Below are 55927 nucleotides of genomic sequence, written 5' to 3'. Positions count from 1 at the left end.
GAAAAAATCCGTGAGATTCTGGGTGAAGACCTGGTCGACCTGCACAACCTGAAAGACGTCTCGCCCAAGCTGATGGAGGACTATTCCATTCTGATCCTCGGCATCCCGACCTGGGATTTCGGCGAACTGCAGGAAGACTGGGAAGCGATCTGGCCGCAGCTGCCAGAGCTGGATCTGAAAGGCAAGATCGTAGCCATGTACGGCATGGGCGATCAGCTCGGTTACGGTGAGTGGTTCCTTGACGCGCTGGGTATGCTGCACGATCAAATCGCGCCGCTGGGCGTGCAGTTCATCGGCTTCTGGCCAACCAAGGGCTTCGAGTTCACCAGCCCCAAACCGCTGAGCGCCGACGGCAAACACTTCGTCGGCCTGGCGCTCGATGAGGTCAACCAATACGATCTGAGCGAAGAGCGCCTGCAGCAATGGTGCGAGCAGATCCTGTTGGAAATGGAACCGCTGCTGTAGCCGCTATCGGGCGCTGAACGCGCCCGATTTCCCTCGCTTATTTCCACAGACGGAAGCGTGGCTCCTCTTCCCCGACCGGCGTTTCCTTGGTCAAACGCGCCGGATCGGCCACCTGGTACCAGTCCAGCTTGCGCGTCAACAGCATAATGCCCGCCAGAATGGCAAACAGCAGCCCGGCCCCCAGCACCAACGCATTATCCTCCGACTGCAACAGCAAATAGAGCACGCCGTACAACAGCAATAGGCTCGCAGCGAACAGCGCACCGCGCAGCTTGCCGCGCAGTACGGCGCTCAGATAGAAGCCGATCAGCCCGCTGCAGGCGATGCTGGCCGCCAGGTAAGCGAAAGCGAATCCCAAGTGTTCGGAGAAGGCCAGCAGAATCAGGTAGAACAACACCAGCGCCGCGCCGACCAGCAGGTACTGAATCGGGTGCACCCGCAGCCCGGTCAGGGTTTCGAACAGGAAAAACGCCATAAACGTCAGCCCGATAAACAGCAGCGCGTATTTGACCGCGCGCTCGGTCAGCTGATAGTGATCGACCGGTTCGACCAGGCTGGCGCTGAAGGCCGGCAGCTTGTCCTCGTCGATAATGGCATCGTCGTAATAGAACGCACTGTTGATGTTGTTGGCAAACCAGGTGCTGCGCCAGCGAGCGCTAAACCCTTGCTCCGTCACCTTGCGTTCGTCCGGCAGGAAGTTGCCGAGGAAATTCGGATGCGGCCAGTTGCTTTGCAGTTGCAGCTCGCTGCTGCGCCCCAACGGCACCAGCGACAGGCTGCTGGTGCCCGCCAACGTCAGAGTGAAGTCGGCGTTCAGCCCCTCTTTTTGTTGCAGCATCGCCAGCGTCAGCGGGGCGTGGATCCCCTGGCGCAACGATCCCACGCCGGTGCCCGGCTCAAACGCCACCGGCTGCGGCAATCCCAGCGAGGAAATGCTCTTGATGCCGCGAGAGTCGCTCAGCGCCACCAGCAGGAACGGCTGGCCGACGGTCACGTTGGCACGTTGCAAATCCGTCAGCTCCGGCTGGCCGAAACGCACCTTGAAGCTCAGCGGCCCCTGGTAAACCTGCGTTTGATAAATACCCAGTTTGCGCACCTCTACTTTCGGCGCCCCCTGCACCTGAAGCGACTCAGGCAGCAAATAGCGGTAATGCTGTACCCGCTGCACTACCGTTTGTCCTTTCTCGTCTTTCTTCTCTTCGCGTTCGACATAGGGAATGACAATCAACGGGCCGAGCACGCGCTGCGCCCCGCTGGTGCTTTCGCTCACCTGCCCGACCACGCTTTGCCGATAGCCGCTGCGTTCGTCGATCACGCTCATCAGTTGGGCGATGGGGATCAACATCACCACCATCAATCCCAGCAGCGTGGTTATTTTCCAGAAAAGTACCGATTTCATCATGCTCGCTCCTCGTAGGTAATGAGGCCACGATAAAACCCGCAGGTGAAATCAGAATGTGGTTATGTGAAGGGAAGGTGAAGTCACAGCGATAACATAAACGTCGCTTCCACCCCGTGCGGCCGGCGGTTGCGCAGGTGAATGCCGCCATGATGCAGACGCGCGACCTCCTGCACGAAGTTCAGTCCCAGCCCGCTGCTTTTCGGCCGTTCGGCGCGCGGCAGCGAATAAAAACGCTCGAACACCTTATCGAGCGCATAGTCCGGAATGCCGCTGCCGTCATCGCAAACGCTGATGCAGTAATGCTGTTCCCGCCGTTCGCCTCGCACGCTGACGCAACCGCCCGGCGGGGTAAAGTCGATCGCATTGTCCAGCAGGTTGGTCAGCGCCTGGCTGATCAGCAACGCATCGCCGTTCAGCGTCACCTCCGCCAACGCCTCCAGTTGCAATCTGACGCCGCGCTGCGTCGCCTGCGCCTCTTTGCCCGCCATCGTCTGGCTGACCAGCGCCGCGATCGCAATCGGCGCGGTTTCCATGTCTGGCCGACTCTCCAGCCGCGCCTGCACCAGCAGTTTGTCCACCAGCTGTTGGATGCGTGCGCTTTGCTGCTCGATATTGGTGAGAAAACGCCGGGCGGTCTCCGGCGGCGGCAGCTCCTGCAACAGCTCCGCCGCGCCCCTGATCGCCGCCAACGGGCTTTTCAGCTCATGCGTCAGGGTATGTGCATATTGTTCGATATAAGCTTTGCCTTCCAGCTTCAGTCGCATGCTCTCCAATGCCTGCGCCAGCTGCGTCAATTCCCGGCCGCCCACTTTGGGCAGCGGCGCGCTTTCCCCTTGCGCCACCCCATCGGCATAACGCACCAGCCGGCCTATCGAACGGTTGATCCACCAGACGAATACCGCTCCGATCAGCAGCGCAATCCCCAGCAGCAACGCGCCGGCCCACAGAATGCGCCGTTCGCTGCGTTTGATCACCGGCGCCATGGTGCTGTTGGGTTTGCCCACGGTGAGCACGCCGATAATACGCCCTTGTTCTATCACCGGCGCGGCCACATACATCACCGAACTGTTTTCATCTTCTGGATCGCTGCGGGTGCTGCGAGCGCCGTACTCACCGCGTAGCGTCCGATAAACGTCATTCCAGCGCGAATAGTCCTGCCCCTGCGCGCGGCCGGCAGAATCGAAGATAACCCGCCCCTGGGCATCGGTCAGATAGACGTGGTATTCGCTGCGATCCTTGCGGATGCCGGAGATATTGGCGCCGATCGGCCGCTGGTTCAGCTGCGTGAACGCCTGCGCCAGTTGGCCATGCGCCGCATCGCCGCGCTGCATGTCCTGACGGGCGATTTGCGCCAGCAGGTTGGCGGTGTCCACCAGCGTGCCTTCGGTAGCGCGCCGCACGCCGGGCTTCACTTCCTGGACGAAAATGCTCAGCACGAAGTACCCGGCCACCGCCACGATCAGAAAATATCCCAACAGCAGGCGCAGGCCAATTTTCATGGCTGGCGGCTCACGCTGTAGCCCAATCCGCGGTGGGTGTGAATGGGCGGTTCACCGGGCTCAACCGCACGCAGCTTGGCGCGCAGCGTTTTGATGTGGGTATCGACGGTGCGATCCAGACTTTCTTCCGCCTGCGCCCAAACGCTTTCCATCAGTTGCTGCCGCGAGAACACCCGTCCCGGCGCCAACAACAGCGTCTTCAGCAGCAGGTATTCGTAACGGGTCAGCGGCAGCGGCCGCTGATGGTAGGAGATGGTGGCCGCGTCTTCGTCGAGCGTGAAAGCGCCGAAATGGTAGCGCGCGCTCTGTTGCAGGCGCTGCTGCTTATGCAGGCGGCGCAAAATGGTGCGCACCCGTGCACTGACCTCGCGAGGGGAGAACGGCTTGGCGACATAGTCGTCGGCACCGATCTCCAGTCCGATCAGGCGGTCCACTTCATCACTGCGGGCGGTAAGAAACAGAATCGGCAGGTCGGCCGCCTGAGCCAGCAGGCGGCGACACAATTCAAAGCCGTTGATATCCGGCAAACCGACATCGAGGATAGCGAGCGCAGGCGCACCTTGCGCCAGCGCCTGCAACGCCGGTTCCGCGCGTTCGAACCAGCGCACCTCGAAGCCTTCGCTCTCCAGCGTGTAAACCAGCGTATCGGCAATGCTGGGTTCATCCTCCACCAACCAGAGTACGGGTTTCATCAGGCCTCCTCGCCGTCGCCCGCCGGCGGATACAGCAACAGCTGCCGCAGGTGGCGCCACTCCTCTTTGCTCATGCAATCGGAAGCCAGCCACAGCCGGCGGCGCTTTTTGCCCTCCAGCGGCTGCAGCGTCAACAGCATGCCATAACCCGGCATCCACGGTTTTTTCGACAGCCGCCACTCGCGTCCGTGCCAGCTGAAACGCCGGTCCGCCAGCAGCCGCAACTCACCCTGCACGGCGGCGATGCGCTTCTGGCTGCGAATGCACTGAAACACCACCAACGTCAGCAGCACCAGCCAGAGCGGGCCCAAGCCTTCCGGCCAGGGCGAAATCAGGATCAGCAGGATCAGAACGCCGTGGGTCAACAGGGAAAACAGCTGGGTGCGCCAGGAAATGCGGATATCACATCGCCACTGGGCCACGGTCTTTATTTCGCGTTTGGATCAGGGTCACCATTCTCTGCAGCTCGCTGTCCTGCGGCGCGCCATGATTCATCAGCCAGTTGAACAAATCGGGATCGTCGCACTCCAGCAGGCGGATAAACAGCGCCTTGTCCGCGTCATTCAGGCTGTCGTATTCGTATTCGAAGAACGGCATGATGGAGATGTCCAGCTCGCGCATGCCACGGCGGCAAGCCCAGTGAATACGTGCTTTGTTGTTAATATCCATGTTGTTATGACTCACCTCTTTTCAGCGCGGCAGCGCCAGCGCAGGGTTCAAATGACACACTGTATGGCAACGCCGTCGCAATATAATTCCATCAGCCGGGGATCTGTCTGCAAGGGTGCCCAGGCCGCAAGCCTATAGAGTAACAATTTGACATACACGCCGGGAAGGCGCTTTGCTGCGGAAAACGTAATAAAGCGCAAAATGCCAAAAAAAGCGCACCCCGGCCCCACAGCGCGAATAACAGTTTGCAAAGCCCGCCGCCTCTTTTACCATGGGTTCAATACCCTTCAGGTAAGCTAAACGTTGAGCAGGAACTTACTATGGCGCATAACATTCCATTCCCACCCCGTCAGCCCTCCGCTTCCACCCATCTGCCCCTGACGCTGATCTCGCTGGAAGAGTGGGCGCTGGTAACGTTGAACGGGCCGGACACGGTGAAGTATCTCCAGGGCCAGGTGACGGCGGACATCGACGCGCTGGCGGCCGATCAGCACGTGCTGTGCGCCCACTGCGACGCCAAGGGCAAAATGTGGAGCAACCTGCGTCTGTTCCACCGTGGCGAAGGCTTCGCCTATCTGGAACGCCGCAGCGTGCTGGACAGCCAGCTGGCTGAAATCAAAAAATACGCGGTGTTCTCCAAAGTCACCATCGCCGCCGATAACGATGCGGTGTTGCTGGGCGTCGCCGGTTTCCAGGCGCGCGCCGCGCTGACGGGCCTGTTCGCCACATTACCGGACGCCGAACATCCGGTGGTGCAGGACGGCGACACCACGATTCTGCACTTCAATGCGCCGGCGGAACGTTTTCTGCTGGTGACCCGCCCCGCCGTGGCCGAACAGCTGATCGGCAAACTGCATGACCAGGCGGAACTGAATGACAGCGGCCAGTGGCTGGCGCTCGAGATCGAAGCCGGCTATCCGGTTATCGACGCCGCCAACAGCGCGCAGCTGATCCCGCAGGCCACCAACCTGCAGGCGCTGGAAGGCATCAGCTTCAGCAAGGGCTGCTATACCGGTCAGGAGATGGTGGCGCGCGCCAAGTTCCGCGGCGCCAACAAGCGTGCGCTCTACTGGCTGGAAGGTAAGGCGGCCCGCGCCCCGCAGGCGGCGGAAGACCTGGAGCTGCAGCTGGGTGAAAACTGGCGCCGCACCGGCACCGTATTGGCGTCGAGCCAACTGGCCGACGGCACGCTGTGGGTGCAGGTGGTGATGAACAACGATTTGGATGCCGACAGCAAGCTGCGGGTGCGCGACGATGCCGCCAGCCAGCTGGCGATCAAACCCTTGCCGTACTCGCTGGCCGAAGAGAAATAATCCATCGGCCGCAGGCGCCCTGCCTGCGGCCGTCTTCGTTACTCGTCCAACTCCCCGTCGCGCTGCACCAGATAAATCAGCACCAGGATGATGGTGACGAAGAAGCGAAACGCACTCGGTACGCCGTTCCATTGCTGCGACATCCACATGCCGAACCACTCGCCCCCAATCGACATAAAGCCGACCTGCCAGGTGAGGAAGCCCAGCGTCAGCCCCACTACCGCCAGCTTTTTCCGGCCGTTGAAAGCGTTAGCGGGCAGTTTCAGGCCGCCCAACAGACGCAGGCCGCCGATCCAGCACAGCAGCGCGGTCAGGCTCTCCAGTGCAATGATGAAAATATAGCCGGCGTGATGCAGCCACGGTGTCTGTATCGAGCGGTAGCCGATGGTGGCGTCGGGGAAAAGGGTGTCCATCATAAAGACGTGGCGCACGAAGGCGAAGTTGGAGCCGTAATCGGTGATATTGCCGAAGGCCACCAGCGAAGCGAACAAAGCGATAGCGCAGACCAGCAGCGCTTTGGATAAGCGAACGATCATCTTAGTGAGTCCTGAACAGAGGTGAGAGAAACGGTATGCGGGCTCAGAAATGAAGGAACGGGCTTGCTGGATACCCGAAAGAAGCAAGCGCCTCTTTTTTAAAACAAAAGAGGCGCCAGTGCAATACGCATTCCGACGTAGCGGCAACGCTTAGACGTACAGGTAGATCGCCATGAAATGGCAGGCGCTGCCGCCGAGCACGAAGGCGTGCCAGATGGCGTGGCCAAAGCGAATGCGCTTGGAAGCGTAGAAAATCACGCCCAGGGTATAGACCACCCCGCCTATCGCCAGCAGCGTGACGCCGCCGGCCTCCAGCCGCGTAACCAGCTGATAAATCACAATCAGCGACAGCCAGCCCATCGTCAGGTAGGTCACCAGCGACAGGGCTTCAAAACGGTGGGCGAAGGCCAGTTTGAACAGCACGCCGAGCAGCGCCAACCCCCAGATTACCGCCATCAGGCCCTTCGCCAACGGCGAATCCAGCCCCACGAGTAAAAACGGGGTGTAAGTCCCGGCAATCAGGAGATAAATGGCGCAGTGGTCAAATTTTTTCAGCCAATGCTTGGCCTTCTGATGCGGGATCGCATGGTAGAGCGTGGAAGCGAGAAACAGCAGGATCATGCTGCCGCCGTACAGGCTGTAACTGGTGATGGCCGTCGCATCGGCACCGGTATTCACCGCCTGCACCAACAGCAACACCAGGCCGACGATGCCGAACACCAGCCCGATGCCGTGGCTGATGCTGTTGGCGATCTCTTCCGCCCACGGATAAGCCGCGGCGACAATCTTATTGCTCCCGGCTTTCACTACGTCCGTTTTCCCCATAACGCGCAACCCCTCAAAATGCCCTGCTTTGTGCGAAATTAACGCAAAGCAGCTTAACTGAGAATAATTCCAGTGTACACGTGTACGCTAAAATAAAAATGTGAACGCGTGTAACCATCGAAATCCCCCGTCCGGTGGTCTACAATCGTCAGGCTTCAACCCACCCACCTTGAGGTTTACACCATGTCATCCGCTGTACCCGCGTTAGATTTCGGCTCAATGACCCAAGTCATCCAATTCCTGATGGAAATCGATAAGTTGAAAGGCGTGCAACGCCGCACCAAAGTGCTGGGCACCCAGCGCCAGGAAAACTCCGCCGAACACAGTTGGCACTTCGCCATCGCCGCCATGAGCCTGGCGCCCTACGCCGGTGATGACGTAGACATTCAGCGCGTGATCCAGATGGCGCTGCTGCATGACATCGTGGAAATCGACGCCGGCGACGTGCTGGTCTACGATCTGGCGGCCCGCGCAGCGATCCACGATCAGGAAGTGGCGGCGGCGCGTCGTCTGTTCGGCATGTTGCCGGAGGCTCAGCGCGAGTATTTCACCGCTTTATGGCAGGAATATGAAGATGGCGAAAGCGCCGATGCACGCTTCGCCTTGCTGCTGGATCGCACCATGCCGATGCTGATGAACCTGCACAATGAAGGCCAAAGCTGGGTGGAAAACGGCATCAGCCTGGAGCAGGTACTGTCGCGCAATGCGTCGATCGCCGACGTACACCCCGAGCTGTGGCGCCATATGGAGCAACACCTGCGGGATGCGCAGCGCAAAGGCTGGTTGAAGTAAGGGAACCGGGCTGCCGCCTCTTCGCCGCAGCCCGTTATCGTCACGCGAACGCCCGTTGGCGTTCCAACGCCTCCTCATAGCTCGGCATCGACCCCGCCGCCCCGGCGCGCTCCACGCAGACCGCCGCGTAGGCGGCGGCGAAGCGCACCGCCTCGGCTAACGGCACCTGATTCGCCAGCTGCGCCGCCAAGGCGCCGTTAAACGCATCGCCCGCGCCGGTGGTGTCTTTCGGCTGCGCCGGAAACGCCGGGATCAGCTCGCTGTTTTCCCCGTCCGAGAACAGCGCCCCCTGCGTACCCAAGGTCACGATCAGCAAGCGAATGCCTTTGGCGTGCAGCACCTGCGCCGCCTGGCGCGCCGAAACCACATCCCGTACCGGCACGCCGGTCAGCAACGTACACTCGGTGGCGTTGGGCGTCAGCATATCGACCTGCGCCAGCAGGCTGTCCGGCACCGGCTGAAACGGCGCCGGGTTGAGAATAATGAACGTCTGCGCCTCGCGGGCGATGGCGATCACCTGCTCAATCGCCGACAGGTTGTTCTCCAGCTGGGTCAACAAAATATCCGCCGCCGCGATCGCCGGCCGGCACTGGCGCACCTCGTCTTCGCTGACCGTCAGGTTGGCGCCGGGATCGACGGCGATCATGTTTTCCGCCTCCTCGCCGGCAACGTAGATAAGCGCATTGCCGGTCGGGCAGTCGCCGGTCGAGAACAGCGTCACCGCATCGAAACCGGCGGCGGCGAGGTGGCGCCGGGCGAAGGTGCCGAAGTCATCGCGCCCCACCTTGCCGATATAGTGCACCCGCGCCCCGGCGCGCAGCGCGGCGGTGGCCTGGTTGGCGCCCTTACCGCCCGCGCCCATCATGCTGTTGCGGGCGATCAGCGATTCGCCGGGCTGCGGAAAGCGCGCCATGCCGGCAACGATATCCAGGTTGAACGAACCGAACACGCAGACTTTGCCTTTCATTGCGGGTACTCCCTGCTCAATTGGAGGTGGCGCCGGGCGGCCAGGCAGGCGCCTTTGCTGCCGGTTTCATCGGTCAGGCGGCTGACGGAGATCGCCAGCCCCTGCGCCGGCTGCGGCCCGCGCAGATGACGACGGATCTCTTGCTCAAGGTGCGCCAACGGGAAACCGCTCATGGCGATCACGCCGCCGCCCAGGATCAGCCGCTGGGGATCGAGCACGTTCATTTCGATGGCGATGGTCTGCGCCAATCGTTCGACGAAGCGCCGCAGATCCGGATGATCGCCGTGGCGCTCGAACAGCCGTTCGAACGGCGTTTGCGCCGCGTTGGCGCGCGCCCAGCCGGTCAGCCAATGCCCGGAAGTCAGACTCTCGACGCAGCCCCGTTTACCGCACGGGCACTCGCCCTGATGGCCGGGCCAGGGAATGTGACCCAGCTCGCCGGCGGCGCCGTGCGCCCCGTGATAAAAGTCGCCGTTCAGCCACAGGCTGTTGCCCATGCCGGTGCCCAGATACAGCCCCACCGCCACCTGCGGCAGCGCCGGCAGCTGCTGCAAATCCCACCACAGCAGATGGTTGACGTCCTTATCCATTCGAACCGGCAACGCCAACACATCGGCCAACAGCGCCGCCACCGGCTGGGCGTCCAGCGCCGGGATAAACGGCAGCGACAGCACCCGTGAACGATCGCGACTGAGGATCCCCGGCAGCCCCAGCATCACCTGCGCCACCTGACGATCCTCACCATGCCCGGCGATCAGGCGGCCCAACGCCGCCAGCGGATCGGCCTGCTGCGCCCAGTCGGCGGTCGCTATCTTGCGGTACCCGCTGAACTCGCCATCATCATTCATCAACAACAGGCGGGTATTGGTACCGCCGACGTCAACGCCAAGAAAATGCCGCATCATGTCCCCCGCCTCAGGCCGCCTGCCGCATTTGGTCCAGCATTTTTTCCCATGCCGTCTCCAGATCCGGATCGAGGTTGAACAGCCCGGAGCTGCCGACGATCAAAACTTCCGCGCCGGCGCCCATCAGATCGCGGTAGGTCCGCTGATTGCAGGATCCGTCGATCTCGATAAGATAGCTCAGGTTTTGTTGGCATTTCAGATCGCGCAACTGGCGGATCTTTTCCAGCATTTCGGGAATGAACGGCTGCCCGGCATAGCCCGGATCGACCGTCATCACGGTGATCTTGTCCAGCAGATGAAGGTAGTGGCGGATAAACTCCACCGGCGTAGCCGGGTTCAGCACCACCCCCACTTTTTTGCCCAGCGCGCGGATCTGGTTGATCACCCGGAACGCATCGCGGTTGATGGTTTCGGCGTGCGGGCAAATAAAGTCGGCACCCGCGCGGGCGATCGGGTCGATGAAATCGGTCGGGTTCTCTACCATCAGATGCACATCCAGCAACAACGAGGTGTGCGGGCGGATCTGTTCGATAAAGAACGGCGACAGCGTGATGTTTTTAACGTAGTGCCCATCCATGATGTCGATATGCAACATATCGGCGCGGCGGTTCAGCACCGCCAATTGCTGCCGGATATCCATCAGGTTCATGCACATCAGTGAAGGTGAAATCTGGTATTTCATTAGCGTTATCCTGCGCAAAAGGGAAAAGGATCAATGGCCCGTCGCGGTTCTGGCCTGGGCCGCGCTGCGGCGCATCGCCCGCCGCTGCCGATAGCGATGGCGGAAAAACTTCAGCGCCAGCACTGCGATCAGCACCGCGCCCCACATCGCCAGACTGAAATGCGGGCTGACATTCATCAGGTTCAAACCGGTCGCGATCACCTGCAGCACGATCAGCGCCAGTACCACGCCGCTGACCCGGCCAAAACCGCCGAACGGATCGGTGCCCCCCAGAATGATCGCCAGCACCGTGAGCAGCAGGTAAGAGTCGCCGTAGCCCATGCGCGCCGAGTTGAAGCGCGCCATCATCACCAATCCGGCAATGACGCACAGCAGACTGGAGAGGGTGTAAATGGCGATCAGCACCCGATGGGTATTCACGCCGCTGAAGTGGGTGGCGTTGATGTTGCTGCCGCTCATGTAGATGCATTTGCCGAGCCGGGTTTTCTGCAAGAACAGCGCCAGCAACGCGGCGACCGCCAGGAAGATCCACAGCGGTACCGGCACGCCCAGCACGCTCTCAGCGCCGATAAACCGCACGATATCCGGCATGCCGCTCAGGGCCGCGCCGCGCGTCAGGTAGATGCCGATGCCGTTGACCGTGGTCATGGTCGCCAGCGTCACCAGAATCGGATGCGCGCCGACGTACGCCACCAATGCGCCGGTCGCCGCGCCGATAAGCCCGGCCAGCAGCATCGCCGCCACCAGCGCCAACACCAGCCACACCGTCTGCAATCCCAGCCCGGCGTCCGCCGGCAGATAGCTGATGAACAGCCAGGCCATCAGCAGGCTGGTCAGGTTGGCGCTGGCGATAATGCACAGGTTCAGGCCGCCGCTGAGGATCGGAATGAACATCGCCAGGGTCAGCAGGCCCAGCTCCGGCAGCTGGAACGCCACGCTGGTGAAGGTGGCGCCGCTGAAGAAGCGCCCCGGCATCAGCAGGCTGAAGGCCAGCACCACCGCCAGCAACAGCGCCAACAGGCCGACGGCGGTACCGTCCGGACGAAATTTCAGGTAGTTGCCCATCAGGTGCTCCTCAGGCGAAACCGACGTCGGTTTCTTTGCGCTTCTTGTAGTGAGTGACGGTGATCGCCGCGACGATCACCAGACCGATCACCACGTTCATGAAGTAGCTGGACACACCGATCAGGTTGAGGCCGTTTTTCAGCACGCCGATCAGGAATACGCCCATCAGCGTGCCGATCACGCTGCCCTTGCCGCCGTTGAGGCTGGCGCCACCCAGCACCGCCGCCGCCAGCACGTCGAGCTCGCCGCCCACCAGCGCGTTGGGCACCACCTCCCCCATGCGGTACACCTGTACCAGGCCGCCGATCGCCGCCATCGCGCCCAGATAGCCATAGGCGAACAGATGCAGCAGGCCGACGCGGATGCCGATGCGCCGCGCCGATTCCGCATCGCCACCGACGGCAAACAGCTGGCGCCCGAGGTGCGTTTTGTTCAACAGCAGCCAGGTCAGCAGCGCCACCGCCAGCATCACCAGCGTCGGCAAACCGAGCTGATAGCTCTGCTCACCCAGTTGGAACGGCAGCACGCTGCGCGGCAACGTCCACCAGTCCGGCAATGCGTACACACTGCGGCCGTTGGTCAGCCACATCAGCATGCCGAACAAGAACGCCTGCATGCTGATGGTGACGATGATCGAGACGATACGCAGGCAGTAGATCAGCAGCGCGTTGACCATGCCCAGCGTGGCGCCAATCGCCAACGCCAGCAGAATGCTGCCCGCCGGGCTGGCCAGGCCGTAGTGGGTCGCCAGCGTGGCGATCAGGTACTGCACCACCGAGGCGACCGCGGCAAAGGAGATATCGATGCCGCCGGTCACCAGCACCACGAACAGGCCGAGGGCGAAAATGCCGCTCACCGCGTAGCTTTCACTGAGGTCGAGCAGGTTCTGCACCGTCAAAAACCGATCGCTGAGCAGCGAAAAGACGATGACCGTCAGCAGCAGTACCCAGGCCAGATAGCCTTCGTTGCCGCGCGGTTTCAGACTGAATCTACGCATTGACCGCCTCCGCCAGCTGCTGCTGGCTCACCTGCCCCGGCAGGTATTCACCGATCACGCTGCCGCCGCTGATGTGCAACACCCGATCGCAGTTGTAATACACCTCCGGCACTTCATCGGAGATCAGCAGAATGGCGATCCCTTCTTGCGCCAGCAGATGGATCAGTTGGTAGATGCTGGCCTTGGCGCCAACGTCGACGCCAACGGTTGGCGAGTCGAGGATCAGGATCCGCGGCTGAGTCAGCACCCACTTGGCCAGCACGATCTTTTGCTGATTGCCGCCGGACAGCGTCGAAACCGCCTGATCCGGATCCGCCACCCGCACGCCGAGTTTGGCGATCCACTCTGCGACGATGCGATTCTTGCGGTAGTCGTCGATCAGGCGAAAACGCCCGCGCAGCTTATCGAGAATGGTCAGCACCGCGTTGTCCGCCACCGACTGTTGCTGCACCAGCCCCAGCGTCAGGCGATCCTCCGAGACGTAGCCGATGCCGGCCTTGATGGCGTCCTCATGGCCGCGAAAGCGCACCGGTTTGCTGTCGAGATAAAGCTTGCCGCTGTCCGGGCGGGTCATGCCGAACAGGCTCAGCGCCAGCTCGGTGCGCCCGGAGCCGAGCAATCCGCACAGCCCGAGCACCTCGCCCTGATGCAGCCGGAAGCTCACGTCCTGATACTGCCCGGCGCGGCTGAGACGATCCGCCTCCAGCATCACCCGATCCTTATTCATGCTCGGTGACTTCAGGCGATAATCCAGCTTCAAGCCGGTCATCAGCTCGGTCAGGCGATCGCCGGTGATCTCCGCCGCCGGCCAGGTGCCGATCTTGTTGCCGTCGCGGATCACCGTGACGCGATCCGAGATCTCCAGCACCTCGTCCAGCCGGTGGCTGACGAACACCACGCAGATGCCTTTCGCTTTCAGGTAATTCACCGTACGCAGCAGCTGATTGACCTCGGTGCGGGTCAGCGAGGCGGTCGGCTCATCCATGATCACCAGCCGCGCTTCCGCCACCAGCGCGCGGCAGATCGCCACCTGCTGGCGTTGGGCAATCGGCAGCTCCGCCACCCGTTTGTCGAGATCCAGATTAAAACTCAGCTCCTGCAGCAGGCCCTCGGCGGTACACCGCAGCCGCGCCGGCCGGTGCCACCTCAACAGCCCGCGCAGGTTGTGCTCGAAGGCGATGTTTTCCGCCACCGTCAGGTTGGGAAACAGCGACAGATCCTGATAGATCACCTGAATGCCGAAGGCGCGCGCCTGATCCGGCGACAGCCGGCCGAAGGTTTGCCCATCGAGGGTGATGCGACTGCCGTCATCCGGTTGATACACGCCGGCGATCGCCTTGATCAGCGTGCTCTTGCCGCAGCCGTTGGTGCCGGCCAGGCAGTGCACCTCCCCCGGCATCAGCGCCAGTGAGATATCGTTCAGCGCTCGCTGCCCGCCAAAAGTCATCGACAGCTGTTGCAGCGCGATCAGCGGTGCGCCCTGCGTTGCCGTATTGCCGGAAATCGCCATGATTACAGCCCCATTTTCACCAGCTTCGGCAGGTTTTGCTTATCCAGGCTTTCGGTGGCGTTGCCGAGAATGGTGTGCTGCTGCGCATCCACCTGCACCTTGCCCATGCCTTCGATGGTCATGCCATCGGTGATTTTTTCTCCCTTGTGCATCATGTCGGCGATGCGCACGAACACTTCGCCGGCCACCATCGGATTCCAGATATAGCCGCCCTTGATGGCGCCGCGATTGACCAGCGAAGCGCCCTGTCCTGGGCTGAACGGCCCGATGACGCAGATATCGTTGCTTTTGCCGCGGTTGAGCACCGCGCGCCCGGCGCCGATCGGCCCCTGCGAACCGAATGCCAGCACGCCTTTCAGATCGGGATATTTGGCCATCAGATCGTTGGTGGTACGCACACTGTCATCCAGCGATTCACCCACGCCGAACTTGTCGCCCACCAGTTGCATGTGTGGGTAGTGCTGCTTCTGGTAGTTGATCGCCGAGTCAGACCAGGTGATGTGCAGCGGCACCGTCAGGCTGCCGACGTACACCGCGTACTTGCCCTGCTCTTTCATGCAGGCGGCCAGCGCTTTCATGTGGTTGACGCCGTGCTGCGAGGCGTCAACCAGCTCAAAGTCCCAATCGGCGTACTTTTGGCCGGGAGATTCGTGCACGATCACCTTGATGCCCGCTTCCTGCGCACGCTTGAGCACCGGCTCCAGCACCCGGGCGTCGTTCGGCACCACCCCGATGATGTCCACCTTCTGCGCGATCAGATCTTCGATGGCGCGCACCTGCAGCGCCGGGTCCGCCGCCGTCGGCCCGACCATCCAGGCATCGATGCCGCGTTTGGCGCCCTCGCTTTTGATGCCGGCCTCCATGGCGTTGAACCACGGAATGCCGCCGATCTTCACCACCACGCCCATTTTCAGCTTGTCCGCCGCCTGCGCGGAGACCGAAAGCAGCAGCGAGGCAAACAGACCGACCAGTACGGATTTTTTCATTGTTCTCTCTCCACAAGTGTTGGCTGTAATAAAGGGTTTTCGTTGTTGTTATCGCGCCGCCCTTTTCGCGGCGGGTGAAACTTCAATCACGTCGACGTTGTTCCAGGCCAGTTCCTGACGAAATTCGTCGTCGCTGAGCCTGTCGGTGATCAGGGTGTCTATTTCCCGGTAGTGGCAGATGCGCGCGAACGAGCGGCGGCCGAACTTGTTGCTGTCCACCAACAGGAACTTGCGTTCCGACGCCAGCAGCATCTGCTGCTTCAACCGCGCATGGTGCTCGTTGCTCTCGCGGATACCGCCGTCCTGGCAGATGCCGTGGCAGGAGAAGAACAGCTTGTTGATCACGAACTCCTTCAGCATCTGCTCCGCCAGCACGCCGATAAAATCCTCGTACTTGGCGGAATACTCGCCCCCCAGTCCGATGGTGCGCACGTTGGCCTTGCAGGCCAGCGTCTGGATGATGTGCAGCGAGTTGGTCAGCACCACCAGTGAAATATCCGGCAGCTGGCGCGCCAAAAACCAACTGGTTGAGCTGCTGTCCAGCAGCAGGCAATCCCCCGGCGCGATAAACTCCAGCGCGCGTTTGGCGATACGCGTTTTCTGCTCCGGCGCCTCGTTGCTGCGCTGGCGGAAAGATTCCCCCTGGTCTATCTCGGCGGGCACATAGGTTTTCTCCACCGCCGGTGGCTCGACGAACACCGCGCCGCCGTGGCTGCGCAGCAGCAGGCCGCGCCGTTCAAGCAAGGCCAGATCACGCCGCGCCGTCTCGATAGAGATGTGGCACAACTGCGCCACCTCCTGCACCATCACGCGGCCGCGCTGGCTCAAGACTTCGGTGATAAAGCGATGACGTTCTACAGGCAGCATGTTTCTTTTCTCCTCCACGACGATGATTACGATATCGATTTGCCGCGCCGCGTTTTGCGCGCAGACGCAAAGCGCATCGCCCCGCGATCGGTCAACGACCGCGATGTGATAGTTGTCAAAAAAATCGGGAAGGAAATGAAATGAATAATTACGAAAGTGTGGAGTAACAGGCAGTTATGATGTGTGTGCGTCTTAGACAGACAGGAGAGAAACGGTAAACGGTCACAATTCCACGGTCCGCAGCATGACCGTTAATGACCGTTTTTGTGGTTTTGACCGAGCGCTGCTAAGCGGCAGTTAATGCTGGTAGGCTTTACCTGAAAAACTGCAAAAAAATCCGGTGAGAACCTCACCGGACCGTTACCCGTCTGACACGACTTATTCCTCGTGCTCATGCTCTTTCAACATCGCCTCACGCAACACGGCGTTCAGGCGTTTCTGATAGCCTTTGCCTGGCCGCTGAAGCCAGGCCAACACATCCGCATCGATTCGGATGGTCTTCGATACTTTCATCGGTTTATAAAAACGCCCCTGCACCGCAGTCTGCCACTTTTCCTCACCCAGGGCCGGGGCATCGGCATAATCGATCTCCTCATCCGGCAGCGCACTCAACGAAGCAATTTGCGCTTTCTGCTCCTCCGTCAACGGAGGGAGTACGCTATGCGCCAGATTTTTGGCTGAATTTTTGCGCTTCATATCTTCCCCTCTCTTTGGCATCGGCCTTGCGTGCTGAAATGATACGCACGATCTCTACTGTATCGCCTTCGACATCCGTTTCGATCGTCGTATGCGCCACCAGCAGCAGCAAACAGGAGCCGACCATACCGAGCGTTTGCCAGCGTTCTTCTCCGCCCTCGATCCTCTCCAGCACGGCCAAATGGTTGGGATCCAGAAAAACCCGTTGCGCAATCTCAAAACTGACGCGGTGTTTACGCTGGTTGCTGTGATTTTTATCCTGATTCCATTCAAAATAAACATACATTTTTGTAACTACATTTTGATTGTTATTTAATCAAAATACACTCCGCACGGCGGGATGTCAAAACCCCCTGATGCGTTCAACGCCCGCCTGCGGCCTCGATAAAAGTGCCGGTCACGTAAGACGCGGCGTCAGACAGCAACCAGGCGATCGCCTCCGCCACTTCCTGCGGCTGCCCGCCGCGCTGCATCGGCAAACTGTCCTTCACGCGATCCACCCGCCCGGGCTCGCCGCCGCTGGCGTGCATCTCGGTGTAGATGAATCCGGGCCGCACGCCGTTGACGCGGATGCCCTGCGCCGCCACCTCGCGCGATAACCCGATGGTCAGGGTATCGACGGCGCCTTTCGAGGCGGCGTAATCGACGTATTCCCCCGCAGCCCCCAACCGGGACGCCGCGGAGGAAACGTTGACGATAGCGCCGCCCTGCCCGCCATGACGTTGCGCCATGCGCTTCACCGCCTCGCGGCAACACAGGAAGTAACCGGTGACGTTGGTGCTAAGCACCTTATTGATGCGCTCGGCGGTCAACTGTTCAATGTTCGCCTGCTGGAACAGAATGCCGGCGTTGTTGACCAGCGCGCTGAGCGTGCCCAGCCCGGCATCCAGCGCGCTGAACATCGCCATCACCTGCGCTTCATCGGCCACGTCGGCCTGCAGCGCCAGCGCCTTGCCGCCCTGCGCCTCGATCTCCGCCACCACCTGCCGTGCCGCATTTTCGTCACGCAGGTAATTCACGCCCACCGCATAGCCCTGCCGGGCCAGCAGCAAGGCGGTCGCGCGGCCAATCCCCCGGCTTGCGCCGGTCACCAATGCCACTTTCGTCATACTGTTTTTTCTCTGGTTAGCGATATCAACACAGCGGTCTGCGCGCAGGCGCCCCGTTTGCCGTCAGAGTATAGAGCAGCGCCCTAAAAAACGCGTCAAAGCTGAGCCAGGCGGCGCAGCTGCTTTTTAATGCGCGCTTTGACGCAGCCGTAGGCGTCCGGCGTCGTCACCTGATGCCCCCGTTGCAAGCCGGCAGCATGCAGGCCGCCATGGCTATGGTTCTGGGCATCGCCGCGAAAAGACAACAGCAACAGAACGAGCAGCGTCGCCATGCCTGAATACATCAACCGCCGCGAGGAGCCCGCAAGCGGGGAACCGTCAGTCTGCATGTTTTGCTCCCTCTGTTGTGATATCGAATGGCAGCAAAATAACTGAAATTCCCCCGAGCTCCCTTAACGCGAGATTAAAGCCAGATTAAGGTTTGCTTAAGAACGCGCAGGCAAAGTGGGTTTCCCCGTTGTCTTCCCGGCAGGGTTATAGTTAGATAATCGCGACTTGAGGATCTCAGCGGAACAAACGTGAACATACTGTTGGTAGAAGACGACCTGCAATTAGGCAAGGCGCTGTGCCGCGCATTGGAGCTGGCCGGCTTTAATTTGTGCTGGGTGCGCCTGCTCGCGGACGCGGAAAATAAACTTCCACCCGGCGGGTTCGATTTGATGCTGTTGGATCTCACGTTGCCGGACGGCGATGGTTTGCAGAAGCTGATCGCCTGGCGCGCCGCCGGGCAAAATATCCCCATCATCATCCTGACCGCCCGCGACCGCATCGAAAGCCTGGTGAACAGCCTGGACTCCGGTGCGGACGACTTTCTGGCCAAACCCTTTGCGCTGCCCGAACTCATCTCGCGCGTCAAGGCGGTCAACCGCCGTATGGCGGGCTTCGCTTCGCAAACCTGGAGCCTCGGCACGCTGTATCTCGACCCGGTCAACCATCAGGTGACACTGGATAACGCACTGCTGATGCTGTCGAAAAAAGAGTATCACCTGCTGCACGAGCTGATGCGCTGCGCCGGCACCGTGGTGCGCAAAGCGGTGTTGGAACAGCGGCTGTTCGGCCACGGTGACAGCGTGGAAAGCAACTCGCTGGAAGTGCACATGCATAATTTACGGCGCAAGATCGGTAAAGAAAGAATTATTACCGTACGCGGCATTGGCTATTTGCTGAAGAAAGAGTAGCGGAATGATCGGTTTCAAATCCTTCTTTATGCGCACCATTATTTTCCAGGTCCTGGCCATTTTATTATTGTGGGGGATCCTCGTCGCCTGGGTGAAATATTGGTATTACCCCGACATGGAAAAATATTTCGATAACCAGCAACGCATCGTCGCCGTGGGTATCGCCAATATTCTCGATGAAACCGGCACCGATAATATTGATTACCGCGGCATCATCACAACCATCGAAAGCATGTACATTGATTCCATCAATAATGGCATGCAGGATCAATTCGACTATCACCCGCTGTTCGTCGTTTACGATCGGGATAACCGGGTGCTTTACTGTTCGCAAACGGAGGGAGAACCGCTGCGCCTGCCGCCTTCGGTGCTGTCCGGCTCCGTCAATTACGCCGGCGCCAACTGGCACCTTGCCGGCAGCTGGAGCGAAAAGCGCCAGTACCGGGTGATTGTCGGCGAGTCGTTCAACGATCGCACCACGATCTTCGGCAATCCGGCGGAGAGCACCGCCGTACCGCTGCTGGGCATTCTGGCAGCCATTATCGTCACCTTGCTGTTTACCGCCTATTTCAGCCTGCGGCCGCTGCGCCAGATCGCCCGCACCATCTCCGATCGTCAGCCTGGCAACCTGTCGCCGATCAACGTCCGCGCGCAGTATCAGGAAATCCGGCCGGTGGTGGTGGAAGTCAACAAGCTGATGGCGCGCATCGACGCCGCTAACCAGCGCGAGAAACGCTTTATGGCCGACGCCGCGCACGAACTGCGCACGCCGATCGCCGCCGTGCTGGCGCAGCTGCACCTGCTGACCCAGGTCGGCGAGCAGCAGGAGCGCCGGGAGATCATCGCCGACATGCAACAGGGGCTGGATCGCGCGGCATCGCTGTCGCGACAGCTGATCAACCTGGCCAAGCTGGAGGCGGAAGATTTCCCACTGAAAATTGAGGCGGTGGACATCTACGCAGAGATCGGCAAATGCATCGCGCAGCACGTCCCCTATGCGCTGGAAAAGGATGTGGAACTCTCGCTCGACGGCAGCGAGGACGTGGTGGTGAGTACCGATCGCCATGCGCTGATCGCCATCTTCACCAACCTGCTGGACAATGCGCTCAAGTACGCGCCACCCGGCAGCCGCATCGAAGCCAATATCCGCTCGTTGGCGCCGCTCGGCTGCTATATTACGTTGCGCGACAACGGCCCCGGGGTGAGCGAAGAACACCGTTCCCGCCTGTTTGAGCGCTTTTACCGCGTGCCTGGCACGCAGCAAACCGGCAGTGGACTGGGGTTGGCCATCGCCCGAAACCTGGCCGACAAAATCGGCGCACAGCTGCGCGTCACCGAAGGCCTCGACGATCGCGGCATCGGCTTCATCATCGATTTGCCGGAAAGTTACCGGCCACAGACTGAGAGTTAACAACGAGCATGATCGCCCCTGTTCTGCTGCAGCGGCAGCAACTCGACCGGCTATGGGATATCGACCGCAGCGAAATTATCGACACCCTGTATCGCCTGCAGGACGGCAAGCTGCAGCCCTATGCGGAGTACTACGATGTGCGCGGCTGGGATCCGCACGATCGGGAAACCTATACGCCGATCCACGAAGCGTGCTTCGACCGCGGCGGCGCGTTCTTCGCGCTGTTCGAAGGCGAGGAGATCGTGGCGGCGGCGGCGTTGGACACCGAACCGCGCGGCCCGCAGCGGGATCTGCGCCAACTGCTGTTCTTTTACGTCAGCGCGCACAAACGCGGCCAGGGATTGGGCAGGCAGCTGTTCCAGCTCTGCCTGCGCCAGGCGGCGCAAGAAGGCGCTGCCGGGCTGTACGTCTCCTCCATCCCCAACAAAAGCACCGTAGACTTCTATCTGGCGCAAGGGTGCCGGCTCATCGAACACCCGGATACGGAATTGTTCGCCCGTGAGCCGGAGGATATTCATCTGGTCTGCCCTTGTCGCTAGCGGCCGGAACTTAACGGGCGATGCGTATCACCGAACGCACGTCGCTTTTCTTGTTCAGATCCCACACCTCGGCGATCTCCGCCAACGCGTGTTCCTGCGTCTCGATAGTGAGCGCGCCCGTCGCCGCCAGTGCCAAAATCTCGGTCGCGTAGCGCTGCATCTCCGGGATCGGCGGGAAGTTGCCGGTACCGCTGCCGAGGATCTGCAGCTGATTGCTGCGCAATACCGCCGCCGGCAGCCGGATGTCCGGCGCGGCCATCGAGCCGACGTTGACCAGGCGAATGCCGCGTCCGCCGGCGTAAGACGAGAGATCGTGATTGTTCAGCGTCGCGAGCAGCGCTTCGGTCGCCGGGCCCCAGATATAATCGACGATCACCTGATAACCGCCCGGCCCCGCCGCCGCCGCGAAGGCCTGCGTCAGCGCCTCGCCCTGCAGGCTCAGATCCACCGTGGCGTCTACGCCCAACGCCTCCAGCACGCTCAGCCGACGGCCGGCGGCAACGATACGTCCGGCCCCTGCCTGACGCGCTGCGGCAACCGCCAGTTTGCCCGAGGTGCCGGTGGCGCCGATGATCAGCACCGTTTCACCGGGCTGCAGATCCGCTCGCCAGCGCAACGGCAGCCAGGCGGCGAAGGCTGGGTTGATCAACGCCGCCGCCGTGGCGTCGTCCACCGCCTCCGGCACCGGCACCGTCCATGACGCGACGCTACGCTCAGCCATCGCACCGTAAGGACGGCGGAAGGAGGCAAAGTACACCCGTTTTCCGTCCGCCGTACGGCCCACGCCGTCGGTACCGGGCACAATCGGCAATTGCTTCGGGCTGGAATAGTGGGTGCCGGCGACGGTGGCGCGATCCAGCTGTTTGATGCCGGCCGCCAGAACGTCTATCGGCACTTCATTCACCTGTACCTGGGGCTCCTCAAAATTGCCGAAAACCGGGGCTTGCCCCAGCGCTGTTACGATTGCCGCTTGCATGGTGACTCCTCAAATCGTGGGAACGTACAGGAAAGAATAGGCCGCTATAAAATAAAAAGGGACACCGCATGATGCGGTGTCCCCCGAACACAAACTTTGCCGAACGTGTTATTCGTAATCGCTCATCGGCACGCAAGAGCAGAACAGGTTACGGTCGCCGTACACGTCGTCCAGACGCTTAACGCTCGGCCAGTACTTGTTCTCGCGTACGCCGGCCACCGGGAACACCGCCAGCTCGCGGCTGTACGGGTGCTGCCAGTCGTTGACCAGCTCCGCCTGCACGTGCGGCGCATTCACCAGCGGGTTGTCTTCCAGCGGCCATTCGCCTTTGGCGACGCGGTCGATCTCGCTGCGGATCGCCAGCATGGCATCGATAAAGCGATCCAGCTCCACTTTGCTTTCCGACTCGGTCGGCTCGACCATCAGCGTGCCCGCCACCGGGAACGACATGGTCGGCGCGTGGAAGCCAAAGTCGATCAGGCGCTTGGCGATGTCCATTTCGCTGATGCCGGTCTCTTCCTTCAGCGGACGAATATCGAGGATACATTCGTGCGCCACGCGGTGATCGCGGCCGGTATACAGGATCGGATACGCGTCTTTCAGACGAGTTGCGATGTAGTTGGCATTCAGGATCGCCATCTGGCTGGCCTGCTTCAGGCCTTCCGCGCCCATCATGCGGATGTACATCCAGCTGATAGGCAGGATGGAGGCGCTGCCGAACGGCGCCGCGGAGACCGCGCCCTGCTGGGTGGTTACGCCGTCGATCTGCACGACGCTGTGGCCCGGTACGAACGGCGCCAGGTGCGCTTTCACGCCGATAGGGCCCATGCCCGGGCCGCCGCCGCCGTGCGGGATGCAGAAGGTTTTATGCAGGTTGAGGTGCGAAACGTCCGCACCGATGTAGCCTGGCGTGGTGATGCCCACCTGGGCGTTCATGTTGGCGCCGTCCAGATATACCTGACCGCCGAACTGATGCACGATCTGGCACACTTCACGGATGGTTTCTTCATACACGCCGTGGGTCGACGGGTAGGTCACCATGATACAAGAGAGTTCTTCACCTGCCTGCTCTGCCTTGACGCGCAGATCGTGCAGATCGATGTTGCCGTTCTTGTCGCAAGCGACCACGACCACGCTCATGCCCGCCATTTGGGCAGAGGCCGGGTTGGTGCCGTGCGCCGAGCTCGGGATCAGGCAGACGTGGCGGCCCGCTTCGTTGCGGCTTTCGTGGTAGCGACGGATAGCCAGCAGGCCGGCGTATTCGCCCTGCGCGCCGGAGTTCGGCTGCATGCATACCGCGTCATAGCCGGTCAGCTGCACCAGCCACTGAGACAGTTGGCCGATCATCTGTTGGTAACCGGCAGCCTGCTCCGGCGGGCAGAACGGGTGCAGTTCGGAGAATTCAGGCCAGGTGATCGGGATCATTTCCGCCGCAGCGTTCAATTTCATGGTGCAAGAGCCCAGTGGGATCATCGCCTGGTTCAGCGCCAGATCCTTACGCTCCAAGCGATGCATGTAACGCATCATCTCGGTTTCGCTGTGATAGCGGTTGAATACCGGGTGGGTCAGGATCGGGTCCTGGCGCAACATGGCGGCCGGGATCGATGCGCTGTTCTTGCTCACCGCCGCGTCCAGCGCGTCGATGTCCAGGCCGTGGTTGTCGCCGGCCAGCAGTGCGAACAGCGTTTGCACGTCTTCACGGGAGGTGGCTTCATCCAGCGTGATGCCCACGGCGCCGTGAATGTCGTTACGCAGGTTGATGCCGAAGCTCAGCGCACGTTCCAGCACGGCGGCTTTGTCTTTCACTTCAACGGTCAGGGTGTCGAACCAGGTGTTGTGACGCAGCGTCAGACCGGCCTTCTGCAGCCCGGCGGCCAGAATGTCGGTCAGGCGGTGGATACGCCCGGCGATGCGCTGCAGCCCTTGCGGGCCATGGTACACCGCGTACAGGCTGGCGATGTTCGCCAGCAGCACCTGCGAGGTACAGATATTCGAGTTGGCCTTCTCGCGGCGGATATGCTGCTCGCGAGTCTGCATCGCCATGCGCAGCGCGGTGTTGCCGGCGGCATCGCGGGAAACGCCAATAATGCGGCCCGGCATCGAACGCTTGAACTCGTCGCGGCAGGCGAAGAAGGCGGCATGCGGGCCACCGTAGCCCATCGGCACGCCGAAGCGCTGCGCGGAGCCGAACACCACATCGGCACCCTGCTTGCCCGGCGCGGTCAACAGCACCAAAGCCATGATGTCGGCGGCCACGCTGGTGATGATTTTGCGCGATTTCAATTCGGCCAGCAGCGCGCTGTAGTCGTGCAGCTCACCGGTGGTGCCCACCTGTTGCAGCAGCACGCCGAACACGCCGTCCAGCTCCAGCACTTTTTCCGCTTTATCGACGATGACGTCGAAGCCGAAGGTTTCGGCGCGGGTGCGCACCACGTCCAGCGTTTGCGGATGCACGTCGTCAGCCACGAAGAAGCGGTTGGCGTCTTTCAGTTTGCTGGCGCGTTTGGCCAACGCCATCGCTTCGGCGGCGGCGGTCGCTTCATCCAACAGCGATGCGGAAGCCAGATCCAGGCCGGTCAGATCGAGGGTCACGGTCTGGAAGTTCAGCAGCGCTTCCAGGCGGCCCTGCGACACTTCCGGCTGATAAGGGGTATAAGCGGTGTACCAGCCCGGGTTTTCCAGCATGTTGCGCAGGATCACCGGCGGCGTCAGCACGGCGCTGTAGCCCATGCCGATATAGGATTTGTAGCGCTGATTTTGCGAGGCGATCGCCTTCAGCTCAGCCAGCGCCTGGTGTTCGGTCGCCGCGTCGCCGACCGGCGGCGGCCCCGGCAGCTGAATGTCCGCCGGCACGATCTGTTGGATCAGCGCGCTGAGCGAGCGAGCGCCCACCGCTGCCAGCAACTCCTGGCGTTGTTCCGCAGAAGAGCCGATGTGGCGTTCAATGAACGCTTCGCTGTGTTCGAGTTGGCTGAGTGTCTGAGTCATTGCTACAAATTCCTGAATGCTTGCGTGATACGGGATATAGCTTGAACGGTAACTAAAACGCCCCGGCCGAAAGGCCTGGGGCGCGGTCACGATTACTCGTCGATCGAGGCCTGATAAGCCGCGGCGTCCAGCAGGTTCGCCAGCTCGCCTTCGTCGGAGGCTTTAATCTGGAACAGGAAGCCGTCACCGTAAGGTTCGCTGTTCACCAGCTCCGGGGAGCTTTCCAGCTCGCTGTTCACCGCCACGATTTCGCCGCTGATTGGCGCGTAAATGTCCGACGCCGCCTTGACGGATTCCGCCACGGCGCAATCTTCACCGGCGGCGACGTTGCGGCCCACTTCCGGCAGATCGACAAACACCATATCGCCCAGCAGTTCCTGCGCATGTTCGGTGATGCCTACGGTGTAAACGCCGTTACCTTCTGAACGAACCCACTCGTGGGAGGATGCGTATTTCAATTCTGTTGGCACATTGCTCATAGCCGGTTACTCCTTCGAAGAAATAATTTCCCGTCGTCTTTCACACTGCAGCGTTGTTGGCTGCATACGTTCACCTCGGTCACTTACCGCAGTAAGCTCCCGAGGACTCGCGCACTCGCCGCCTGGCCGCAGCGCGAAATCCCTAGGGAAGAATCAATAAAAATCAATTTGTCAGCGGCTTGCCGGCGCGAACGAAACCGGGCTTGGTCACTTTGACCGGCATTTCACGGTTGCGGATCTGCACGATGGCCTGCTCACCGATGCCGGCAGGCACGCGTGCCAGCGCGATGCTGAAGCCCAGCGTCGGAGAGAACGAGCCGCTGGTGATCACGCCTTCATGGGTTTGCCCCGCCGCGTCGGTGAAACGCACCGGCAGCTCATTACGTAATACGCCTTTTTCCGTCATGATCAAGCCGACCAGTTGCTCGGTGCCCTGCTCGCGCTGTTGTTCCAGCGCTTCGCGGCCGATGAAACGACGATCTTCCGGCTGCCAGGCGATGGTCCAGCCCATGTTGGCGGCCAGCGGTGAAACGCCTTCGTCCATCTCTTGCCCGTAGAGGTTCATGCCCGCTTCCAGACGCAGCGTGTCGCGCGCGCCCAGACCGGCCGGCTTGACGCCCGCGGCCAGCAATTTTTGCCAGAAATCCGCCGCCTGCTCTTTCGGCAGCGCGATCTCATAGCCGGCCTCGCCGGTGTAACCGGTGGTGGCGATGAACAGCTCGCCGGCCTGCACGCCGAAGAACGGCTTCATGCCTTCGACCGCACTTTTTTGTTCCGGGGTGAACAGCGTGCCGGCACGCTCTTTGGCTTGCGGGCCCTGCACTGCGATCAGCGCCAGATCGTCGCGCACCGTCAGCGCTACGCCATACGGCGTGGCGTGCTCTTCGATCCAGGCCAGGTCTTTGTCGCGCGTGGCGGAGTTCACCACCAGGCGGAAATAGTCTTCAGTGAGGAAATAAACGATCAGGTCGTCGATCACGCCGCCGGAGGCATTCAGCATGCCGGTGTACAGCGCCTTACCGGGTTGGGTCAGTTTGGCGACGTCGTTCGCCAGCAGGTAGCGCAGGAACTCGCGGTTGCGGGCGCCGTGCAGATCCACGATGGTCATGTGAGACACGTCGAACATGCCGGCATCCTGACGCACCGCGTGGTGCTCATCGAGCTGCGAGCCGTAGTGCAGCGGCATCATCCAGCCGTGAAAGTCTACCATGCGCGCACCGCACGCCACGTGCTGGTCGTACAGTGGGGTTTGCTTTGCCATCTTTTCCCTCTTTCCACTCGTCGCTAGAAGTTAGGGTGCTACCACGCAATGCGGCGGAGCCTGGCTCGCGGCCCGATCGCCATGGCGCACTGACTGCTCAACACAAATGCTGCGCCGGGACGGGCGGAAACTGCGTGCAACCGCCGTGACGCAAACGATACCTTTCCCTCGAACTTATCACCGAACGACCACATTAACCATAAGTTAAAATAGGCTCATCGCCGTTCCGGGGCGGTAAAATGCCGGGCTAGTGTGCAGAGTTTTTCACTGGAAAAATGCGCCTTAAGGCACAAAATTAACAATTAAAGCGGCAAAACGCCGAACTTATATAACAAACCTATGGCCTCACATAGGATCCGGACTTTTGATAACCGAACATGGGATTAGAAAAAGTAATGATAAAAAGCGGCTGAAATTAGATTATTTCAAATGAAGGGTTTTATAAGGAAAAGCGATGGCATAAGGCGAGAAGCGCGAGCCCGATGAGGGCTCGCAGAAGGCGGGGTGTCAGGCAAGCCACTCGGGCAGATCGTTCAGGCCCATCGCCTGACGCACCAGCTTAGGCTTGACGCCAGGCAGGCTGTCCGCCAGCCGCAGACCCACATCGCGCAGCAGCTTTTTGGCCGGGTGGTTGCCGTCGAACAGTTCGCGGAAACCCTGCATGCTGGCCAGCATCACCGCCGCGCCATGTTTGCGACGGCGCTCATAGCGGCGCAGATAGAGGTGCTGGCCGATATCCTTGCCCTGCCGCTGCAGGCGGCGCAGTTCGGAAATCAGCTCGGCGGCATCCATAAAGCCCAGGTTCACGCCCTGCCCGGCCAGCGGATGCACGGTATGCGCCGCATCGCCTACCAGCGCCAGACGGTGCGCGGCGAAACTGCGCGCATAGCGACCGGTCAACGGGAACGCCAAGCGTTCGCTTTCCAGGCTGCAAGCCCCCAGGCGCATGTCGAAGGTCATCGCCAGTTCGCGGTTGAATTGCTCCGGTTCAAGCTGTTTGAGCCGTTCGGCGTCTTCCGGCGTCACCGACCAGACGATGGAGCTCAAATGCGGATCGCTGAACGGTAGGAACGCCAAAATGCCGTCACCGTGGAAAATTTGCCGCGCCGTCGCCTGATGCGGTTCTTCGGTGCGAATGGTGGCCACCAGCGCGTGGTGGCGGTAATCCCAGAAGGTGAGCGGAATATCGGCGTGCTGACGCAGCCACGACTGGGCACCATCGGCGCCGATCACCAGCCGGGCGGTCAGCATGCGCCCGTCCTCCAGCGTGACGAAGGCGTCATTTTCGCCCCATGCCACCTGCTTGAGTGCGGCCGGGGTAATCAGCGTGATGTCCGACAGGCTTTCGGCGCGTTTCCACAGCGCCTGCTGGATCACCGAGTTTTCGATGATGTGGCCGAGATGGCTGAAGCCGCACTCGTCGCCGCGGAAAGCAATCTTGCCGAAGCTGTCGCGATCCCACACTTCCATCGCGTTGTAGGCGCTGGCGCGCAGTTGGAGAATGTCGTCCCACACGCCGATGTGCTGCAGCAAACGCTCGCTGGCGGCATTGATGGCGGAGACGCGCAGGGCCGGCTGTTCCGACGGCGGCGCCATCTCCGGCTGACGCTGCTCCAGCACCGCCACGCGCAGCCCGCTGCCCTGCAGGCCGCAGGCCAACGCCAGCCCCACCATACCACCCCCGGCGATAATCACGTCAAATGATTGCATGCTGCTCGATTTCCTTAAATAACGCGCGACGCCTTGCCGCGCCGCGCTTTGGGCGCGTTAAAGCGCCCGACTATGTCTCTAACGTTCCACCCAGCCCAGCGTTCGCTTGGCGAAGGCGTCGCGCACCGCCGGCAAACGTTCCATCGCCATCAGCCCCAGGCTGCGGCCGACTACCAGCGGGGCATAACGGTTGGCGAACAGGTGGATCAACCCATCGGTCACGCCGATCGTCGCCTGCTGATCGTTTTGCCGCCGCTGCTGGTAGCGGCTCAGCAGTGCATAACCGCCGGCGTCTTCGCCGCTGTCTACCGCTTCCGCCAGCGTTTCCGCCAACGACATCACGTCGCGCAGGCCAAGGTTGAACCCCTGCCCGGCGATCGGGTGCAGCGTCTGCGCGGCGTTGCCCACCAGCGCCAGCCGGTGGCTGACATGGCGATCGGCAGTCAGCAGGCTGAGCGGATAACTGTGCCGTTTACCGGCCTTGAGGATACTCCCCAGCCGCCAGCCGAAGGCCTGTTGCAGCTCGGCGATAAAGCGCTCGTCGTCCCAGGCATCCACTCGGGCGCGATCTTCGCGCGCATGGCACCACACCAGTGAACTGCGCCCCTGCGACATCGGCAACAGCGCCAGCGGCCCATAGCGGGTAAAGCGCTCGAAGGCGCGCCCCTGCGGATCTTCCGCCGTGGTGACGTTGGCGATGGTGGCAAACTGCGGATAGTCCTCCTGCCGCCACTGCATGTTGCAGGCCTGCGCCAGCGCCGAACGCGAACCGTCGGCCGCCACCAGCAGCTGCCCGCACAGGCGCTGACCGTTGTCCAGCAGCACCTCTGCCCGCTCTGCGGTGCGAATCACGTCCACCACCCGCGCCGGGCAGTGCAGCGTAACGCCCGGCGCCTTCGCCAGCAGTGCGAACAGCCGCTGCCCGGCGTCGTGCAGTTCGATCACCTGGCCGAGCGCATCGACCTGATAATCCTGCGCCTGCAGATTCACGAAACCGGCATGGCCGCGATCGCTGACGTGCACCTGAGTGATCGGTGTGGCGCAGTCGCGCAGCACCGGCCAAACGCCGATGCGCGCCAGCTGTTGGCAGGTGCCCTGCGCCAATGCGATGGCGCGGGCGTCAAAGCCTGGGTGGTTGCGGTCATCCGGCCGAGTCGCCTCGACCAGATCTACCGCCATTCTTCCCTGAGTAAGCGACGAGATAGCCAGCGCCAGCGTCGCGCCCGCCATACCGCCACCAACGATAATTACGCTCATTTTATGACCTTGCCGCCGCCATCAACGCTTCGATAGCATCGGCGTCTTTCACCACGGTGGCGGTCAGGTTTTCATTGCCGTCGGCGGTGATCACGATGTCGTCCTCGATACGGATACCGATGCCGCGGTATTCCGCCGGCACGTCCGCATCCGGCGCAATGTACAGCCCCGGCTCCACGGTCAGCACCATGCCCGGCTCCAGCAGCCGATCGCGGCTCGGCGTGCCGTAGTGGCCGACGTCGTGCACATCGAGGCCCAGCCAGTGGCTCAGCCCATGCATGAAGAATTGACGGTGCGCCTGCTCGGCGATCAGCGGGTCGACTTCACCTTTCAACACGCCCAGCTCCACCAGCCCGACCACCATGATGCGCACCACTTCGTCGTTGACTTCGCGGATGCTGGTGCCGGGTTTGAACAATTCCAAAGCGCGCAGCAGCGACGCCAGCACGATGTCGTACACCGCGCGCTGCGGCTTGCTGAACTTGCCGTTGACCGGGAAGGTGCGGGTGATATCCCCGGCATATCCCTGGTACTCGCAGCCGGCGTCGATCAGCACCAAATCGCCGTCGCGCATCGGGCTCTCGTTCTCGGTGTAGTGCAGGATACAGCCGTTTTCGCCGCTGCCGACGATGGTGTTGTAAGAGGGGTAGCGGGCGCCGAGGCGGGTGAATTCATGGTGAATTTCCGCTTCCAACTGATATTCGAACATGCCCGGGCGGCATTTTTCCATCGCGCGGGTATGCGCCAACGCGCTGATCTCACCGGCGCGGCGCATCACCGCCAGCTCTTCCGGTGACTTGAACAGCCGCATGTCGTGCAGCCACGGCCGCCAGTCGGTCACGGTGGCCGGCGCCTGCAGATTCTGGCGGAACCCCTTGCGCAGCTTGTCCAGCGCGCCGAACAGGATCTGATCGGCATAGGCGTATTCGCCCTGCGCGTGGTAGACCACGTCCAGGCCGTTGAGCAGCAGGTGCAGCTGGTCATTGATTTCATCGAACGGCAGCGCGCGATCCACGCCCAGCTTCGCCGGCGCGGCGTCTTGCCCCAGACGGCGGCCAAACCAGATTTCCGCCGTCAGATCGCGCACCCGGTTAAACAACACGCTGTGGTTGTGCGTTTCGTCGCTTTTAATCAGCACCAGCACCGCTTCCGGCTCATTGAAGCCGGTCAGGTACCAAAAGTCGCTGTTCTGCCGATAGGGATAGTCTGAATCTGCACTGCGCGTCGTTTCCGGCGCAGAGAAAATAACCGCCGCACTGGCCGGCGCCATTTTCGCCAACAGCGCCTGACGGCGGTTGTTGAATTCCTGCTGAGTCATTACCTTCTCCTGAAATCATGCCATCCGCACCGCCGGCGGAGGGGCGATAGAACGTTTAGTGCAACGTCGGTTTGATGTTTTCCGGCGCCGTCGGCTTGTGACGGGTGAATTCGCCGTGGCACATGATGGCGGCGACCCGCACATATTCCGCCACTTCTTCCAGCGACTGTTCCAATTCTTCCTGATCTTCGTCTTCGTCGTAGCCCAGCTGCGCGATGTTGCGCAGATCGTCGATCGCTTCACCGACCTCGTCTTTCACCTGAGCCAGCTTCGGCTGCATCATGCCCAGCCCGAGCAGGAAGTGGTTGACCCAACCGCCCAGCGCATCGGCGCGATCGAACACGCTGACGATCTCCCCTTCAGGCAGCATCAGTTGGAATAGGAATTCATCGTCTTCCAGCGTTTCACGCGTTACTTCATACAGCTGTTGCAGCGGTTGGCTGAGCGCCTGCGGGAAGGCCACGCCTTCGTTGGTCAGATCGTGCACCAGCGCCTGCCAGCCGGCGTCACGGCTGCCGCCGCACAGCAGGCCGCTGATCAGGCCGTGCATTTCTGCCGCGGTCAACGCCACCGACTGCTGGTTGAGGGCCACGGTCAAAGATTGGTAACTTGGAAATGTATTCTGTATAGACATGCGCATTCGTCATCGTTGGCAGGATAAGTTCGTGTTATGCTACCACCAAGGTCCGTCGCTATACCAGATAAGCGCGACACCTCAGTGGCTAGTTATAATCGCGATGTGGCAGGTTTCACACTGCGCCGTCGGGTGGCAAAAGTGCGGTAAATACGCATTTTGAAACCCTTTTTTGACTGGCAATGTGCGCCACAGTAGATTACAACCAGGTACTGAAAAAGGGGTTGTATCTTGGTACCGAGGTATATATAGTGGCGCCCGCTTTGACGGCCCGGCCAGGGCGGACAAGGCTGGCGCGAAATTTAGGCAGGAAGGTGGCATGTCTGCACAACCGGTAGATATTCAAATTTTTGGCCGCTCGTTAAGAGTCAATTGCCCGCCAGAACAACAAGATGCGTTGAATATGGCGGCGGACGATCTTAACCAACGGTTGCAAGATCTTAAAGTTCGCACTAGAGTCTCCAATACTGAGCAACTGGTTTTCATCGCGGCATTGAACGTCTGTCACGAACTTGCTCAAGAACGGTTGAAAACCCGTGACTATGCGTCCAATATGGAACAACGCATACGGATGCTGCAGCAGACCATTGAACAAGCGCTGCTTGAACAAGGTCGCATCTCTGAACGTCAGGATGCACAATTCGAATAACTTAAGTTGTTGAAATCAAAGTTTCGGCAACGAGTACAAAATTTCTCTGAGATGTTCGCCAGCGGGCCAGTCCCCTGAGCCGATATTTAGTACAAACAGAATGTGTTGCTCCGCGATCGGTGAGCACGCTCGGTGCGCCGAGAAGCCTTAAGATTGCGACGGCACGTTCACCTTGAACCATGGGTTCAAGGGTTACAGCCTGCGACGGCATCTCGGAGATTCCCCTTCTCAGCGGTTTATGTGTGCTGAACGCCACACTGAGCAAGCCTGATACGATGTCTTTTCAACCCCAATTCGCGCAGCAGCGCCAAGCCATTCGCCAACTTATTCGCCAACGCCGACGCGAACTTACGCCGGATCAGCAACGCTTTGCCGCAGACAAGATAACCGAGCGCCTTGCCGCACATGCACGCATTCAGGCGGCGCACAGCATCGCAGTATTTTTGTCGTTTGACGGCGAACTCGATACCGGGCCGCTGATCGAGCAACTGTGGACGCTCGGCAAACGGGTTTACCTGCCGGTGCTGCACCCGTTCAGCTCGGGTCACCTGCTGTTCCTGCGCTATGCGCCGGAAACGCCGCTGGTACGCAATCGCTTCAATATTCTCGAGCCCCGCCTCGATGTGCGCCAGGTGTTGCCGCTGGGCGAACTTGACGTCGTGCTGACGCCGCTGGTGGCATTCGATCATACCGGGCAGCGTTTGGGCATGGGGGGCGGTTTTTACGATCGCACCCTGCAAAACTGGCGCAGCGGCGGCCCCTATCCCATCGGTCTAGCCCATGATTGCCAGCAGGTGGAGCGCCTGCCGACCGAGCACTGGGATATCCCGCTGCCGGAAATCCTCACCCCGCTCTGCAGCTGGGCGTGGCACGAGCCCAAATAGCAAAAGGCCGGATCGCTCCGGCCTTTTTCGTTGCGGCAAGCCGCCGAATCAGAACAGCAGACGGGCGCGAATGGTGCCGTCGATGGCCTTCATGCGCTGCAGCGCGGCGTCGGCGCGTGCGATTTCCGCTTCGATGTCGATCACCACGTAGCCGATTTCCGGCCCGGTTTGCAGATACTGGGCGGCGATGTTAACCCCCTCTTCGGCGAAGATCTGGTTAATCTGCGTCAGCACACCCGGACGGTTTTCGTGGATGTGCAGCAGGCGGCTGGCGTTCGGACCATGCGCCGGCAGCGACACTTCCGGGAAGTTGACGGCGGACAGAGTCGATCCGTTGTCGGAGTATTTCGCCAGCTTGCCGGCCACTTCGTCGCCGATGTTCTCCTGCGCTTCCTGCGTGGAACCGCCGATGTGCGGCGTCAGCAGCACGTTGTCGAACTCACACAGCGGCGAGTTGAACGGATCGCTGTTGGTCGCCGGCTCTTCCGGGAAGACGTCGATCGCCGCGCCCGCCAGGTGATTGCTGGCCAGCGCGTCGCACAGCGCGGGAATATCCACCACGGTGCCGCGCGAGGCGTTGATCAGAATCGCGCCCGGTTTCATCAGCGCCAGCTCTTCCGCCCCCATCATGTTCTTGGTGGCCAGCGTTTCCGGCACGTGCAGCGTCACCACGTCGCTCATATTGAGCAGATCGGACAGATGGCGCACCTGCTGCGCGTTACCTAACGGCAGCTTGTTCTCGATATCGTAGAAGAACACTTTCATGCCCAGCCCTTCGGCCAGAATGCCCAGCTGGGTGCCGATGTGGCCGTAGCCGATGATGCCCAGCTTTTTGCCGCGCGCCTCATAAGAGCCCACGGCCAATTTGTGCCACACGCCGCGGTGCGCCTTGGCGTTGGCGGCCGGAATACCGCGCAGCATCAACAGCAGCTCGCCCAGCACCATTTCGGCCACGGATCGGGTATTGGAGAAGGGGGCGTTGAAGACCGGAATACCGCGTTTGGTCGCCGCTTTCAGATCAACCTGGTTGGTGCCGATGCAGAAGCAGCCCACCGCCACCAGTTTTTCTGCGGCGGCAAACACCTCTTCGGTCAGATGCGTACGCGATCGGATGCCGACGAAGTGTGCATCGCGGATGGATGCCTTCAGCGATTCGGTGTCTAACGCACCCTTGTGGTATTCGATGTTGGTATAACCGGCGGCACGTAAATTATCGACCGTGCTCTGATGAACCCCTTCCACCAACAGGAATTTAATCCTGTCTTTCTCCAATGATACTTTTGCCATTTACCCGACCCTATGTTCAGACTTCAGAAGCGGCTGTGACGACACAGCTCCCATCCAACATAACAAAAATAACGCGGGCGGCAATACAAACGATTGCCTGCCCGGCAGGACAAGGCGCAGCGTTCATGGCGGTTTACGGCAGAAAATGCCATAGGGAAAGTTTTCGGCAGAAGCTTTGGGGAGTCAGGTTTCACAATGTGACATAAGTCACCAAATTTGCCGTTTTTCAGAAAAGATATTTTAACCGAAGAATTATGCGGCCCGGCGCTACCGGGCCACAGACGGCGGAGGCTTATTTGACCACTTTCACGCCTTCCGGGGTGCCGACCAGCGCCACGTCCGCGCCGCGATTGGCGAACAGCCCCACGGTCACCACGCCGGCGATGCCGTTGATCTTGTTCTCCAGCGCGATGGCGTCGGTGATGCTCAGGTTATGCACATCGAGGATCACGTTGCCGTTGTCGGTCACCACGTTCTGACGATACTCCGGCAGGCCGCCGAGTTTCACCAGCTCGCGCGCCACGTAAGAGCGGGCCATCGGGATCACTTCCACCGGCAGCGGGAACTTGCCCAGCACGTCGACCTGCTTGCTGGCGTCGACGATGCAGATGAATTTCTTGGCGATGGCGGCGATGATCTTCTCGCGCGTCAGCGCAGCGCCGCCGCCCTTAATCATCTGCATATGACCGTTGATTTCGTCCGCGCCGTCCACGTAGATATCGAGCGAGTCCACTTCGTTGCTGTCGAACACGTGGATGCCGAGGCTTTTCAGCTTGGCGGTGGAGGCGTCTGAGCTGGACACCGCGCCTTCGATCTGGTGCTTGATGGAGCCCAGCGCGTCAATAAAGTGGGCGGCGGTAGAGCCGGTGCCAACCCCGACGATGGTGCCCGGCGTCACGTATTCCAGCGCCGCCCAGCCCACCGCTTTTTTCAGTTCATCCTGCGTCATAATATGTCCCTTGCCTCTGTACGAAAACGTGTGCGTATTATAGGGTAAAACGCTGTTTTTCACGCCGGCAGGATCACACTTATTTACCGCAGCCCGCATTTTTACCCGCTTGGCGGCGAGCTGGGGGCGTGATTTTTCCACCTGCGCCGTGCGCAAAATGTGGCATAGTGCCGGTATCATTCTAATTTAAGGGATATCTTTCCGATGAAACGCCCAGACTATCGTACGCTGCAAGCGCTGGACGCGGTGATCCGTGAGCGCGGCTTCGAGCGCGCCGCGCAAAAACTCTGTATCACGCAATCGGCGGTATCCCAACGCATCAAACAGCTGGAAAACCTGTTCGGCCAACCGCTGCTGGTCCGTACCGTGCCGCCGCGCCCGACCGAACAAGGGCAAAAGCTGCTGGCGTTGCTGCATCAGGTGGAATTGCTGGAAGAAGAGTGGCTCGGCAACGACACCGGCGTCGATACGCCGCTGCTGCTGTCGCTGGCGGTCAACGCCGACAGTCTGGCAACCTGGCTGCTGCCGGCGCTGAAACCGGTGCTGGCGGACTCCCCCATTCGCCTGAATCTTCAGGTGGAAGATGAAACCCGCACCCAGGAGCGGCTACGCCGCGGTGAGGTGGTGGGTGCGGTGAGTATTCAGCCGCAGCCGCTGCCGAGCTGCCTGGTGGATCGGCTGGGAGCGCTGGACTACCTGTTCGTGGCCTCCAGCGGCTTCGCCGAGCGCTACTTCCCGAACGGCGTCACCCGCTCCGCGCTGCTGAAAGCGCCGGCGGTGGCCTTCGATCATCTCGACGACATGCATCAGGCATTCCTGCAGCAGAACTTCGATCTGTCGCCGGGCAGCGTGCCCTGCCACATCGTGAACTCATCGGAAGCCTTCGTGCAGCTGGCGCGTCAGGGCACCACCTGCTGTATGATCCCGCATCTGCAGATCGAAAAGGAGCTGGCATCCGGTGAACTGATCGATCTGACGCCGGGGCTGTACCAGCGCCGCATGCTGTACTGGCACCGCTTCGCGCCGGAAAGCCGCATGATGCGCAAAGTGACCGACGCGCTGCTGGAACACGGTCACCTGGTGCTGCGTCAGGATTAAAACGAAAAAAGGTTCGCCGCAGCGAACCTTTTCTTCAATACGATAACCTTACTGCGCAGCGTTACGCTGCAGCTCGAACACCACGTCCACCTGATCGTCGAAGTGAATGCTTTGCTGTTCATAGGTTTGCGCCGCGTCGCTTTCCGCCGCCGCACCGGCCGCCTTATACATCCGCGCCACCGGCATCGGCTGGTAGTTGGCGACCCGATAGCGAATGCTGTACACCGGCCCCAGCTTGGCGTGGAAGCCCTTGGCCAGGGATTCGGCCTGCTGAGTCGCGTTCTCGATAGCTTTTTGCCGCGCCTGCTCGCGATACACGTCCGGCTTGGCGACGCCCAGCTCCACCGCGCGGATCTCGTTCAGGCCGGATTTCAGCGCACCGTCCAGCAGCTCGTTCAGCTTGTCCAGCTGACGCAGGGTCACCTGCACCTGGCGCACCGCCCGGTAGCCCTTCAACACCGACTCACCGGTTTTCAGGTAATCGTATTCCGGCTGGGTGCGCAGGTTGGCGGCGCTGATGTCTTTCTTCTCGATGTTGTTTTTCTGCAGGAAATCAAAGTACTGCGCCACGCGCTCGTCCACCTGCTTCTTCGCCTGGGCGGCGTCTTTGGAGGAAACGCTCACTTCGATCGCCAGGGTGGCGATATCCGGCGTGGCGTCCACGCTGGCGGTGCCGGAGGTGACGACGTGCGGCCCTTCAGGCACTTCAGCCGCCTGCAGCGCCATCGGTAACGTCCCTAATCCGACCATTGCGGCCATAGCCAATGCTTTTAGCTTCACAGTGTCTCCTTAATGACAGGCTGTCTCTGATCGCCGGCTTTTCCCTGTGAGAACCGCCGGATTCCTGGCATCAAACGTAGCATATCGCACGGCGTTTTGAATTCGGATTAGTGACAAATTCTTATAAATTTGCCCCCTGCCAGGCCAGCTGCAGCGCGATGCCCCACATCACCAGGCCGACCAACGCGTTGATGATGCGCTGCGCCCGCTGCGTGTTCAGCCACGGCGCCAGCCAGGAGGCCAGCAGCGCCAGGCCAAAGAACCACACCGCCGACGCGCTGACCGCGCCAAGCGCGAACCAGGAACGCACGTCCGCCGTCAGCTGCCCGCCCAGGCTGCCGAGCACCACAAAGGTATCCAGGTACACGTGCGGGTTCAGCCAGGTGACCGCCAGCATGGTGACCACGAGGCGCCAGCGGCTCTGCGCCAGCTCCTGCGCCGCGGCCTGTGCCGGTTGCGGGCTGAAGGCGGAACGGAACGCGCCCCACCCGTACCACAGCAGAAACGCCACCCCGCCCCAGGTGACCAGCGCCAGCAGCAGCGGCGAACGGGTCAGCAATGCGCTGCCGCCGAAAATCCCGGCGCAGATCAGCACGATATCGCTCAGCGCACACAGCGAGGCAATCATCAAATGATACTGGCGGCGAATGCCCTGGTTCATCACGAATACGTTCTGCGGGCCCAGCGGCAGGATCATGGCGGCGCTCAGGGCAAAACCCTGCAGGAAGACGGCTAACATGGGAGATTCCTCGAATGATAAAAGGCGCCGGACGAAGGCGCGTGTCGGTCAACACGCGCATCATACGAGGAAGCGATCATTAGGTGAAATTGATGTTTCTAATCCAGTATCAGAGACGCTAATACTTAAATCGGCGTGACGAACCCCAGCTCCTGAGAGATGCGTTGCGCGGTGGCCAGCACCGGTTTGATCAGGCTTTTGACGCCGATCTGCTGCAGCTTGGCGGTCGGCAGAGAAACCGACACCGCATAAGGCACGCGCTGTTGAATATCGAACACCGGTGCCGCCACGCAGGAGACCCCCAGTTCGTTTTCCTCGCGATCCATCGCCATGCCGCGCTGACGAATATCGGCCAACTCCTCATACATCTTCGGCAGCTCGGTAATGGTATTGCGCGTCAGCGTCTGAATCTCCTGCTGGTGAGTCTGCCAGTAGTGAGCCGGGTAATCATCGTTGCCGTAAGCCATGAAGATTTTACCCATCGCCGAACAGTACAGCGGCATATGCTGGCCGATATAGGCGCGGGTGCGCATCATGCCGGTGGTCGGCTCCAGCTTGTAGATCAGGATGACGTGGTCGTCTTCACGGCTGGAGAAGTTGACCGTCTCGCCCACTTCCAGGTTCAGCTGTTCCAAATGCGGCGCGGCCACGTGAATGATGTTGAGTGACGACAGCGCCTTCTGGCCGATGGAAATGAACTTGGTGGTCAGGCGGTAGCTGCCCGGCGACGGCGCCTGGGTCACATAGCCGCTGGTGTGCAACCCCTGCAGCAAGCGGTGCACCGTGCTCTTGTTCATGCCGGCCAGCTCGGACAGATGCGCCAGCGGACATCCGTTGGGGAAATTGCTCAGGATCTCAATCAACTGCAAACCGCGGAACAGGCTTTGACTGCCCAGCGGTTTGTCTTTCTTGTCATCTTTCTCGTCGACGGCTTTCAGGCTCATAGCGAAAATCTCTCCAGTGTCGAACCGCCAACCGGCGCTGCGGCGAAGTCAGCAGGCTCTTTGCCGGGCATGTTACCCCAAGGCCCGCATCAGGTGAAGACGGAACGCCGTTTCATTGTCCGCAGCGGGCCAAAAATCCGCAATATTTCCCCCACATTGAAGTGAGCCATCGGTCACATTTCCGCAAAGTAAAAAATAACTCATTGTTTAATAGCAACAATTAAAACCTCATCGCCTTTGATTTAGCGCAACGAACGTCATATTATTTTTGAAATTGAATTTCGCATGTTGAAATTTAAAGGCCAGATACTCACCAGCGGTTTAGCTGATTTGCCCGGCATCTTCGCACGGGCGCAACACCAGGGGCGCATCACATGACTATCGATAATGCGGCACAACCCATCCTTACCCTCAACCACATCGTCAAACGATTTGGCGGCAACGTGGCGGTCAACGACGTCAGCCTACAGGTGATGCCGGGCGAGGTTCTGGCGTTGCTGGGCGAAAACGGCGCCGGTAAATCGACGCTGATCAAAGTGCTGGCGGGCGTCTACCCGCGCGACGGCGGCGATATTCGCTTTCAGGGCGCAAGCATCGCCTCCGCCGCCGCGATAAAAAGCGCCAGCCGCCAGCCGATCGCTTTTATTCATCAGGATCTCGGCCTGATCGAATGGATGACGGTGGCGGAAAACATGGCGCTGGTGATGGGGTTTCCCCGCCGCTTTGGGTTGATCGACTGGCGCGCCATTCGCCGCCGGGCGGCGCAGGCGCTGCACGACGTCGGCATCGCACTCGATCCCGATGCGCGCGTTTTCGAACTGTCGCGCACCGAAAAATCGCTGCTGGCGATCGCTCGCGCGGTGGCGGTCAATGCCGAGCTGCTGGTGCTGGATGAACCGACCGCCTCCCTGCCCGCCAACGACGTGCGTCATCTGTTCGCCGTGATCAACCGGCTGCGCGCCAAAAAGGTCGGCATGATTTACGTCACCCACCGCCTGGACGAAGTGATCGAAATCGCCGACCGGATCTGCGTGATGCGCGACGGGCGCTATGTCGCCGGCGGCCGCACCGCCGACTACTCGCTGCGCGATCTGGTGCAAACTATCGTCGGCGAAGCGATGGCGGACGATCAGCGCGAACCGCTGCCGGAACATCGTCCGCCGGTGCTGCAGCTCGATAGCGTCACGGTGGGCGATATCGGCCCGGTGAGCTTCGACTTGCAGCCGGGCGAGATGCTGGCGCTGGCCGGCCTGCGCGGGGCCGGACAAGAAGAAATTGGCCGGCTGCTGTTCGGGTTGCGCCAGGCCGACGGCGGCGCGATTCGATTTCGCGATCGACCCTATCAGGCGAGCACCCCGCAGCAGGCGATGGCCTGCGGCGTTTCGCTGGTGGCGGGCGATCGCACCGGCGAAAGCCTGGTGATGTCGATGACCGTGCGTGAAAACCTGTTTATCAACCCCTGCGCCAGCGGCCACCGGCTGCTCTCCCGCTACGGGCGGCGAGCGGAGATCGGCGCCAGTTGGTGGAAGGTGCAGCTGTTCGACGTACGCCCCAAGGACGTCAATATCGATATCAGCGCACTGTCCGGCGGCAACCAGCAAAAGGTGGTGATGGCGCGCTGGATGCATCTGGGGGCGCCGCTGCTGATCCTGGAAGATCCCACCGCCGGCGTGGACGTCGGCGCGCGAGCGGAAATCTACCACCTGCTGAATAAATCCCTGGCGGAAGGCGTGGCGGTGCTGGTTATCTCCAACGATTTCGAGGAGATCGCCCATATTTGCAACCGCGCACTGGTATTCAACCGCGGGAAAGTGGTCGGCGAGCTGAAAAATCAGCAGGTGTCATTCGCCAATTTATTGGAGCTGGCCTCTGCCAGCACCGGGGAAAGCGTCGCAATCACGTCAGAATCCGAGGTAGGCCATGTCTAAAACATCCGTTAAATCAACCGCGCTGGAGCAGCGCGTCAGTCTGGCGCAGGACGGCGCCGGCCCGTGGCTGATGCAGGTTCTCACCCGCTATGGCCTGCTGCTGCTGTGCATCGCGCTGGTCGTGCTGTTCTCACTGCTCACCCCCTCCTTCGCATCGATGCTGACGCTGCAGGCTATCTTGTCGAGCAAGGCCAAAATCGCCCTGTTGGCGCTGGCGGCGACCATCCCGATGATCGTGGGCAAGATCGATCTTAACGTCGGTTTCGGCATTGTGCTGTGGCACATTCTGGCGATCACGCTGCAGGTGGAATACGGCTTCTCCTGGCAGATGGCGGTGCTGACGGTGCTGGCGATCTCGGCGCTGTACGGGTTGCTGAACGGCATTCTGGTGGCGCTGGCCGATATCGACAGCTTCGTCGCCACCCTCGGCTCCGGCACCGTACTGTACGCCATTGCCCTGTGGCACTCCGGCGGGCGGCAGATCGTCGGCGACTTGCCTGATGCCTTCATCGCGCTGCACCACACCGAGATCGCCGGCATTCCGATCGTGGCGTTTTACGTGCTGATCGTCGCGGTGGTGCTGTGGCTCATCACCGAACACACCCCGCTCGGCCGCTGCATGTATGCGGTGGGCGGCAACCCGGCGGCGGCGCGCCTGAACGGCATCTCGGTCAACCGCTTTACCATCGGCGCCTTCATCGCCTCCAGCGTGCTCACCGGTTTCAGCGGCGTGTTGATCGCCGCCGAACAGGGCGTCGGCCAGGCCAGCGTCGGCATGGACTATCTGCTACCGGCGCTGGTCGGCGCCTTCCTCGGCAGCACCACCATTCGCCCAGGGCGCGTCAACGTCTGGGGCACCGTGGTCGGCATCGCCATTCTGGCTATCGGCATCGCCGGCATTCAGCAGTTCGGCGGCGAATTCTGGGTCGAGCCGCTGTTCAACGGCGCGACGCTGTTACTGTCGATCACCCTGGCCGGCTATGCCCAACGCCGTCGGCTGCTCAATCAGAAAGCGGTACAACGCAGCCAGGCGACGCCGGCTGACAACAACAATCAGACAGCGACCCACCCTTAAACCAGGAGCACACCATGAAACGCATTTGGCTGTTACCGGGGTTCACCACATTCTTGCTCGCCGCATCGCCGGCCTGGGCCGACGCCTATCTCGATCAGGCCACCGCCGCCGTCGCGAAGGCTACCGCCAGCGCCACCCAGTGGGACGGCCCCACCAGCGGCCCGCAGCTGCAGGCCAACAAGAAGATCATTTTTATCGCCTCCGACATGAAGAACGGCGGCGTGCAAGGGGTGCAACAGGGGCTGAGCGAAGCGGCAAAAGCCGCCGGCTGGAAGCTGGAAACGCTCGACGGCGGCGGCTCGGTGAAAGATCAGCTGGCATCGCTCAATCAGGCCATCGCCCAGAAACCGGACGGCATCGTGATCGGCGGCTGGAACCCTAACGTCGCCAAGATCCCGCTGAAAAAGGCCGTACAGCAGGGCATCGTGCTGACCGCCTGGCATGCGGTGCCGGAACCGGGCCCCATCGCCAAATACAACGTGTTCTATAACGTCACGTCGGATTCCAACGAAGTGGCACGCATCGCCGCGCAATACGCGGTGGTGCAGTCCGGCGGCAAGGCGAGCGTGTTGATCTTCACCGACTCGCTGTACCAAATCGCCTTGGACAAGGCCAACGTCATGAAAGAAGAGATCGCCAAATGCAGCGGCTGTACGCTGCTGGAATTCATCGACACGCCGCTGGCCGATACCGCCAACCGCATGCCGGCGATGACCTTCAGCCTGCTGCAGAAGTACGGCGACAAATTCCAATATGCGCTGGCGATCAACGATCTGTACTTCGACTTTATGGCGCCGGCGCTGAAAACCGCCGGCAAAGGCGGCAAGAACGCGCCTTACAACGTGTCGGCCGGCGACGGTTCAATCTCCGCTTACCAGCGTATCCGGTCGGGCGACAGCCAGTCGGCGACGGTGCCGGAGCCCTTGAAGCTGCACGGTTGGCAACTGCTGGACGAATTCAACCGCGCCTTCGCCAAGCAGCCGCCTTCCGGCTACGTGACCCCGGCGCATCTGGTCACCCGCGACAATATCGCCGCCGACGGCGGCGCCAATAACCTGTATGACCCGCAAAACGATTACCAGGGCCACTACAAAGCGATCTGGGGCGTGAAGTGAACGGCGGCATTCGGCATTCATTGCGCACGCACGCTCAGCTCGAGCGTTTGTGCTCACCGGCGATCTGGGCCGAGGGGCCGGTCTGGCTGCCGCAGGAGGATGCGGTGGTGTTCAGCGACGTGAAAGGCAATCGCATGTTCCGCTGGTCGCGCCGGGGTGAGCTGAGCCTATACCGCTCGCCGTCGCACTACGCCAACGGCAATGCGCGCGACGGCGAGGGCCGCGTGGTCAGCTGTGAACACGGACGGCGCGGCATCAGCCGCACCGAAAGCGATGGCGAGGTGCGTCTGTTGATCGATCGCGTCGACGGCAAGCGCTTTAACTCGCCGAACGACGTGACGGTGCGTTCCGACGGCACCCTGTGGTTCACCGATCCGCCCTACGGCATCATCGGCGACGAAGAGGGTTACAAATCAGAAAGCCAGGTAATCGGCTGCTATCTCTACAGCTTCGATCCGCGCGACGGTTCGCTGACCATCGCCGCCTGCGACCTGCAGCGCCCGAACGGCCTGGCGTTTTCACCGGATGAAAAATGGCTGTACGTTGCGGACATGTCGATCGTGGATTTTCCGACGCTGGGCCGCCGCGAGCTGCGCGTCTATGCGGTCAACGGTCGCGAGCTGGAAGCCGGCCGCCGTTTTGCAACCGTGGAACCCGGGTTCCCGGACGGCTTCTGCGTCGATCGGGCCGGCAATCTGTTTTGCAGCTGCGCCGACGGCGTGCTGGTCTTTGATCCACAGGGGCGACAGATCGACAAAATCAGCGTGCCGGAACGCGTCTCCAATTGTACCTTCGGCGGCCCGAACGGCGATGAGCTCTATATCACCGCCACCACCTCGCTCTACCGCATGGTGCTGAACACCCGCGGTTAGCCGGGGTCTCGCAAGACGCAGGGTGGGTTTCGATCCGCCCTGCTTTGTCACGTCTGAAGCACGCCATCTCCACCAAAACGTGGCGGCGATCACAAAATCACCACTCAATTTTAACGTCATGTTTTTCATGAATAATTTTACTCCCCCTTGCTTTGACTTCCCTGAATCTCCGGGATAGCATTTATTTGAAATGCAATTTCGCATATTGAAATTTAGCGAACCAAAAACAGACGATTCGCACAGGCGGAGAACCGGCATGAGAGTGAGTTACAGCGAGTTAAAACAGCAATTCAAACGCGTGCTGCTGGCGCGCGGCGTGGCGGAACATCTCGCCGACGACTGCGCCGGCATGTTCGCCGACACCACCGCCAGCGGCGTTTATTCCCACGGCGTTAACCGCTTTCCACGCTTTATTCAGCAGTTGGACGCCGGCGATATCGTGCCGGACGCCGAACCCAGCAAACTGTTGTCGCTGGGGGCGATCGAGCAATGGGATGCGCACCAGGGCATCGGCAACCTTACCGCCCGCCGCATGATGGATCGCGCCATGCAGCTAGCCGACGATCATGGCATCGGCCTGGTGGCGCTGCGCAACGCCAACCACTGGATGCGCGGCGGCGGCTACGGCTGGCAGGCGGCGGAGAAAGGCTATATCGGCATTTGCTGGACCAACTCGATCGCCGTGATGCCGCCGTGGGGCGCCAAAACGTGCCGTATCGGCACCAACCCGCTGATCGTCGCCGTGCCCGGCAACCCGATCACCATGGTGGACATGTCGATGTCGATGTTTTCCTACGGCGCGCTGGAGCTGAACCGGCTGGCGGGCAAAACCCTGCCGGTGGACGGCGGCTTCGACAACGACGGCCGCCTGACCCGCGATCCGGCCACCATCGAAGAGAATCGGCGCATTTTGCCAATGGGGTACTGGAAAGGATCGGCGTTGTCGATCGTACTGGACATGATCGCCACCCTGCTGTCCGGCGGCGCCTCGGTGGCGGAAGTGACGGAAGATCACCGCGACGAATACGGCGTCTCGCAGGTGTTCATCGCGATTGAGATAGACCGGTTGATCGACGGCGACAGCCGCGATCAAAAACTGCAGCGCATCATGGATTACGTCACCAGCGCCGAACGGGACAACCCCGACGTCGCCATTCGCCTGCCGGGCCACAAGTTCCCGCGCATTCTGGAAGAAAACCTGCGCGACGGCATTCCGGTTGACGAACGAGTCTGGGCGCGCATTCAGGCGCTGTAACGGGAGGATCATCATGATATTCGGCCACATCGCCAACACCGCGCCCGAGCAGTATCCGACGCCGGTCGCCAACGCCGTCGCCTATTTGCAGCGCACCGATTTCAGCGTCTTGCCCGCAGGGCGCTATGAAGATCCCGCCACCGGCTACGTGGTGCAAGTGCTGGATCTGCATACCCAACCACCGGATGCGCTACGCCCGGAAGTCCACCGGCAAAACGTCGACGTGCAGTTTCTGGTCAGCGGTACCGAGCTTATCGGCGTAGCGGCGGACAACGGCGACAACGTCATTCATCAGGAGCTGCTGACGCAGCGCGACATCCTGTTTTATCAGGACGTGACCGACGAATCCTGGCTCACGATGCGCCCCGGCAACTTCGCGGTATTTTTTCCGCAGGACGTGCATCGCCCGGCCTGCATTAACCAACGCCCCTGCGCGATACGCAAGGTGGTGGTGAAGATACCGCTGGCGTCGTTTAGCGCCTGATAAACGCAACACCCGTAACGATAACAACACCGGTCCATGAGGCCTGTGCGGGCGCCCTTGCGCCCAAATCAAGCAAAACAATAACGCCCGACCCTACAAAAAAGCGAACATCGAAAGAGGTCCTTATGAATACAGCCTCCGTTTCCGTCAGCCAAAGCCAGGCTATCCCCAAGCTCCGCTGGCTGAGGATCGTGCCGCCGATCCTCATCACCTGCATCATTTCTTACATGGATCGGGTCAACATCGCCTTCGCCATGCCCGGCGGCATGGATGACGAACTCGGCATCACCGCTTCAATGGCCGGGCTGGCCGGCGGCATCTTCTTTATCGGTTACCTGTTTCTGCAGGTGCCCGGCGGCAAGCTGGCGGTATACGGCAACGGCAAGAAATTCATCGGCTGGTCACTGTTGGCCTGGGCGGTGATCTCGGTGTTGACCGGGCTGGTCACCAACCAGTACCAGCTGCTGTTCCTGCGCTTCGCCCTCGGCGTTTCCGAAGGCGGCATGCTGCCGGTGGTGCTGACCATGATCAGCAACTGGTTCCCGGATAAGGAGCGCGGCCGCGCCAACGCCATCGTCATCATGTTCGTACCGATCGCCGGCATTCTCACCGCCCCGCTGTCGGGTTGGATCATCACCGCCTGGGACTGGCGCATGCTGTTCCTGGTGGAGGGCGCTCTGTCGCTGGTAGTCATGGCGCTGTGGTATTTCACCATCAGCAACCGGCCGCAGGAGGCCAAATGGATCTCGCAGGCGGAGAAAGAGTATCTGGTGAAGACCCTGCACGACGAACAGCTGCTGATCAAAGGAAAAACGGTGCGCAACGCCTCGCTGCGCCGGGTGCTGGGCGATCGGATCATGTGGCAGCTGATCCTGGTGAATTTCTTCTACCAGACCGGTATCTACGGTTACACCCTGTGGCTGCCGACCATTTTGAAAGGGCTGACCCACGGCGATATGGAGCAAGTGGGCCTGCTGGCTATCTTGCCCTATATCGGCGCCATCTTCGGCATGATGATCATCTCCACCCTCTCCGATCGCACCGGCAAACGCAAAGTCTTCGTCGCCCTGCCGCTGGCCTGCTTTGCCGCCTGCATGGCGCTGTCGGTGCTGCTGAAGGATCACATCTGGTGGTCTTACGCTGCGCTGGTCGGCTGCGGCGTATTCATTCAGGCGGCGGCCGGGGTGTTCTGGACCATCCCACCCAAATTGTTCAACGCCGAAGTGGCCGGCGGCGCACGTGGCGTGATCAATGCGCTGGGCAACCTCGGCGGCTTTTGCGGCCCGTATATGGTCGGCGTCCTGATCAGCCTGTTCAACAAGGATGTCGGCGTCTACAGTCTGGCGGCCTCGTTGGCGATCGCCTCCGTGCTGGCGTTGATGCTGCCCAATAAATGCGACCACAGCGCGAGGAGCGAATGATGGAATATTGGCTGGGACTCGACTGCGGCGGTACCTTCATCAAGGCGGGATTATACGACCGCAGCGGCCATGAACACGGCGTTGCGCGGCGCAATCTGGCGATCGTCGCGCCGCAGCCCGGCTGGGCCGAGCGCGATATGGCATCGCTGTGGCGCACCGCCGCCGACGTGATCCGTGAAGTGCTGTCCGCCAGCGGCGTCGCTGCCGGCGCCATCCAGGCCATCGGCATCTCGGCGCAGGGTAAGGGGGCGTTTCTGCTGGATAAGCAGGGGCAGCCGCTGGGCAACGCCATGCTCTCTTCCGATCAGCGTGCGCTGGCGCTGGTGCAGGAATGGCAGCGACAGGGCGTGCCGCAGGCGCTGTATCCGCAAACGCGCCAAACGCTGTGGACCGGGCACCCGGTCTCGCTGCTGCGCTGGCTGAAGCGGCATCAGCCGGAACGTTACGCCCGCATCGGCAGCGTGCTGATGGCGCACGACTACCTGCGCTATTGCCTGACCGGCGAGCTGGCCTGCGAAGAAACCAATATCTCCGAATCCAACCTGTATCAGATGCGCAGCGGACGCTATGACCCGGCGCTGGCGCAGCTGCTGGGTATCGGCGACATCATGCCCGCCCTGCCGACGATTGTCGGTTCGGCCGAGATCGCCGGGCGCGTCGAGGCAAATGCCGCGGCCATCACCGGCCTGCAAACCGGCACCCCGGTGGTCGGCGGGTTGTTCGACGTGGTGTCCACCGCACTGTGCGCCGGCCTGCAGGACGAAACCCGACTCAATGCGGTGATGGGAACCTGGTCGGTCACCAGCGGCATCACCGACGCCATCGTCGAGGGTTTCGATCATCCCTTTGTCTATGGCCGCCACGCCGAAAACGGCCAATACATCGTGCACGAAGCCAGCCCCACTTCCGCCGCCAACCTGGAGTGGTTCTGTCGCCAATGGGGGCTGCAGGACTACGACCAGCTTAACCGCTGGGTCGCCGCCCTGCCGAAAGCCGCCGGCGATCTGCTGTTCGCCCCTTTCCTGTATGGCTCCAACGCCGGCCTGGGGCTGAGCGCCAGCTTCTACGGTCTGCAGGCTTTCCACCAGCGCGAGCACCTGGTGCAGGCGATCTACGAAGGCGTGGTGTTCTGCCACATGACGCACCTTAACCGCATGCGCCGGCGTTTCCCTGAGGCGCAGGCGCTGCGCGTGACCGGCGGCCCCGCCAAATCTCTCCCCTGGATGCAAATGTTCGCCGACGTCAGCGGTCTGCCGGTTGAGCTACCGCAGGTGGAAGAAACCGGCTGTCTGGGCGCGGCGATGGCGGCCATGGTCGGCAGCGGCGTCTTCAACGATTTCACCGCCGCCCAGCACCGGCTGGCGCCGCGTATCGAGCGGCTGCTGCCTGATGCGGCCGCCGCCGAAGCTTACGACAACAAACACCAACGTTATCAGGCGCTGATTGCTGCATTGCAACATCTGCAGCCCGCCAACAAGGAGGCCCCATGAGCACGAAACCGCGCCTGCAGCTGGCGCTCGATCAAACCCGTTTGGATACGGCGCTGCGCACCGCCGAGACCCTCAGCCCCCATGTGGACATCATCGAGGCCGGTACCATTTTGTGCATCAGCGCCGGCATTCAGGCGGTTAGCGCGCTGCGCGAGCGCTGTCCGCAGCACACGCTGGTGGCCGATCTCAAGGTGGCCGACGCCGGTGCGACGCTGGCCGAGCAGGCCTTCGGTCAGGGTGCGGACTGGATGACCGTGATCTGCGCCGCGCCGTTGGCCACCATGGCCAGCGCGCGGGAGGTCGCTGAGCGTCACGGCGGTGAAATCCAGATCGAACTGTTCGGCCGCTGGACATTGGAGGATGCGCGGCAATGGCGCGGCCTCGGCATTCGCCAGGCGATCTATCACCGCGGCCGCGACGCGCAGGCCAGCGGACAAACCTGGGGCCGGCAGGATCTGGATCGGATGAAGGCGCTGTCCGATCTGGGCATCGAGCTGTCGGTGACCGGCGGCATCACGCCCGCCGACCTGCCGCTGTTTAAAGAGATCGCCGTCACCGCCTTTATCGCCGGCCGCGCGCTGGCCGAGGCCGGTGATTCGCCGGCGGCCGCCAGGCAGTTCCGCACCGCCATCGATGACATCTGGAGATCATGATATGCGTCAGCACCCGTTGGGAATTTACGAGAAAGCGCTGCCGAAACACCTGAGCTGGCCCGAACGCCTGGCGCTGGCCAAGGCCTGCGGCTTCGACTTCGTCGAAATGTCGGTGGACGAAAGCGATGAACGTCTGGCGCGCCTGAGCTGGAGCAAGGCGCAGCGCCTGGCGCTGGTGGACGCCATGCTGGAAACCGGCATTCGCATCCCGTCGATGTGCCTCTCCGGCCACCGGCGCTTTCCGTTTGGCAGCCACGATCCGGCGCTGCGACAGCGCGCCTTCGACGTGATGGAACAGGCCATTCAGCTGGCCCAAGACGTCGGTATCCGCACCATCCAACTGGCCGGCTACGACGTGTATTACGAAGAGCAGGACGAGGGGACGCTGGCGCGCTTTAGCGAAGGCATGCAGTGGGCGGTAGAACGTGCCGCCGCCGCCCAGGTGATGCTGGCGGTGGAAATTATGGACACCGCCTTTATGAACTCGATCGGTAAATGGAAAGCCTGGGACACCCTGCTGGCCTCACCGTGGTTCACGGTGTATCCGGACGTCGGCAACCTCAGCGCCTGGGGCAATGACGTGCCGCGCGAGCTGGAGCTGGGCATCGATCGCATCGCCGCCATTCACCTGAAAGACACCTACCCGGTCACCGCCGCTTCGCCGGGGCAATTCCGTGACGTGCCGTTTGGCGAAGGCTGCGTCGACTTTGTCGAGGTGTTTCGCACGCTGCAGCGCCTCAATTACCGCGGCGCATTCCTGATTGAGATGTGGACAGAAAAAGCCGAGGAGCCGGTGGCCGAGATCGTTCAGGCCCGCCGCTGGATCGAACAGAAAATGCAACAAGGGGGCATGACATGCTGACTCAGTTAAAACAACAGGTGCTGGAGGCCAATCTCGATCTGCCGCGCCATAAGCTGGTGACCTTTACCTGGGGCAACGTCAGCGCGGTGGATCGCGAACGCGGTCTGGTGGTGATCAAGCCTTCCGGCGTTGAATACGAGCATATGACGGCGGAGGATATGGTGGTGGTCGATCTGGCCAGCGGCCGCACCGTCGAGGGGGCAAAAAAACCGTCGTCGGACACCGCCACCCATCTGGCGCTGTACCGCGAATTTGCCGATATCGGCGGCATCGTCCATACCCATTCGCGCCACGCCACCATCTGGGCGCAGGCCGGGCTGGACATCCCCACCTGGGGAACCACCCACGCCGACTATTTTTATGGCGCTATCCCCTGCACTCGCCTGATGACCCAGGATGAAATTGAGCACGATTACGAACTGGAAACCGGCAACGTGATTATCGAAACCTTCCGCCAGCGCGATATCAATCCCAACGCGATCCCGGCGGTACTGGTCAATGCCCACGGCCCCTTCGCCTGGGGCAAAGATGCCCACAACGCGGTGCATAATGCGGTGGTGCTGGAAGAAATTGCCTACATGGGCATTTTCTCGCGCCAGCTGACGCCGGGCATTCACAGCATGCAGCGCGAGCTGCTGGACAAACACTACCTGCGCAAACACGGCCAAAACGCCTACTACGGGCAGTAGAGCGCCGGGGACTTAACCGTGGCACCCGATGCTTTGCCGCATCGGGTGCCAACGGGCATGAGGCGCAGTGCAGCGAAAACCGCATTCGCTCATCGACGCGAAATTCGCTATCATCCGCACCCACCCTCCAGCCGGCCGCCCGATGTCTACGATCACCGATACCTTTATCGCCCCGCCATGCCATGACCAAATAGAGATCCTCTATCAGGACGATCATCTGGCGCTGATCAATAAGCCGGCCGGGCTGCTCAGCCTCTCGGGCAAGAATCCGCAGAATCTCGATTCGGTACACCACCGGCTGGTACAGATCTTCCCCGGCTGCGCTCTGGTGCACCGCCTGGATTTCGGCACGTCCGGGTTGATGGTGGTGGCCCGCAACAAAGCCGCCAACGCCGCGCTCTGCCGGCAGTTCAGCGAGCGCACCGTCAGCAAAGTGTACAGCGCGCTGCTTTGCGGCCATCTGGCGGATAACGAAGGGGTCATAGACGCGGCGATCGCCAAAGATCCGGCGCTGTTCCCGCTGATGTCGATTTGCGCCCTTCACGGCAAGCCCGCCCGCTCCCGCTATCGGGTCGTCGAGCGTTTTTATCGTGAAGCGGAGGACGGGATCTCGCTGCCGCTGACGCGGGTGCAGCTCACCCCGGAGACCGGGCGCACCCACCAGCTGCGTATTCACAGCCGGCAGTTGGGCCACCCTATTTTAGGCTGCGATCTGTATGGCGGGCGCCTGCTGCCGGGTACCGAACAGACGCCGCGGCTGATGCTGCACGCCAGCGAGCTGGACTTTGTGCACCCCATCAGCGGAGAGCGGATCGCCGCTCGTCACGCCGCGCCGTTCTGAACGCGTATTACCACATCAAATCGTCGGGCACTTTAAAGTCGGCGTACGGATCGTCTTCATCCTGCTCTTCCTGACTCAGCGCGCTGTGCAACACGATACTGGCCGCATCGCGCTGTGCGATTTTATCGGCGACGCTCGCGGGGATAATCGCGTATTCACACTCTTCCCGGTTCTCGACCACCAAGCGGGCAATGGCGAGGCGCCCATTGATCAGCTGGGTCTGCGTCGCCTTATCCACCAGGATTTTCTTGATCAGGTTGCCGTCGGTGAAGTTGAAACCGATATCGCCTTTCGCCAGAACGATGCGGTTCATCTCGATCAGTTGCTTCACCTGCGCCTTGTATTCTTTGGACAGCGCGGCTTGCTTTTGCTGCTCGTTCAGCTGCTTGTCGCGCTCAAGCTGCGCCTTTTTATTCTCTTCCACCGCCTCTCTGGCCTCGCGGGCCTGAACGCGTGATTTTTTAGCCGTTCTTTGGACTTTGGCCATTTTCTTGCTGGTTACCAAGCCCGCTTTGAGCATCTGCTCTTGTAAGGTGAGTTTTGTCATGTTCGTGTCTGAAGCCGTGGAGTCATGGGGGGATTATACCCGTAATTTTTCAGGCTGCACCAGGTTGCCGGCCCTGTAGTTGGCAGTTTGCGCTGCAGGGCAACGGCGGCAAACCGACACGAACGCCAGATCATGAACAGCGCTCATGTGGTAATGAAATTAAGTCTCTTTCACTCCCTGCGGGACTCTGGCAAAAATAGACCTCATTAACGACAGACAATATGAAATCGGCTGAATAAAAAAAGAGAAAAACAACCAATTGAAATAAATGGATAAATCCAGCCTTCATATCATATAACAGGATGCTATAAGACGATGAATAGAGACTTTGCCTTTACGATTAAGAGCAGTTCTTTCAATGAAGACTATAACCCTTCTGAAAGTACGCGTATCACCACCAACTTCGCCAATTTGGCCAGAGGGGAAAACCGCCGGGAGAACCTGCGCAACACGCTGGTGATGATTAACAATCGCTTCAATTCGTTGGCGCATTGGGATAACCCCAAGGCCGACCGCTATTCGGTTGAGCTTGAAATCATTTCGGTTGAGATGCGCGTTGAAGATCAGGGTGCCAGCTTCCCGGTGATCGAAATCCTGAAAACCAACATCATTGATAAAAAAACGCAAAAGCGTATTGAAGGCATCGTTGGGAACAATTTCTCCTCTTACGTGCGCGATTACGACTTTAGCGTCTTGCTGCCGGCGCACAATAAAAACACGGCGGAATTTACCATTCCAGATGATTTCGGCGATTTGCACGGCAATATCTTTAAACACTTCGTCAATTCAAACGAATACCATGAAAATTTCAGCAAACCGCCGGTGATCTGCCTCAGCGTGTCCAGCAAAGACACCTATCATCGGACAGGCAATCAACACCCGGTGTTGGGCGACGAATATCGGCAAGACGGCGCTTCGCTGACCGACCGGTATTTTAAAAAAATGGGCCTGCAGGTGCGCTACTTCATGCCGAAAAATAGCGTCGCGCCCCTGGCGTTCTATTTCCCTGGGGATTTGCTGAGCGATTACACCGATCTGGAACTGATCGGCACCATCAGCACGATGGAGACCTTCCAGAAAATCTATCGGCCTGAAATTTACAATGCCAACGCGGCGGCGGGGCAATGCTATCAGCCAAGCCTGAATAACCAGGATTATTCATTAACCAAGATTGTTTACGATCGCGAAGAGCGTAGCCAGTTAGCGATTGAGCAGGGGAAATTTACGGAAGAGCAATTTATCAAGCCCTACAAGCCCATTCTTGAGCAATGGTCTGCTCACTACGCGCTTTGATTCACTCAAATACAGGTCATCTATTATGAAAATATTGCTCCCTACCTCGACCGCCGGCAGCTTGCCTAAACCTTCCTGGCTGGCCCAGCCGGAAACCCTATGGTCGCCCTGGAAATTGCAGAATGAAGAATTAATCGAAGGGAAACAGGACGCCTTGCGTTTGTCGCTGGCAGAGCAACAACTGGCCGGCATCGATATCGTCAGCGATGGCGAGCAAACGCGCCAGCACTTCGTCACGACGTTTATCGAGCACCTCAGCGGCGTCGATTTCGAGAAACGCGAAGTGGTTAAAATCCGCAATCGCTACGAGGCGAGCGTGCCAACCGTTGTGGGGGCGGTCTCGCGCCAAAAACCCGTTTTCGTTGAAGACGCCAAATTTTTACGCCAGCTGACTAAGCAGCCGATTAAATGGGCCCTGCCGGGGCCGATGACCATGATCGACACGCTTTATGACAACCACTATAAAAGCCGCGAGAAATTGGCCTGGGAGTTCGCCAAGATCCTCAATCAGGAAGCTAAAGAGCTCGAGGCCGCCGGCGTCGACATTATTCAGTTTGATGAGCCCGCATTTAACGTGTTCTTTGACGAAGTGAATGACTGGGGCATCGCCGCCCTGGAAAGAGCCGTTGAGGGGCTTAAGTGTGAAACGGCCGTACATATCTGCTATGGATACGGCATTAAGGCCAACACCGACTGGAAAAAGACGCTGGGCTCAGAGTGGCGGCAATATGAAGAGGCGTTCCCCAAGCTGCAAACGTCTACTATCGATATTATCTCACTGGAGTGCCATAACTCGCACGTGCCGATGGATCTGCTTGAACTGATTCGCGGTAAGAAAGTGATGGTCGGCGCCATTGATGTAGCGAATCATACCGTTGAGACGCCGGAGGAAGTGGCCGCTACGCTGCGCAAAGCGCTGCAGTTTGTCGATGCCGACAAGCTCTATCCGTCGACCAACTGCGGCATGGCTCCCCTGCCTCGTCAGGTCGCCAGCGGCAAGCTGAATGCCTTGAGTGCGGGTGCCGAGATCGTGCGCCGTGAACTGTTAGCCAAGTAACCTTGCCAATCGCCCGCCACAGGTCCCTCCTGCGGCGGGCGAGTATCATCGACGCCCTCTCCCCGCAACGCCCCCCCTCTGGTGTATACTCGGATCTCTACGCGATGCCAGCCACAGCGGCCTGAACAGCCCCTCAGCCAGCCCACACCAGCTTAATAACAGTGGAACCCTCATGAGCCCAGATACCGCTCGCATCAGCGAAATTATCGATCGCGCCAGGATCTCGCCTTATCAAATCCTCATCCTCACCCTGTGTTTCCTGATTGCCCTGCTGGATGGCTTCGATACCGCCATCATCGGCTATATCGCCCCGGCGCTGCGCGAAGAGTGGGATCTGTTGCCCGCTCAGCTCTCTCCTGCCTTCGGCGCGGGGCTATTCGGCTTGCTGATCGGCAGCCTGCTGTTCGGGCCGATCGCCGACGCCCTCGGCCGCAAACGCGTGCTGCTCGTCGCGGTGCTGGTGTTTGGCGGCTGCACCCTGGCTTCCGCCTATACGCATTCAATCGAGTCCCTGACCCTGCTGCGCTTCATCACCGGCATTGGCCTCGGGGGCGCGATACCGACTTGCATTACCCTCAGCTCAGAGTACTCACCGGCGCGCCGCCGCATGCTGATGGTCACCCTGAGTTGGAGCGGCTTTACCGCCGGATTGGCCCTGGGCGGCCTGCTGGCCGGGCAGATCATCCCGGCGTTCGGCTGGCGCGGCGTGCTGCTGGTCGGCGGCATTGCGCCATTGGCACTGCTGCCGCTGTTGGCCTGGCAGATGCCCGAGTCGGTACGCTTTATGGCCGCCAGCGCCAAACATGCCGATCGGCTGCGCCGGGTGGTCGAGCGTATCACCGGCCAGCGTTGGACGGGGGTCACCATCGTCGATGACGAGCGCCCGGCACAGGCCACGTCGCCGATCTCGCACCTGTTTATCGAAGGACGCGCCGTGCGCACCCTGCTGCTGTGGGCGGCGTTCTTCTGCTCGCTGTTCGTGTTCTACCTGCTCACCAGCTGGCTGCCGACGATCCTCAAAGACGCCGGTTACGATATCGCCCACGCCTCGCGCATCGGGGCGATGGTGCCGCTCGGCGGCACCCTGGGCGCCATCCTGATGGCGCTGCTGATGGACCGGGTCGGGCCCTACCGCGTGCTGGCCGTCTCCTACCTGGGCGCCGCGCTGGTGATCGGCGCGACCGGGTATCTGATGGGCGACGCCTACACGCTGGCCGCCGTCGTGTTCCTGATTGGCTTCGGCGTGGCCGGTGCGCAGAACGGCCTGAACCTGGTTTCCGCCACCCT

57 protein-coding genes and 1 other RNA gene (2 of these 58 cut by a window edge) are annotated in these 55927 nt (G+C 60.9%); 25 read left to right on the top strand and 33 right to left on the bottom strand.

From position 1 onward, the window contains the following. Positions 1–465: the 3' portion of a flavodoxin FldB gene (fldB, locus tag FHU12_RS00820; RefSeq protein WP_141966810.1), read on the top strand. The gene continues 54 nt to the left of window position 1, outside the view; only the last 465 of its 519 coding nucleotides appear in the window; its start codon lies off the left edge, out of view; it ends in the stop codon at positions 463–465. A gap of 37 nt (positions 466–502) precedes the next feature. On the opposite strand, the gene creD is transcribed toward fldB, so the two are convergent. The 5 genes from creD to sdhE form a co-directional block, all read right to left on the bottom strand. After that, a complete protein-coding gene (gene creD / locus FHU12_RS00815) occupies positions 503–1867 on the bottom strand; it encodes a cell envelope integrity protein CreD (protein ID WP_141966808.1) in 1365 nt (454 codons plus the stop codon). Positions 1868–1947: 80 nt separating this feature from the next. Further along, positions 1948–3366, bottom strand: a complete 1419-nt coding sequence (gene creC, locus FHU12_RS00810) for a two-component system sensor histidine kinase CreC (protein WP_141966806.1) — start codon at positions 3364–3366, stop codon at positions 1948–1950. After that, on the bottom strand, positions 3363–4058 hold the full coding sequence (creB, locus tag FHU12_RS00805; protein ID WP_025304122.1) for a two-component system response regulator CreB: 696 nt from the start codon (positions 4056–4058) through the stop codon (positions 3363–3365). The genes creC and creB overlap by 4 nt, the downstream gene beginning before the upstream one ends. Next, positions 4058–4480 (bottom strand): protein YgfX, encoded by a 423-nt coding sequence (locus FHU12_RS00800; protein WP_141966804.1) that lies wholly within the window; start codon positions 4478–4480, stop codon positions 4058–4060. Before FHU12_RS00800 ends, creB begins: the two co-directional genes overlap by 1 nt. After that, a complete protein-coding gene (gene sdhE / locus FHU12_RS00795; protein ID WP_019455657.1) occupies positions 4461–4727 on the bottom strand; it encodes an FAD assembly factor SdhE in 267 nt (88 codons plus the stop codon). The genes FHU12_RS00800 and sdhE overlap by 20 nt, the downstream gene beginning before the upstream one ends. Before the next feature lie 320 nt (positions 4728–5047). Here sdhE and ygfZ point away from each other — a divergent pair, with 320 nt between their 5' ends. Continuing rightward, on the top strand, positions 5048–6040 hold the full coding sequence (ygfZ, locus tag FHU12_RS00790; RefSeq protein ID WP_141966802.1) for a tRNA-modifying protein YgfZ: 993 nt from the start codon (positions 5048–5050) through the stop codon (positions 6038–6040). 38 nt (positions 6041–6078) lie between these two features. Here the strand turns inward: ygfZ and FHU12_RS00785 are convergent, their stop codons facing one another. After that, complete coding sequence (locus FHU12_RS00785) at positions 6079–6576, bottom strand: DUF2165 family protein (RefSeq protein WP_141960180.1); 498 nt, start codon at positions 6574–6576, stop codon at positions 6079–6081. Between the two features lie 150 nt (positions 6577–6726). Next, positions 6727–7401, bottom strand: coding sequence for a PAQR family membrane homeostasis protein TrhA (gene trhA / locus FHU12_RS00780; RefSeq protein ID WP_033639467.1), 675 nt, complete (start codon positions 7399–7401; stop codon positions 6727–6729). Between the two features lie 183 nt (positions 7402–7584). Between trhA and FHU12_RS00775 the strand changes: the two genes are divergently transcribed. Next, entirely contained in the window at positions 7585–8193 is a 609-nt protein-coding gene (locus tag FHU12_RS00775) for an HD domain-containing protein (protein ID WP_049208209.1), read from the top strand. 40 nt (positions 8194–8233) lie between these two features. On the opposite strand, the gene rbsK is transcribed toward FHU12_RS00775, so the two are convergent. From rbsK to FHU12_RS00715, 12 genes are all read right to left on the bottom strand, one after another. Further along, positions 8234–9160, bottom strand: coding sequence for a ribokinase (gene rbsK / locus FHU12_RS00770; RefSeq protein ID WP_141966800.1), 927 nt, complete (start codon positions 9158–9160; stop codon positions 8234–8236). Next, positions 9157–10065, bottom strand: coding sequence for an allose kinase (gene alsK / locus FHU12_RS00765; RefSeq protein ID WP_141966797.1), 909 nt, complete (start codon positions 10063–10065; stop codon positions 9157–9159). Before alsK ends, rbsK begins: the two co-directional genes overlap by 4 nt. A 10-nt stretch (positions 10066–10075) precedes the next feature. After that, positions 10076–10747, bottom strand: a complete 672-nt coding sequence (gene alsE / locus FHU12_RS00760) for a D-allulose 6-phosphate 3-epimerase (protein WP_141966795.1) — start codon at positions 10745–10747, stop codon at positions 10076–10078. Positions 10748–10777: 30 nt separating this feature from the next. Then, positions 10778–11812 (bottom strand): ABC transporter permease, encoded by a 1035-nt coding sequence (locus FHU12_RS00755; RefSeq protein ID WP_141966793.1) that lies wholly within the window; start codon positions 11810–11812, stop codon positions 10778–10780. Positions 11813–11822: 10 nt separating this feature from the next. After that, entirely contained in the window at positions 11823–12809 is a 987-nt protein-coding gene (locus FHU12_RS00750; protein WP_141966791.1) for an ABC transporter permease, read from the bottom strand. Further along, entirely contained in the window at positions 12802–14319 is a 1518-nt protein-coding gene (locus FHU12_RS00745; protein ID WP_141966788.1) for a sugar ABC transporter ATP-binding protein, read from the bottom strand. The genes FHU12_RS00750 and FHU12_RS00745 overlap by 8 nt, the downstream gene beginning before the upstream one ends. Before the next feature lie 2 nt (positions 14320–14321). Next, the gene (locus FHU12_RS00740; RefSeq protein ID WP_141966786.1) at positions 14322–15305 is read right to left on the bottom strand and encodes a substrate-binding domain-containing protein; all 984 of its coding nucleotides are present in this window, start codon (positions 15303–15305) and stop codon (positions 14322–14324) included. Between the two features lie 48 nt (positions 15306–15353). After that, on the bottom strand, positions 15354–16172 hold the full coding sequence (locus FHU12_RS00735) for a DeoR/GlpR family DNA-binding transcription regulator (protein WP_004931653.1): 819 nt from the start codon (positions 16170–16172) through the stop codon (positions 15354–15356). 378 nt (positions 16173–16550) lie between these two features. Beyond that, complete coding sequence (locus tag FHU12_RS00730; protein ID WP_060441310.1) at positions 16551–16868, bottom strand: BrnA antitoxin family protein; 318 nt, start codon at positions 16866–16868, stop codon at positions 16551–16553. After that, complete coding sequence (locus FHU12_RS00725; RefSeq protein WP_047570632.1) at positions 16831–17154, bottom strand: BrnT family toxin; 324 nt, start codon at positions 17152–17154, stop codon at positions 16831–16833. Before FHU12_RS00725 ends, FHU12_RS00730 begins: the two co-directional genes overlap by 38 nt. 76 nt (positions 17155–17230) lie before the next feature. Next, entirely contained in the window at positions 17231–17977 is a 747-nt protein-coding gene (locus FHU12_RS00720; RefSeq protein ID WP_141966784.1) for an SDR family oxidoreductase, read from the bottom strand. Between the two features lie 95 nt (positions 17978–18072). Continuing rightward, positions 18073–18306 carry a hypothetical protein gene (locus tag FHU12_RS00715; protein ID WP_141966782.1) on the bottom strand — a complete coding sequence of 78 codons (234 nt, stop codon included), beginning with the start codon at positions 18304–18306 and terminating at the stop codon, positions 18073–18075. 189 nt (positions 18307–18495) lie between these two features. Here FHU12_RS00715 and FHU12_RS00710 point away from each other — a divergent pair, with 189 nt between their 5' ends. Genes FHU12_RS00710 through FHU12_RS00700 form a run of 3 tightly spaced genes read left to right on the top strand, consistent with a single transcriptional unit; the run spans position 18496 to position 21105 of the window. Beyond that, on the top strand, positions 18496–19155 hold the full coding sequence (locus FHU12_RS00710) for a response regulator (protein ID WP_141966781.1): 660 nt from the start codon (positions 18496–18498) through the stop codon (positions 19153–19155). A 4-nt stretch (positions 19156–19159) separates the two neighbouring features. Next, positions 19160–20566: an ATP-binding protein gene (locus FHU12_RS00705; RefSeq protein WP_141966779.1), complete on the top strand. Its 1407-nt coding sequence runs from the start codon at positions 19160–19162 to the stop codon at positions 20564–20566. Positions 20567–20577: 11 nt separating this feature from the next. Further along, positions 20578–21105 (top strand): GNAT family N-acetyltransferase, encoded by a 528-nt coding sequence (locus FHU12_RS00700; protein WP_260440768.1) that lies wholly within the window; start codon positions 20578–20580, stop codon positions 21103–21105. Between the two features lie 10 nt (positions 21106–21115). Here the strand turns inward: FHU12_RS00700 and FHU12_RS00695 are convergent, their stop codons facing one another. The 8 genes from FHU12_RS00695 to FHU12_RS00660 all read right to left on the bottom strand — a co-directional run bounded on the left by FHU12_RS00695 (position 21116) and on the right by FHU12_RS00660 (position 31728). Then, positions 21116–22081, bottom strand: coding sequence for a quinone oxidoreductase family protein (locus FHU12_RS00695; RefSeq protein WP_141966774.1), 966 nt, complete (start codon positions 22079–22081; stop codon positions 21116–21118). A gap of 108 nt (positions 22082–22189) precedes the next feature. Further along, a complete protein-coding gene (gene gcvP / locus FHU12_RS00690; RefSeq protein WP_141966772.1) occupies positions 22190–25069 on the bottom strand; it encodes an aminomethyl-transferring glycine dehydrogenase in 2880 nt (959 codons plus the stop codon). Between the two features lie 92 nt (positions 25070–25161). Beyond that, entirely contained in the window at positions 25162–25548 is a 387-nt protein-coding gene (gene gcvH, locus FHU12_RS00685) for a glycine cleavage system protein GcvH (RefSeq protein ID WP_141966770.1), read from the bottom strand. Positions 25549–25711: 163 nt separating this feature from the next. Then, on the bottom strand, positions 25712–26809 hold the full coding sequence (gene gcvT, locus FHU12_RS00680; protein ID WP_141966768.1) for a glycine cleavage system aminomethyltransferase GcvT: 1098 nt from the start codon (positions 26807–26809) through the stop codon (positions 25712–25714). A gap of 507 nt (positions 26810–27316) precedes the next feature. After that, a complete protein-coding gene (gene ubiI / locus FHU12_RS00675; protein ID WP_141966766.1) occupies positions 27317–28519 on the bottom strand; it encodes an FAD-dependent 2-octaprenylphenol hydroxylase in 1203 nt (400 codons plus the stop codon). Between the two features lie 78 nt (positions 28520–28597). After that, positions 28598–29776 (bottom strand): 2-octaprenyl-6-methoxyphenyl hydroxylase, encoded by a 1179-nt coding sequence (gene ubiH, locus FHU12_RS00670; protein ID WP_141966764.1) that lies wholly within the window; start codon positions 29774–29776, stop codon positions 28598–28600. A gap of 1 nt (position 29777) precedes the next feature. Continuing rightward, positions 29778–31094 (bottom strand): Xaa-Pro aminopeptidase, encoded by a 1317-nt coding sequence (gene pepP / locus FHU12_RS00665; RefSeq protein WP_141966762.1) that lies wholly within the window; start codon positions 31092–31094, stop codon positions 29778–29780. Positions 31095–31149: 55 nt separating this feature from the next. Beyond that, entirely contained in the window at positions 31150–31728 is a 579-nt protein-coding gene (locus tag FHU12_RS00660) for a YecA/YgfB family protein (protein ID WP_063990675.1), read from the bottom strand. A 319-nt stretch (positions 31729–32047) separates the two neighbouring features. Between FHU12_RS00660 and zapA the strand changes: the two genes are divergently transcribed. From zapA to FHU12_RS00645, 3 genes are all read left to right on the top strand, one after another. Continuing rightward, the gene (gene zapA, locus FHU12_RS00655) at positions 32048–32377 is read left to right on the top strand and encodes a cell division protein ZapA (protein WP_004931621.1); all 330 of its coding nucleotides are present in this window, start codon (positions 32048–32050) and stop codon (positions 32375–32377) included. A 40-nt stretch (positions 32378–32417) separates the two neighbouring features. Further along, positions 32418–32600, top strand: a non-coding RNA gene (gene ssrS / locus FHU12_RS00650) — 6S RNA. A gap of 52 nt (positions 32601–32652) precedes the next feature. After that, a complete protein-coding gene (locus FHU12_RS00645; protein WP_141966760.1) occupies positions 32653–33261 on the top strand; it encodes a 5-formyltetrahydrofolate cyclo-ligase in 609 nt (202 codons plus the stop codon). Positions 33262–33309: 48 nt separating this feature from the next. Here FHU12_RS00645 and serA read toward each other — a convergent pair whose 3' ends face one another. Together serA and rpiA are read right to left on the bottom strand one after the other, a co-directional pair. Then, the gene (gene serA, locus FHU12_RS00640) at positions 33310–34548 is read right to left on the bottom strand and encodes a phosphoglycerate dehydrogenase (protein ID WP_046687762.1); all 1239 of its coding nucleotides are present in this window, start codon (positions 34546–34548) and stop codon (positions 33310–33312) included. A 292-nt stretch (positions 34549–34840) separates the two neighbouring features. Then, a complete protein-coding gene (gene rpiA / locus FHU12_RS00635; RefSeq protein ID WP_025304157.1) occupies positions 34841–35497 on the bottom strand; it encodes a ribose-5-phosphate isomerase RpiA in 657 nt (218 codons plus the stop codon). Between the two features lie 204 nt (positions 35498–35701). Here rpiA and FHU12_RS00630 point away from each other — a divergent pair, with 204 nt between their 5' ends. Next, a complete protein-coding gene (locus FHU12_RS00630) occupies positions 35702–36595 on the top strand; it encodes a LysR family transcriptional regulator ArgP (RefSeq protein WP_141966758.1) in 894 nt (297 codons plus the stop codon). Positions 36596–36643: 48 nt separating this feature from the next. On the opposite strand, the gene FHU12_RS00625 is transcribed toward FHU12_RS00630, so the two are convergent. From FHU12_RS00625 to FHU12_RS00615, 3 genes are all read right to left on the bottom strand, one after another. Next, on the bottom strand, positions 36644–37375 hold the full coding sequence (locus tag FHU12_RS00625; protein WP_025160209.1) for an oxidative stress defense protein: 732 nt from the start codon (positions 37373–37375) through the stop codon (positions 36644–36646). Positions 37376–37496: 121 nt separating this feature from the next. Next, positions 37497–38114 (bottom strand): arginine exporter ArgO, encoded by a 618-nt coding sequence (gene argO / locus FHU12_RS00620; RefSeq protein ID WP_025304159.1) that lies wholly within the window; start codon positions 38112–38114, stop codon positions 37497–37499. Positions 38115–38239: 125 nt separating this feature from the next. Then, positions 38240–39058, bottom strand: a complete 819-nt coding sequence (locus tag FHU12_RS00615; protein WP_025304160.1) for an IclR family transcriptional regulator — start codon at positions 39056–39058, stop codon at positions 38240–38242. Positions 39059–39432: 374 nt separating this feature from the next. On the opposite strand from FHU12_RS00615, the gene FHU12_RS00610 reads away from it, so the two are divergent. The 12 genes from FHU12_RS00610 to FHU12_RS00555 all read left to right on the top strand — a co-directional run bounded on the left by FHU12_RS00610 (position 39433) and on the right by FHU12_RS00555 (position 51743). After that, complete coding sequence (locus FHU12_RS00610; protein WP_141966756.1) at positions 39433–40986, top strand: sugar ABC transporter ATP-binding protein; 1554 nt, start codon at positions 39433–39435, stop codon at positions 40984–40986. Further along, positions 40979–42061 (top strand): ABC transporter permease, encoded by a 1083-nt coding sequence (locus FHU12_RS00605; RefSeq protein WP_016930014.1) that lies wholly within the window; start codon positions 40979–40981, stop codon positions 42059–42061. The genes FHU12_RS00610 and FHU12_RS00605 overlap by 8 nt, the downstream gene beginning before the upstream one ends. Positions 42062–42075: 14 nt before the next feature. Further along, positions 42076–43176 carry an ABC transporter substrate-binding protein gene (locus FHU12_RS00600; protein ID WP_025304163.1) on the top strand — a complete coding sequence of 367 codons (1101 nt, stop codon included), beginning with the start codon at positions 42076–42078 and terminating at the stop codon, positions 43174–43176. After that, entirely contained in the window at positions 43173–44048 is an 876-nt protein-coding gene (locus FHU12_RS00595; RefSeq protein ID WP_185742259.1) for an SMP-30/gluconolactonase/LRE family protein, read from the top strand. Before FHU12_RS00600 ends, FHU12_RS00595 begins: the two co-directional genes overlap by 4 nt. A 256-nt stretch (positions 44049–44304) precedes the next feature. Then, positions 44305–45303, top strand: a complete 999-nt coding sequence (yiaK, locus tag FHU12_RS00590; protein ID WP_141966754.1) for a 3-dehydro-L-gulonate 2-dehydrogenase — start codon at positions 44305–44307, stop codon at positions 45301–45303. Between the two features lie 13 nt (positions 45304–45316). Next, positions 45317–45787: a NanQ anomerase/TabA/YiaL family protein gene (locus FHU12_RS00585; protein ID WP_141966752.1), complete on the top strand. Its 471-nt coding sequence runs from the start codon at positions 45317–45319 to the stop codon at positions 45785–45787. 125 nt (positions 45788–45912) lie between these two features. After that, positions 45913–47208: an MFS transporter gene (locus FHU12_RS00580; protein ID WP_141966750.1), complete on the top strand. Its 1296-nt coding sequence runs from the start codon at positions 45913–45915 to the stop codon at positions 47206–47208. Next, complete coding sequence (locus tag FHU12_RS00575) at positions 47208–48698, top strand: FGGY-family carbohydrate kinase (protein WP_141966748.1); 1491 nt, start codon at positions 47208–47210, stop codon at positions 48696–48698. The genes FHU12_RS00580 and FHU12_RS00575 overlap by 1 nt, the downstream gene beginning before the upstream one ends. After that, positions 48695–49351 carry a 3-keto-L-gulonate-6-phosphate decarboxylase UlaD gene (gene ulaD, locus FHU12_RS00570; protein ID WP_141966746.1) on the top strand — a complete coding sequence of 219 codons (657 nt, stop codon included), beginning with the start codon at positions 48695–48697 and terminating at the stop codon, positions 49349–49351. Before FHU12_RS00575 ends, ulaD begins: the two co-directional genes overlap by 4 nt. Position 49352: 1 nt before the next feature. Further along, positions 49353–50213 (top strand): L-ribulose-5-phosphate 3-epimerase, encoded by an 861-nt coding sequence (locus FHU12_RS00565; RefSeq protein ID WP_060426916.1) that lies wholly within the window; start codon positions 49353–49355, stop codon positions 50211–50213. Then, positions 50207–50902, top strand: a complete 696-nt coding sequence (gene araD / locus FHU12_RS00560) for an L-ribulose-5-phosphate 4-epimerase (RefSeq protein ID WP_141966744.1) — start codon at positions 50207–50209, stop codon at positions 50900–50902. The genes FHU12_RS00565 and araD overlap by 7 nt, the downstream gene beginning before the upstream one ends. 142 nt (positions 50903–51044) lie before the next feature. Then, entirely contained in the window at positions 51045–51743 is a 699-nt protein-coding gene (locus tag FHU12_RS00555) for an RluA family pseudouridine synthase (RefSeq protein WP_141966742.1), read from the top strand. A 7-nt stretch (positions 51744–51750) separates the two neighbouring features. On the opposite strand, the gene FHU12_RS00550 is transcribed toward FHU12_RS00555, so the two are convergent. After that, positions 51751–52290 (bottom strand): DUF2058 domain-containing protein, encoded by a 540-nt coding sequence (locus FHU12_RS00550; protein ID WP_033635867.1) that lies wholly within the window; start codon positions 52288–52290, stop codon positions 51751–51753. 315 nt (positions 52291–52605) lie between these two features. Between FHU12_RS00550 and FHU12_RS00545 the strand changes: the two genes are divergently transcribed. The 3 genes from FHU12_RS00545 to FHU12_RS00535 form a co-directional block, all read left to right on the top strand. After that, complete coding sequence (locus FHU12_RS00545; protein ID WP_141966740.1) at positions 52606–53583, top strand: DUF1852 domain-containing protein; 978 nt, start codon at positions 52606–52608, stop codon at positions 53581–53583. Between the two features lie 25 nt (positions 53584–53608). Continuing rightward, a complete protein-coding gene (locus FHU12_RS00540; RefSeq protein WP_141966737.1) occupies positions 53609–54640 on the top strand; it encodes a methionine synthase in 1032 nt (343 codons plus the stop codon). 172 nt (positions 54641–54812) lie between these two features. Continuing rightward, positions 54813–55927, top strand: partial view of an MFS transporter gene (locus FHU12_RS00535; RefSeq protein ID WP_141966735.1) — the 5' portion only. 235 nt of this gene lie beyond the right edge of the window; the window shows 1115 of its 1350 coding nt (coding positions 1–1115); its start codon is at positions 54813–54815; the stop codon falls past the right edge of the window.

The sequence above is a fragment of the Serratia marcescens genome, from assembly GCF_006715005.1.
In the GTDB taxonomy this organism is placed as follows: Bacteria; Pseudomonadota; Gammaproteobacteria; order Enterobacterales; family Enterobacteriaceae; genus Serratia; species Serratia montpellierensis.
Note: the sequence above shows the minus strand (reverse complement) of the source record. Positions and strands in the feature narration are given on the sequence as shown.

What these genes read in the sequence shown, in the direction of transcription:
- creD (WP_141966808.1), bottom strand. Translation starts at nt 1,867, where the DNA reads ATGATGAAATCGGTACTTTTCTGGAAAATAACCACGCTGCTGGGATTG.
- creC (WP_141966806.1), bottom strand. Translation starts at nt 3,366, where the DNA reads ATGAAAATTGGCCTGCGCCTGCTGTTGGGATATTTTCTGATCGTGGCG.
- creB (WP_025304122.1), bottom strand. Translation starts at nt 4,058, where the DNA reads ATGAAACCCGTACTCTGGTTGGTGGAGGATGAACCCAGCATTGCCGAT.
- sdhE (WP_019455657.1), bottom strand. Translation starts at nt 4,727, where the DNA reads ATGGATATTAACAACAAAGCACGTATTCACTGGGCTTGCCGCCGTGGC.
- ygfZ (WP_141966802.1), top strand. Translation starts at nt 5,048, where the DNA reads ATGGCGCATAACATTCCATTCCCACCCCGTCAGCCCTCCGCTTCCACC.
- FHU12_RS00785 (WP_141960180.1), bottom strand. Translation starts at nt 6,576, where the DNA reads ATGATCGTTCGCTTATCCAAAGCGCTGCTGGTCTGCGCTATCGCTTTG.
- trhA (WP_033639467.1), bottom strand. Translation starts at nt 7,401, where the DNA reads ATGGGGAAAACGGACGTAGTGAAAGCCGGGAGCAATAAGATTGTCGCC.
- FHU12_RS00775 (WP_049208209.1), top strand. Translation starts at nt 7,585, where the DNA reads ATGTCATCCGCTGTACCCGCGTTAGATTTCGGCTCAATGACCCAAGTC.
- rbsK (WP_141966800.1), bottom strand. Translation starts at nt 9,160, where the DNA reads ATGAAAGGCAAAGTCTGCGTGTTCGGTTCGTTCAACCTGGATATCGTT.
- alsK (WP_141966797.1), bottom strand. Translation starts at nt 10,065, where the DNA reads ATGATGCGGCATTTTCTTGGCGTTGACGTCGGCGGTACCAATACCCGC.
- alsE (WP_141966795.1), bottom strand. Translation starts at nt 10,747, where the DNA reads ATGAAATACCAGATTTCACCTTCACTGATGTGCATGAACCTGATGGAT.
- FHU12_RS00755 (WP_141966793.1), bottom strand. Translation starts at nt 11,812, where the DNA reads ATGGGCAACTACCTGAAATTTCGTCCGGACGGTACCGCCGTCGGCCTG.
- FHU12_RS00750 (WP_141966791.1), bottom strand. Translation starts at nt 12,809, where the DNA reads ATGCGTAGATTCAGTCTGAAACCGCGCGGCAACGAAGGCTATCTGGCC.
- FHU12_RS00745 (WP_141966788.1), bottom strand. Translation starts at nt 14,319, where the DNA reads ATGGCGATTTCCGGCAATACGGCAACGCAGGGCGCACCGCTGATCGCG.
- FHU12_RS00740 (WP_141966786.1), bottom strand. Translation starts at nt 15,305, where the DNA reads ATGAAAAAATCCGTACTGGTCGGTCTGTTTGCCTCGCTGCTGCTTTCG.
- FHU12_RS00735 (WP_004931653.1), bottom strand. Translation starts at nt 16,172, where the DNA reads ATGCTGCCTGTAGAACGTCATCGCTTTATCACCGAAGTCTTGAGCCAG.
- FHU12_RS00730 (WP_060441310.1), bottom strand. Translation starts at nt 16,868, where the DNA reads ATGAAGCGCAAAAATTCAGCCAAAAATCTGGCGCATAGCGTACTCCCT.
- FHU12_RS00725 (WP_047570632.1), bottom strand. Translation starts at nt 17,154, where the DNA reads ATGTATGTTTATTTTGAATGGAATCAGGATAAAAATCACAGCAACCAG.
- FHU12_RS00720 (WP_141966784.1), bottom strand. Translation starts at nt 17,977, where the DNA reads ATGACGAAAGTGGCATTGGTGACCGGCGCAAGCCGGGGGATTGGCCGC.
- FHU12_RS00715 (WP_141966782.1), bottom strand. Translation starts at nt 18,306, where the DNA reads ATGCAGACTGACGGTTCCCCGCTTGCGGGCTCCTCGCGGCGGTTGATG.
- FHU12_RS00705 (WP_141966779.1), top strand. Translation starts at nt 19,160, where the DNA reads ATGATCGGTTTCAAATCCTTCTTTATGCGCACCATTATTTTCCAGGTC.
- FHU12_RS00695 (WP_141966774.1), bottom strand. Translation starts at nt 22,081, where the DNA reads ATGCAAGCGGCAATCGTAACAGCGCTGGGGCAAGCCCCGGTTTTCGGC.
- gcvP (WP_141966772.1), bottom strand. Translation starts at nt 25,069, where the DNA reads ATGACTCAGACACTCAGCCAACTCGAACACAGCGAAGCGTTCATTGAA.
- gcvH (WP_141966770.1), bottom strand. Translation starts at nt 25,548, where the DNA reads ATGAGCAATGTGCCAACAGAATTGAAATACGCATCCTCCCACGAGTGG.
- gcvT (WP_141966768.1), bottom strand. Translation starts at nt 26,809, where the DNA reads ATGGCAAAGCAAACCCCACTGTACGACCAGCACGTGGCGTGCGGTGCG.
- ubiI (WP_141966766.1), bottom strand. Translation starts at nt 28,519, where the DNA reads ATGCAATCATTTGACGTGATTATCGCCGGGGGTGGTATGGTGGGGCTG.
- ubiH (WP_141966764.1), bottom strand. Translation starts at nt 29,776, where the DNA reads ATGAGCGTAATTATCGTTGGTGGCGGTATGGCGGGCGCGACGCTGGCG.
- pepP (WP_141966762.1), bottom strand. Translation starts at nt 31,094, where the DNA reads ATGACTCAGCAGGAATTCAACAACCGCCGTCAGGCGCTGTTGGCGAAA.
- FHU12_RS00660 (WP_063990675.1), bottom strand. Translation starts at nt 31,728, where the DNA reads ATGTCTATACAGAATACATTTCCAAGTTACCAATCTTTGACCGTGGCC.
- zapA (WP_004931621.1), top strand. Translation starts at nt 32,048, where the DNA reads ATGTCTGCACAACCGGTAGATATTCAAATTTTTGGCCGCTCGTTAAGA.
- FHU12_RS00645 (WP_141966760.1), top strand. Translation starts at nt 32,653, where the DNA reads ATGTCTTTTCAACCCCAATTCGCGCAGCAGCGCCAAGCCATTCGCCAA.
- serA (WP_046687762.1), bottom strand. Translation starts at nt 34,548, where the DNA reads ATGGCAAAAGTATCATTGGAGAAAGACAGGATTAAATTCCTGTTGGTG.
- rpiA (WP_025304157.1), bottom strand. Translation starts at nt 35,497, where the DNA reads ATGACGCAGGATGAACTGAAAAAAGCGGTGGGCTGGGCGGCGCTGGAA.
- FHU12_RS00630 (WP_141966758.1), top strand. Translation starts at nt 35,702, where the DNA reads ATGAAACGCCCAGACTATCGTACGCTGCAAGCGCTGGACGCGGTGATC.
- argO (WP_025304159.1), bottom strand. Translation starts at nt 38,114, where the DNA reads ATGTTAGCCGTCTTCCTGCAGGGTTTTGCCCTGAGCGCCGCCATGATC.
- FHU12_RS00615 (WP_025304160.1), bottom strand. Translation starts at nt 39,058, where the DNA reads ATGAGCCTGAAAGCCGTCGACGAGAAAGATGACAAGAAAGACAAACCG.
- FHU12_RS00610 (WP_141966756.1), top strand. Translation starts at nt 39,433, where the DNA reads ATGACTATCGATAATGCGGCACAACCCATCCTTACCCTCAACCACATC.
- FHU12_RS00605 (WP_016930014.1), top strand. Translation starts at nt 40,979, where the DNA reads ATGTCTAAAACATCCGTTAAATCAACCGCGCTGGAGCAGCGCGTCAGT.
- FHU12_RS00600 (WP_025304163.1), top strand. Translation starts at nt 42,076, where the DNA reads ATGAAACGCATTTGGCTGTTACCGGGGTTCACCACATTCTTGCTCGCC.
- yiaK (WP_141966754.1), top strand. Translation starts at nt 44,305, where the DNA reads ATGAGAGTGAGTTACAGCGAGTTAAAACAGCAATTCAAACGCGTGCTG.
- FHU12_RS00585 (WP_141966752.1), top strand. Translation starts at nt 45,317, where the DNA reads ATGATATTCGGCCACATCGCCAACACCGCGCCCGAGCAGTATCCGACG.
- FHU12_RS00580 (WP_141966750.1), top strand. Translation starts at nt 45,913, where the DNA reads ATGAATACAGCCTCCGTTTCCGTCAGCCAAAGCCAGGCTATCCCCAAG.
- FHU12_RS00575 (WP_141966748.1), top strand. Translation starts at nt 47,208, where the DNA reads ATGGAATATTGGCTGGGACTCGACTGCGGCGGTACCTTCATCAAGGCG.
- ulaD (WP_141966746.1), top strand. Translation starts at nt 48,695, where the DNA reads ATGAGCACGAAACCGCGCCTGCAGCTGGCGCTCGATCAAACCCGTTTG.
- FHU12_RS00565 (WP_060426916.1), top strand. Translation starts at nt 49,353, where the DNA reads ATGCGTCAGCACCCGTTGGGAATTTACGAGAAAGCGCTGCCGAAACAC.
- araD (WP_141966744.1), top strand. Translation starts at nt 50,207, where the DNA reads ATGCTGACTCAGTTAAAACAACAGGTGCTGGAGGCCAATCTCGATCTG.
- FHU12_RS00555 (WP_141966742.1), top strand. Translation starts at nt 51,045, where the DNA reads ATGTCTACGATCACCGATACCTTTATCGCCCCGCCATGCCATGACCAA.
- FHU12_RS00550 (WP_033635867.1), bottom strand. Translation starts at nt 52,290, where the DNA reads ATGACAAAACTCACCTTACAAGAGCAGATGCTCAAAGCGGGCTTGGTA.
- FHU12_RS00545 (WP_141966740.1), top strand. Translation starts at nt 52,606, where the DNA reads ATGAATAGAGACTTTGCCTTTACGATTAAGAGCAGTTCTTTCAATGAA.
- FHU12_RS00540 (WP_141966737.1), top strand. Translation starts at nt 53,609, where the DNA reads ATGAAAATATTGCTCCCTACCTCGACCGCCGGCAGCTTGCCTAAACCT.